The 56855-nt window shown below is 59.4% G+C and carries 53 protein-coding genes and 1 tRNA gene; 14 read left to right on the top strand and 40 right to left on the bottom strand.

Annotation, left to right across the window (positions count from 1 at the left end):
• Positions 1 to 176: transposase (locus AC1DRN_RS20490; RefSeq protein ID WP_457266255.1), on the bottom strand; the 176-nt coding region annotated here is incomplete at its 3' end.
• Positions 177 to 307: 131 nt separating this feature from the next.
• Between AC1DRN_RS20490 and ptsP the strand changes: the two genes are divergently transcribed.
• Positions 308 to 2824, top strand: a complete 2517-nt coding sequence (ptsP, locus tag AC1DRN_RS20495; RefSeq protein ID WP_223460298.1) for a phosphoenolpyruvate--protein phosphotransferase — start codon at positions 308 to 310, stop codon at positions 2822 to 2824.
• A gap of 29 nt (positions 2825 to 2853) precedes the next feature.
• On the top strand, positions 2854 to 4569 hold the full coding sequence (nagE, locus tag AC1DRN_RS20500; protein WP_223460296.1) for an N-acetylglucosamine-specific PTS transporter subunit IIBC: 1716 nt from the start codon (positions 2854 to 2856) through the stop codon (positions 4567 to 4569).
• 186 nt (positions 4570 to 4755) lie between these two features.
• Here the strand turns inward: nagE and AC1DRN_RS20505 are convergent, their stop codons facing one another.
• Both AC1DRN_RS20505 and purL read right to left on the bottom strand, forming a co-directional pair.
• The gene (locus tag AC1DRN_RS20505; protein ID WP_223460325.1) at positions 4756 to 5067 is read right to left on the bottom strand and encodes a YqfO family protein; all 312 of its coding nucleotides are present in this window, start codon (positions 5065 to 5067) and stop codon (positions 4756 to 4758) included.
• A 5-nt stretch (positions 5068 to 5072) separates the two neighbouring features.
• Positions 5073 to 8969 carry a phosphoribosylformylglycinamidine synthase gene (gene purL, locus AC1DRN_RS20510; protein WP_223460294.1) on the bottom strand — a complete coding sequence of 1299 codons (3897 nt, stop codon included), beginning with the start codon at positions 8967 to 8969 and terminating at the stop codon, positions 5073 to 5075.
• Between the two features lie 285 nt (positions 8970 to 9254).
• Between purL and mltF the strand changes: the two genes are divergently transcribed.
• The gene (gene mltF / locus AC1DRN_RS20515) at positions 9255 to 10715 is read left to right on the top strand and encodes a membrane-bound lytic murein transglycosylase MltF (protein ID WP_223460292.1); all 1461 of its coding nucleotides are present in this window, start codon (positions 9255 to 9257) and stop codon (positions 10713 to 10715) included.
• Positions 10716 to 10839: 124 nt separating this feature from the next.
• Here mltF and pdxJ read toward each other — a convergent pair whose 3' ends face one another.
• The 8 genes from pdxJ to lptF form a co-directional block, all read right to left on the bottom strand.
• Positions 10840 to 11586 carry a pyridoxine 5'-phosphate synthase gene (pdxJ, locus tag AC1DRN_RS20520; RefSeq protein WP_008053219.1) on the bottom strand — a complete coding sequence of 249 codons (747 nt, stop codon included), beginning with the start codon at positions 11584 to 11586 and terminating at the stop codon, positions 10840 to 10842.
• Positions 11587 to 11638: 52 nt separating this feature from the next.
• The gene (gene recO / locus AC1DRN_RS20525; RefSeq protein WP_223460290.1) at positions 11639 to 12322 is read right to left on the bottom strand and encodes a DNA repair protein RecO; all 684 of its coding nucleotides are present in this window, start codon (positions 12320 to 12322) and stop codon (positions 11639 to 11641) included.
• 166 nt (positions 12323 to 12488) lie between these two features.
• Positions 12489 to 13391 carry a GTPase Era gene (era, locus tag AC1DRN_RS20530; RefSeq protein ID WP_007973959.1) on the bottom strand — a complete coding sequence of 301 codons (903 nt, stop codon included), beginning with the start codon at positions 13389 to 13391 and terminating at the stop codon, positions 12489 to 12491.
• A complete protein-coding gene (gene rnc, locus AC1DRN_RS20535) occupies positions 13384 to 14073 on the bottom strand; it encodes a ribonuclease III (RefSeq protein ID WP_008053221.1) in 690 nt (229 codons plus the stop codon). The genes era and rnc overlap by 8 nt, the downstream gene beginning before the upstream one ends.
• Positions 14074 to 14257: 184 nt before the next feature.
• Positions 14258 to 15112, bottom strand: a complete 855-nt coding sequence (gene lepB, locus AC1DRN_RS20540; RefSeq protein ID WP_223460288.1) for a signal peptidase I — start codon at positions 15110 to 15112, stop codon at positions 14258 to 14260.
• Between the two features lie 5 nt (positions 15113 to 15117).
• Complete coding sequence (gene lepA / locus AC1DRN_RS20545) at positions 15118 to 16917, bottom strand: translation elongation factor 4 (RefSeq protein ID WP_218429464.1); 1800 nt, start codon at positions 16915 to 16917, stop codon at positions 15118 to 15120.
• Between the two features lie 171 nt (positions 16918 to 17088).
• Positions 17089 to 18150, bottom strand: coding sequence for an LPS export ABC transporter permease LptG (gene lptG / locus AC1DRN_RS20550; RefSeq protein WP_223460286.1), 1062 nt, complete (start codon positions 18148 to 18150; stop codon positions 17089 to 17091).
• Positions 18143 to 19261: an LPS export ABC transporter permease LptF gene (gene lptF, locus AC1DRN_RS20555; protein WP_223460283.1), complete on the bottom strand. Its 1119-nt coding sequence runs from the start codon at positions 19259 to 19261 to the stop codon at positions 18143 to 18145. Before lptF ends, lptG begins: the two co-directional genes overlap by 8 nt.
• 323 nt (positions 19262 to 19584) lie before the next feature.
• Here lptF and AC1DRN_RS20560 point away from each other — a divergent pair, with 323 nt between their 5' ends.
• Genes AC1DRN_RS20560 through AC1DRN_RS20570 form a run of 3 tightly spaced genes read left to right on the top strand, consistent with a single transcriptional unit; the run spans position 19585 to position 21980 of the window.
• Positions 19585 to 21075 carry a leucyl aminopeptidase gene (locus AC1DRN_RS20560; RefSeq protein WP_223460281.1) on the top strand — a complete coding sequence of 497 codons (1491 nt, stop codon included), beginning with the start codon at positions 19585 to 19587 and terminating at the stop codon, positions 21073 to 21075.
• Positions 21076 to 21135: 60 nt separating this feature from the next.
• Complete coding sequence (locus AC1DRN_RS20565) at positions 21136 to 21564, top strand: DNA polymerase III subunit chi (RefSeq protein ID WP_223460279.1); 429 nt, start codon at positions 21136 to 21138, stop codon at positions 21562 to 21564.
• Between the two features lie 8 nt (positions 21565 to 21572).
• On the top strand, positions 21573 to 21980 hold the full coding sequence (locus tag AC1DRN_RS20570) for a DNA polymerase III subunit chi (RefSeq protein ID WP_223460276.1): 408 nt from the start codon (positions 21573 to 21575) through the stop codon (positions 21978 to 21980).
• 150 nt (positions 21981 to 22130) lie between these two features.
• Here the strand turns inward: AC1DRN_RS20570 and AC1DRN_RS20575 are convergent, their stop codons facing one another.
• On the bottom strand, positions 22131 to 22898 hold the full coding sequence (locus tag AC1DRN_RS20575) for a sulfite exporter TauE/SafE family protein (protein ID WP_223460274.1): 768 nt from the start codon (positions 22896 to 22898) through the stop codon (positions 22131 to 22133).
• Positions 22899 to 23111: 213 nt separating this feature from the next.
• Here AC1DRN_RS20575 and xseA point away from each other — a divergent pair, with 213 nt between their 5' ends.
• The 3 genes from xseA (at position 23112) to leuA (ending at position 27448) form a co-directional block, all read left to right on the top strand.
• Positions 23112 to 24491, top strand: coding sequence for an exodeoxyribonuclease VII large subunit (gene xseA / locus AC1DRN_RS20580; RefSeq protein ID WP_223460271.1), 1380 nt, complete (start codon positions 23112 to 23114; stop codon positions 24489 to 24491).
• 3 nt (positions 24492 to 24494) lie between these two features.
• Positions 24495 to 25316 (top strand): peptidoglycan DD-metalloendopeptidase family protein, encoded by an 822-nt coding sequence (locus tag AC1DRN_RS20585; protein ID WP_223460268.1) that lies wholly within the window; start codon positions 24495 to 24497, stop codon positions 25314 to 25316.
• A gap of 452 nt (positions 25317 to 25768) precedes the next feature.
• Positions 25769 to 27448: a 2-isopropylmalate synthase gene (leuA, locus tag AC1DRN_RS20590; RefSeq protein ID WP_223460266.1), complete on the top strand. Its 1680-nt coding sequence runs from the start codon at positions 25769 to 25771 to the stop codon at positions 27446 to 27448.
• Between the two features lie 186 nt (positions 27449 to 27634).
• Here leuA and AC1DRN_RS20595 read toward each other — a convergent pair whose 3' ends face one another.
• From AC1DRN_RS20595 to trmJ, 21 genes are all read right to left on the bottom strand, one after another.
• Complete coding sequence (locus AC1DRN_RS20595; protein ID WP_223460264.1) at positions 27635 to 28426, bottom strand: amidohydrolase; 792 nt, start codon at positions 28424 to 28426, stop codon at positions 27635 to 27637.
• A complete protein-coding gene (locus AC1DRN_RS20600; protein WP_223460262.1) occupies positions 28414 to 29562 on the bottom strand; it encodes a pyridoxal phosphate-dependent aminotransferase in 1149 nt (382 codons plus the stop codon). Before AC1DRN_RS20600 ends, AC1DRN_RS20595 begins: the two co-directional genes overlap by 13 nt.
• Positions 29563 to 29696: 134 nt before the next feature.
• Positions 29697 to 31166, bottom strand: coding sequence for a ribosome biogenesis GTPase Der (gene der, locus AC1DRN_RS20605; RefSeq protein WP_108216525.1), 1470 nt, complete (start codon positions 31164 to 31166; stop codon positions 29697 to 29699).
• A gap of 136 nt (positions 31167 to 31302) precedes the next feature.
• On the bottom strand, positions 31303 to 32454 hold the full coding sequence (gene bamB, locus AC1DRN_RS20610) for an outer membrane protein assembly factor BamB (protein WP_223460260.1): 1152 nt from the start codon (positions 32452 to 32454) through the stop codon (positions 31303 to 31305).
• A complete protein-coding gene (locus AC1DRN_RS20615) occupies positions 32447 to 33088 on the bottom strand; it encodes a YfgM family protein (protein WP_223460258.1) in 642 nt (213 codons plus the stop codon). Before AC1DRN_RS20615 ends, bamB begins: the two co-directional genes overlap by 8 nt.
• 41 nt (positions 33089 to 33129) lie before the next feature.
• Entirely contained in the window at positions 33130 to 34419 is a 1290-nt protein-coding gene (hisS, locus tag AC1DRN_RS20620) for a histidine--tRNA ligase (RefSeq protein ID WP_223460256.1), read from the bottom strand.
• 38 nt (positions 34420 to 34457) lie between these two features.
• Positions 34458 to 35567, bottom strand: a complete 1110-nt coding sequence (ispG, locus tag AC1DRN_RS20625; protein WP_003185136.1) for a flavodoxin-dependent (E)-4-hydroxy-3-methylbut-2-enyl-diphosphate synthase — start codon at positions 35565 to 35567, stop codon at positions 34458 to 34460.
• Between the two features lie 3 nt (positions 35568 to 35570).
• Entirely contained in the window at positions 35571 to 36590 is a 1020-nt protein-coding gene (locus AC1DRN_RS20630; RefSeq protein ID WP_223460254.1) for a RodZ domain-containing protein, read from the bottom strand.
• Entirely contained in the window at positions 36590 to 37348 is a 759-nt protein-coding gene (gene pilW / locus AC1DRN_RS20635) for a type IV pilus biogenesis/stability protein PilW (protein WP_223460252.1), read from the bottom strand. The genes AC1DRN_RS20630 and pilW overlap by 1 nt, the downstream gene beginning before the upstream one ends.
• Positions 37349 to 37360: 12 nt before the next feature.
• A complete protein-coding gene (rlmN, locus tag AC1DRN_RS20640) occupies positions 37361 to 38509 on the bottom strand; it encodes a dual-specificity RNA methyltransferase RlmN (RefSeq protein ID WP_223460250.1) in 1149 nt (382 codons plus the stop codon).
• Positions 38510 to 38537: 28 nt separating this feature from the next.
• Entirely contained in the window at positions 38538 to 38963 is a 426-nt protein-coding gene (ndk, locus tag AC1DRN_RS20645) for a nucleoside-diphosphate kinase (RefSeq protein ID WP_007982755.1), read from the bottom strand.
• Between the two features lie 88 nt (positions 38964 to 39051).
• The gene (gene iscX / locus AC1DRN_RS20650; RefSeq protein ID WP_007973999.1) at positions 39052 to 39252 is read right to left on the bottom strand and encodes a Fe-S cluster assembly protein IscX; all 201 of its coding nucleotides are present in this window, start codon (positions 39250 to 39252) and stop codon (positions 39052 to 39054) included.
• A gap of 14 nt (positions 39253 to 39266) precedes the next feature.
• Positions 39267 to 39608 carry an ISC system 2Fe-2S type ferredoxin gene (gene fdx / locus AC1DRN_RS20655; protein ID WP_223460248.1) on the bottom strand — a complete coding sequence of 114 codons (342 nt, stop codon included), beginning with the start codon at positions 39606 to 39608 and terminating at the stop codon, positions 39267 to 39269.
• Between the two features lie 2 nt (positions 39609 to 39610).
• Positions 39611 to 41473: a Fe-S protein assembly chaperone HscA gene (gene hscA, locus AC1DRN_RS20660; RefSeq protein ID WP_223460246.1), complete on the bottom strand. Its 1863-nt coding sequence runs from the start codon at positions 41471 to 41473 to the stop codon at positions 39611 to 39613.
• Between the two features lie 51 nt (positions 41474 to 41524).
• Complete coding sequence (gene hscB, locus AC1DRN_RS20665) at positions 41525 to 42046, bottom strand: co-chaperone HscB (RefSeq protein WP_223460244.1); 522 nt, start codon at positions 42044 to 42046, stop codon at positions 41525 to 41527.
• A gap of 8 nt (positions 42047 to 42054) precedes the next feature.
• Positions 42055 to 42378 (bottom strand): iron-sulfur cluster assembly protein IscA, encoded by a 324-nt coding sequence (gene iscA / locus AC1DRN_RS20670; RefSeq protein ID WP_003227904.1) that lies wholly within the window; start codon positions 42376 to 42378, stop codon positions 42055 to 42057.
• Positions 42379 to 42412: 34 nt separating this feature from the next.
• Positions 42413 to 42799 carry a Fe-S cluster assembly scaffold IscU gene (iscU, locus tag AC1DRN_RS20675; protein ID WP_007974006.1) on the bottom strand — a complete coding sequence of 129 codons (387 nt, stop codon included), beginning with the start codon at positions 42797 to 42799 and terminating at the stop codon, positions 42413 to 42415.
• 83 nt (positions 42800 to 42882) lie between these two features.
• On the bottom strand, positions 42883 to 44097 hold the full coding sequence (locus AC1DRN_RS20680; RefSeq protein ID WP_223460241.1) for an IscS subfamily cysteine desulfurase: 1215 nt from the start codon (positions 44095 to 44097) through the stop codon (positions 42883 to 42885).
• 50 nt (positions 44098 to 44147) lie between these two features.
• On the bottom strand, positions 44148 to 44639 hold the full coding sequence (gene iscR / locus AC1DRN_RS20685) for a Fe-S cluster assembly transcriptional regulator IscR (protein ID WP_007982741.1): 492 nt from the start codon (positions 44637 to 44639) through the stop codon (positions 44148 to 44150).
• A 238-nt stretch (positions 44640 to 44877) separates the two neighbouring features.
• Positions 44878 to 45654 carry a serine O-acetyltransferase gene (gene cysE, locus AC1DRN_RS20690; protein WP_223460239.1) on the bottom strand — a complete coding sequence of 259 codons (777 nt, stop codon included), beginning with the start codon at positions 45652 to 45654 and terminating at the stop codon, positions 44878 to 44880.
• Between the two features lie 2 nt (positions 45655 to 45656).
• Positions 45657 to 46427 (bottom strand): tRNA (cytosine(32)/uridine(32)-2'-O)-methyltransferase TrmJ, encoded by a 771-nt coding sequence (trmJ, locus tag AC1DRN_RS20695; protein WP_223460237.1) that lies wholly within the window; start codon positions 46425 to 46427, stop codon positions 45657 to 45659.
• A 146-nt stretch (positions 46428 to 46573) separates the two neighbouring features.
• Here trmJ and suhB point away from each other — a divergent pair, with 146 nt between their 5' ends.
• Positions 46574 to 47392, top strand: coding sequence for a type III secretion system regulator SuhB (gene suhB / locus AC1DRN_RS20700; RefSeq protein ID WP_007982736.1), 819 nt, complete (start codon positions 46574 to 46576; stop codon positions 47390 to 47392).
• A gap of 250 nt (positions 47393 to 47642) precedes the next feature.
• On the opposite strand, the gene AC1DRN_RS20705 is transcribed toward suhB, so the two are convergent.
• The 6 genes from AC1DRN_RS20705 to queA all read right to left on the bottom strand — a co-directional run bounded on the left by AC1DRN_RS20705 (position 47643) and on the right by queA (position 53727).
• On the bottom strand, positions 47643 to 48191 hold the full coding sequence (locus AC1DRN_RS20705; RefSeq protein ID WP_223460234.1) for a glycine zipper 2TM domain-containing protein: 549 nt from the start codon (positions 48189 to 48191) through the stop codon (positions 47643 to 47645).
• Positions 48192 to 48311: 120 nt separating this feature from the next.
• Entirely contained in the window at positions 48312 to 49226 is a 915-nt protein-coding gene (secF, locus tag AC1DRN_RS20710) for a protein translocase subunit SecF (protein ID WP_108216509.1), read from the bottom strand.
• A gap of 9 nt (positions 49227 to 49235) precedes the next feature.
• The gene (gene secD / locus AC1DRN_RS20715; protein WP_108216508.1) at positions 49236 to 51104 is read right to left on the bottom strand and encodes a protein translocase subunit SecD; all 1869 of its coding nucleotides are present in this window, start codon (positions 51102 to 51104) and stop codon (positions 49236 to 49238) included.
• A gap of 64 nt (positions 51105 to 51168) precedes the next feature.
• A complete protein-coding gene (gene yajC / locus AC1DRN_RS20720; RefSeq protein WP_007982729.1) occupies positions 51169 to 51504 on the bottom strand; it encodes a preprotein translocase subunit YajC in 336 nt (111 codons plus the stop codon).
• Between the two features lie 43 nt (positions 51505 to 51547).
• The gene (gene tgt, locus AC1DRN_RS20725) at positions 51548 to 52663 is read right to left on the bottom strand and encodes a tRNA guanosine(34) transglycosylase Tgt (RefSeq protein WP_177413271.1); all 1116 of its coding nucleotides are present in this window, start codon (positions 52661 to 52663) and stop codon (positions 51548 to 51550) included.
• Positions 52664 to 52677: 14 nt separating this feature from the next.
• Positions 52678 to 53727 carry a tRNA preQ1(34) S-adenosylmethionine ribosyltransferase-isomerase QueA gene (gene queA, locus AC1DRN_RS20730; RefSeq protein WP_108216506.1) on the bottom strand — a complete coding sequence of 350 codons (1050 nt, stop codon included), beginning with the start codon at positions 53725 to 53727 and terminating at the stop codon, positions 52678 to 52680.
• 108 nt (positions 53728 to 53835) lie between these two features.
• Here queA and AC1DRN_RS20735 point away from each other — a divergent pair.
• The 4 genes from AC1DRN_RS20735 (at position 53836) to AC1DRN_RS20750 (ending at position 55975) form a co-directional block, all read left to right on the top strand.
• A tRNA-Leu gene (locus AC1DRN_RS20735) sits at positions 53836 to 53920 on the top strand.
• Positions 53921 to 54104: 184 nt separating this feature from the next.
• Complete coding sequence (locus AC1DRN_RS20740; RefSeq protein WP_223460232.1) at positions 54105 to 54434, top strand: hypothetical protein; 330 nt, start codon at positions 54105 to 54107, stop codon at positions 54432 to 54434.
• 139 nt (positions 54435 to 54573) lie between these two features.
• On the top strand, positions 54574 to 55521 hold the full coding sequence (locus AC1DRN_RS20745; RefSeq protein ID WP_223460229.1) for a DUF4747 family protein: 948 nt from the start codon (positions 54574 to 54576) through the stop codon (positions 55519 to 55521).
• Entirely contained in the window at positions 55505 to 55975 is a 471-nt protein-coding gene (locus tag AC1DRN_RS20750; RefSeq protein WP_223460226.1) for a hypothetical protein, read from the top strand. Before AC1DRN_RS20745 ends, AC1DRN_RS20750 begins: the two co-directional genes overlap by 17 nt.
• A gap of 428 nt (positions 55976 to 56403) precedes the next feature.
• On the opposite strand, the gene AC1DRN_RS20755 is transcribed toward AC1DRN_RS20750, so the two are convergent.
• On the bottom strand, positions 56404 to 56855 hold a 452-nt coding region (locus tag AC1DRN_RS20755), incomplete at its 5' end, for a hypothetical protein (RefSeq protein ID WP_477786789.1).

A 56855-nucleotide genomic window follows, 5' to 3' on the forward strand; every position in this document is an offset into this window, starting at 1 on the left:
GCCTTAGCGCCCACCGGAGTCGAGCCCAAACGTTCCTTCCGAACCTGGTCGACCCAGCGGCGCAGGGCCGTAGGACCGATATCCAGGCTGGCGCAGACCTCGGGAACCGACTGTCCCTCGTCCAGCACCATGCTCGCCGCCTTGAGTTTGAACTCACTGGAATAAGATTTACGCATAGCCAAAACACCTCAGATTTGGGCGCCATCATAGCGCCCGATTGAAGTGTCCAAAATCATTAGGCCAGTTCAGGCTCGCTCCTACAGGGAAGCGCATTGATCCGAACCGTATTTTTTGATGAGACCGAGCCATGCATAACAACAATAAAGAGCTGACTTTAAGCGCCCCGCTCAGCGGCCCGGTGCTCACGCTCGCCAAAGTCCCGGACCCGGTGTTTGCCAGTGGCGCCATGGGCGACGGCATCGCCATCGATCCACTCAACGACACGCTCCATGCCCCCTGCGCGGGCGTGGTGGTGCATGTCGCCCGCACCGGTCACGCAGTGACCCTGCGTGCCGACAACGGCGCCGAATTGCTCCTGCACCTGGGCCTCGATACGGTCGAGTTGCAGGGCCAGGGTTTCTCGATGCTGGTCAAGGAAGGCGCACGGGTCACCAACGGCCAGCCGCTGCTGCGCTACGACCTGGACAAGGTCGCGCAACAATGCAAGAGCCTGGTCAGCCTGCTGATCCTCACCAACAGCCAGGACTTTCAGGCACGCCCCATCACTCTGAAATCGGTGAAAGTCGGCGAGCCGTTACTGCACATCATCCGCCGCCAAAGCGCCGGAGCGCAGGTTGAAGTAGAGCTTGCCGGCGAAGAACAGGTCGGTCATATCCGCATCGCCCACCGCGGTGGTTTGCACGCGCGGCCGGCAGCACTGATTCGCCAGACAGCCCAAGGGTTCAAGAGCAAATCGCAGCTGCATTTCGCTGGCAAATCGGCAACCTGCGACAGCCTGATCGGCCTGATGGGATTGGCCATCGGCGAGCAAGCGCAGGTCCAGGTCAGTTGCCAGGGGCCGGATGCCGAAGCCGCGTTGCAAGCCTTGCTGACCGCGTTATCCACAGCCCTGGCCGAGGACAGTCACGCCACCGCGCCACCCACAATTGCTCAACGCAGTCGCCCCGCCGAAGCCGGTGTATTGCATGGTGTCTGCGCGGCGCCCGGCCTGGTCGGCGGGCCGCTGTTTCGCCTGAATGCGATCAGCCTGCCGGTGGATGCCGGCCACCATGATCCGCAACAACAACTGCAAGTACTGGACGCGGCACGGAGCCAGGTGCGCAGCGAAATCGAGCACACGCTGGCCCTGGCGAAAAAACACAAGGACACCGCCGAAGAGGCGATTTTCGCCGCGCACCTGGCGCTGCTCGAAGACCCGGCCCTGCTGGACGCCGCCAGTCAAACCATCGCCCAGGGCACGGCCGCGACCCACGCCTGGAGCCAGGCCATCGACGTGCAATGCGAAGTCCTCCAGCAAACCGGCAGTACGCTGCTGGCCGAACGCGCCAACGACCTGCGCGACCTCAAGCAACGGGTGCTGCGCGCATTGCTTGGCGATACCTGGCATTACGATGTGCCGGCCGGTGCCATCGTCGCGGCCCATGAACTGACGCCATCCGATTTACTGCAACTGAGCCAGCAAGGCGCCGCCGGTCTGTGCATGGCAGAAGGCGGCGCGACCTCTCACGTGGCGATTCTGGCCCGGGGCAAAGGCCTGCCGTGCATGGTCGCACTGGGCTCGACGCTGCTCGATCAGCAACAGGGGCAACCGGTGGTGCTGGACGCCGACGGCGGCCGTCTCGAACTGACACCCGGCACACAGCGCCTGGCCGACGTGCGCCAGCTGCAACAGCAACAGCAACAACGCCGGGCCGAACAACAGGCCCAGGCGCACACACCCGCGCTGACCATCGATGGCTTGCGCATCGAAGTCGCCGCCAATGTGGCGTCCAGCGCGGAAGCGGCAGACGCATTGGCCAATGGTGCCGACGGCGTCGGCTTGCTGCGCACCGAGTTTCTCTTCGTCGACCGCCACACCGCCCCGGATGAACAGGAACAGCACCACGCCTATCAAGCGGTGCTCGATGCCATGGGCGACAAGTCGGTGATCATCCGCACCATCGACGTCGGTGGCGACAAGCAACTCGACTACCTGCCGCTGCCCGCCGAGGCCAACCCGGTGCTCGGTCTGCGCGGCATTCGCCTGGCCCAGGTTCGCCCTGAACTGCTCGACCAGCAGCTGCGCGCGCTGCTGCACCTGCTCCCGTTGTCACGCTGCCGGATCCTGCTGCCGATGGTCACGGAAGTCGATGAACTGCTGCACATCCGCCAGCGCCTCGACGCCTTGTGCGCGGAACTCGGCCTGGCGCAACGCCCGGAGCTGGGGGTGATGATCGAGGTACCGGCCGCCGCGCTGCTGGCCGAGCAACTGGCCGAACACGCGGACTTCCTGTCCATCGGCACCAACGACCTGTCGCAATACACCCTGGCCATGGACCGCGACCACGCCGGGCTCGCCGCGCGCGTCGATGCGCTGCACCCGGCGCTGCTGCGGTTGATCGCCCAGACCTGCGCCGGTGCGGCACAGCACAACCGTTGGGTGGGTGTGTGCGGTGCACTGGCGTCCGATCCATTGGCCACGCCGGTGTTGGTCGGCCTGGGGGTCAGTGAGTTGTCGGTGAGCCCGGTGCAGGTCGGTGAAATCAAGGACCGCGTGCGTCATCTCGACGCCAGCGAATGCCGGCGCATCAGCCAGGGCCTGCTCAAGCTGAGCAGCGCCAGCGCCGTGCGTCACGCCTGTCACCAGCATTGGCCTCTGAGCTAAAGAACAACAAGAATCCAGGGAGATCCGCCATGTACCAACTTTTCATCGAAGGCCTGCAGCGCCTCGGCCGCGCGCTGATGCTGCCGATCGCGATCCTGCCGATTGCCGGTTTGTTGCTGCGCCTGGGCGACACCGACCTGCTGAACATCGCGATCATCCACGACGCCGGCCAGGTGATTTTTGCCAACCTGGCGATGATCTTCGCCATCGGCATCGCGGTCGGGTTCGCCAAAGACAACAACGGTACGGCGGGTCTTGCCGGGGTGATCGGTTACCTGGTGATGATCGCCACGCTCAAGGTACTCGACCCGAGCATCAACATGGGCATGCTCGCCGGGATCGTCAGTGGCCTGATGGCCGGCGCGCTGTACAACCGCTTCAAGGACATCAAGCTGCCGGAATACCTGGCGTTCTTCGGAGGCCGGCGCTTCGTGCCGATTGTCACCGGGTTTGCCGCTGTGGGTCTGGGTGTAGTGTTCGGTCTGATCTGGCCACCGATTCAGAATGGCATCAACAGTTTCGGCGTGTTGATGCTTGACAGCGGCAGCATCGGCGCTTTCATCTTCGGCGTGTTCAACCGTCTGTTGATCGTCACTGGCCTGCACCACATCATCAACAACATGGCATGGTTCGTCTTCGGCAACTTCACCGACCCGGCTACCGGCGCCCTCGTGACCGGCGACATCTCACGCTACTTCGCCGGCGACCCCAAGGGCGGCCAATTCACCACAGGCATGTTCCCGATGATGCTCTTCGGCCTGCCCGCCGCGTGCCTGGCAATGTACCGCAACGCCTTGCCGGAACGACGCAAAGTCATGGGCGGTATCTTCCTGTCGATGGCCCTGACCTCGTTCCTCACCGGCGTCACCGAACCCATCGAGTTCGCCTTCATGTTCCTTGCGCCACTGCTCTTCTTATTGCACGCGTTGCTGACCGGCCTGTCGTTGGCCATCACCAATCTGCTGAACATCCACCTGGGGTTCACCTTCTCCGGCGGCTTCATCGACATGATTCTTGGCTGGGGCAAGTCCACCAACGGCTGGCTGGTGTTCCCGGTGGGCCTGGCGTATGCCGTGATCTACTACGTGGTGTTCGATTTCTGCATCCGGCGTTTCGACCTGAAGACGCCGGGCCGCGAAACCAGCGCTGCCGCCCCGCAGGTTGCGGTGGCCGACAACGAACGCGCCGGGGCTTACATCAAGGCCTTGGGCGGTGCCGAAAACCTGATCACCGTCGGCGCCTGCACCACGCGGCTGCGCCTGGACATGGTGGATCGCAACAAGGCCTCGGATACCGGTCTGAAAGCACTCGGCGCCATGGCCGTGGTGCGTCCCGGCAAGGGCGGGAGCTTGCAGGTGGTGGTCGGGCCGATGGCCGATGCCATTGCCGATGAAATTCGCCTGGCGATGCCGGCACTGGCTCGCGCCATGGTGTCGTCACCGGCGGCAGAAATCGACGCACCGCCACCTGCCGCCGTGGCGACACCCGAGGCCCGGCAATGGCTCAATGCCCTGGGTGGTGGCGACAATGTGCTGCAACTCCACTGCATCGCCATGACCCGCATCCGCCTGCAACTGGCCGATGGCAAGGCGTTGTCGGAGTGTGATTTGAAAGCGTTGGGTTGTCAGGGGGTGAGTAAGCTGGACGGTGGCATTTGGCATCTGTTGATTGGCGACAAGGCACCGAGTTTGAGTGATGCGCTGGAAGCGTTGGTCAATCGTAGTGAGGTGAGTGCCAAGGTTTAGATTCTCGGTGCCTGATAGGCCGCCATCGCGAGCAAGCTCGCTCCCACATTAGATCTGCATACACCGAACCACTGTGGGAGCGAGCTTGCTCGCGATGAGGCCATTAGCAACACCACAAAAACCCGATCAACAAAAAACCCGCTGAAATCTCTTTCAGCGGGTTTTTCATTTCAGCAGCCAGGAAGATCAGAAATCCTCCAACCGCCACACTTCATAAGCCGGCGTCTCATAGGGATGGCTCTGTTTCAGAGCCGCCACCACCGCGCGAATCGACTCATCGGCCACCACCAGCTCAACCTTCCATTCCTCGACCTGCTCGACCTGCCCTGCCTCGCCAATGAACGGCTGGCTGCCGTCCAGTGGACGAAACTGACCCAGGCCCAACACCTGCCATGCACAGTGGTCGTAAGCACCGATTCGACCGCCACCGGCGGCGAATACGGCGCTTTTGACCACTTCGACATGACTGTCGGGAACGAAGAAGCTGAGCTTGTACACGGCTATCAGTTCACCCACACGCGAGCATTACGGAACATGCGCATCAACGGTGCATCTTCGTTCCAGTCATCGGAGCGCCACGAGTTCTGCACGGCACGGAACACACGTTCCGGGTGCGGCATCATGATGGTCACGCGACCGTCGCGGCTGGTCAAACCGGTGATCCCGCGCGGCGAGCCGTTCGGGTTGGCCGGGTAGCTTTCGGTGACCTTGCCGTGGTTGTCGACGAAACGCATCGCCACGCAACCCGACAGATCTGCTTCCAGCAGTGCTTCTTCGCTGGCGAATTCGGCATGACCTTCGCCGTGGGCGATGGCGATCGGCATGCGCGAACCGGCCATGCCTTGCAGGAAGATCGAGTTCGACTCCTGGATCTGCACCATCGCAACGCGGGCTTCGAACTGCTCGGAACGGTTACGCACAAAGTGCGGCCAGAACTCGCTGCCCGGGATCAGCTCGTGCAGGTTGGACATCATCTGGCAACCGTTGCACACGCCGAGGGTGAAGCTGTCGTTGCGTTCGAAGAAACCCTGGAACGCATCGCGGGCACGGCTGTTGAACAGCGCCGATTTTGCCCAGCCTTCACCGGCACCCAGTACGTCGCCGTAAGAGAAACCGCCGCAAGCGACCATGCCCTTGAACTCGTTCAGGTCGACACGGCCGGCCAGAATGTCGCTCATGTGCACGTCGATCGCGTTGAAGCCGGCGCGGTCGAACGCAGCCGCCATTTCCACCTGACCGTTGACGCCCTGCTCGCGCAGTACGGCAACCTGTGGGCGAATGCCTTTCTTGATGTAAGGCGCGGCGACGTCCTGGTTGATGTCGTAGCTGAGCTTGACGCTCAGGCCCGGGTTGTCTTCTTCCAACAGCACGTCGAACTCTTGCTCGGCGCAGTCGGCGTTGTCACGCAGACGCTGGATCTGGTAGCTGGTCTCGGCCCACTGACGTTGCAGCAGACGACGCTGACCTTCGAATACGGTTTCGCCGTTGAAGGTGATGCTGATCTCGCCGTTGTTCATCGGCTGACCGACCACCGATACGCAGTCGCCCAAACCGGCAGCGCTGAACTGCGCGAGGATGTCCGGGGTAGCGTCCTGGCGAACCTGGATCACGGCACCCAGTTCTTCGTTGAACAGGATGGCGGCGATGTCGGCGGAGGTTTCTGCCAGACCGTCGAGGTTCAGGCTCAGGCCACAGTGACCGGCGAACGCCATCTCGACAACGCTGGTCAGCAGACCACCGTCGGAACGGTCGTGGTAAGCCAGCAGGTGACCGTCGGCGTTGAGGCCCTGGATCACCGCGAAGAAGGCTTTGAGGTCTTCGGCGTCATCGACGTCCGGCGCCTGTTTGCCAAGCTTGCCGTGAACCTGCGCGAGGATCGAGGCGCCCATGCGGTTCTGGCCATGGCCCAGGTCGATCAGGATCAGGTCGGTGGTGCCCTTGTCCATACGCAGTTGCGGGGTCAGGGTCTGACGGATGTCAGTCACTGGCGCGAAACCGGTCACGATCAGGGACATCGGCGAAGTGACGGACTTGTCCACGCCTTCGTCGTTCCAACGGGTGGCCATGGACATCGAGTCCTTGCCCACCGGAATGGTGATACCCAGCTCAGGGCACAGTTCCATGCCGACCGCTTTCACGGTGTCGTACAGGCGCGCGTCTTCACCCGGGTGACCGGCAGCGGACATCCAGTTCGCCGACAGTTTGATGTCGGAGATCTTGCCGATGCGCGAAGCCGCGATGTTGGTCAGGGTTTCGCCGATGGCCATGCGGCCCGACGCCGGAGCGTCCAGCAGTGCCAGCGGAGTACGCTCGCCCATCGCCATGGCTTCACCGGTGTAGACGTCGAAGCTGGTGGCGGTGACGGCAACGTCGGCCACCGGAACCTGCCACGGGCCGACCATCTGGTCACGGGCCACGAGGCCGGTGATGGTGCGGTCGCCGATGGTGATCAGGAAGCTTTTGCTGGCCACGGCCGGGTGATGCAGAACGCGCTCGACGCAGTTGGCGATGTCGAGGGTCGACGGATCGAAATCGTCGCCCAGTTCGTTTTCACGAACCACCGAACGGTGCATGCGTGGGGCTTTGCCCAGCAACACTTCGAGCGGCATGTCCACCGGGCTGTTGCCGAAGTGGCTGTCGGTGACGGTCAGCTGTGGTTCGGCAGTGGCTTCGCCGACCACGGCAAACGGGCAACGCTCGCGTTCGCAGATCGCCTTGAAGCGCTCGAAGTCAGCCGGGCCGACCGCCAGAACGTAACGTTCCTGGGATTCGTTGGACCAGATTTCGTGCGGGGCCATGCCCGGCTCGTCGTTTGGAATGTTGCGCAGTTCGAAACGGCCACCGCGGTCGCCGTCGTTGACCAGTTCCGGGAAGGCGTTGGACAGACCGCCCGCACCCACGTCGTGGATGAAGCTGATCGGGTTCTTGTCGCCCAGTTGCCAGCAACGGTCGATGACTTCCTGGCAGCGACGTTCCATTTCCGGGTTTTCGCGCTGTACCGAAGCGAAGTCCAGGTCTGCCGAGCTGGTGCCGGTGGCCATGGAGGAAGCCGCGCCGCCACCCAGGCCGATCAGCATCGCCGGGCCGCCGAGCACGATCAGCTTGGAGCCGACGAGGATCTCGCCTTTCTTGACGTGTTCTTCACGGATGTTGCCCATGCCGCCAGCCAGCATGATCGGCTTGTGGTAGCCACGAACTTCGTCACCGTGCGGGGTGGTGATCGACTGTTCGAAGGTACGGAAGTAACCGGTCAGCGCCGGACGGCCGAATTCGTTGTTGAATGCCGCGCCGCCCAATGGGCCTTCGATCATGATGTCCAGCGCGGTGACAATGCGCTCAGGCTTGCCGTACGGCACTTCCCACGGCTGTTCGAAGCCCGGGATCTGCAGGTTGGACACGGTGAAACCGGTCAGGCCGGCTTTCGGCTTGGCACCGCGACCGGTCGCGCCTTCGTCGCGGATTTCGCCACCGGAACCGGTGGACGCGCCCGGGAACGGGGCAATCGCGGTCGGGTGGTTGTGGGTTTCAACCTTCATCAGGATGTGCACCGGCTCCTGCACCGCGCCGTACTGGCGGGTTTCAGGGTCCGGGAAGAAACGACCGGCCACGGAGCCGACGATCACCGAAGCGTTGTCCTTATAAGCCGACAGAACGCCTTCGCTGTGCATCTGATAGGTGTTCTTGATCATGCCGAACAGGCTTTTTTCCTGGCTCTGGCCGTCGATGTCCCAACTGGCGTTGAAGATCTTGTGACGGCAGTGCTCGGAGTTCGCCTGGGCGAACATCATCAGCTCGATGTCGTGCGGGTTGCGCGAAAGGCCCACGAAGGCGTTGACCAGGTAATCGATCTCGTCTTCGGCCAGGGCCAGGCCCAGCTCGGTGTTGGCTTTTTCCAGCGCGGCGCGGCCGCCACCCAGCACGTCGATGGCGGTCAGGGGTTTCGGTTCGGCGTGGCTGAACAGGCCGGCGGCCTGTTCGAGGTTGCCCAGGACGATCTGGGTCATGCGGTCGTGCAGACCGTCGGCGATCAACCGGGCTTCAGCGTCGCTGAACTGGCCGGCCACGTAGAACGCGATGCCGCGCTCCAGGCGCTGGATTTTCGCCAGGCCGCAGTTACGGGCAATGTCGCTGGCCTTGCTCGACCACGGCGAGATGGTGCCGAAACGCGGCAGCACCAGAAACAGACGACCGGTCGGTTCCTGTACCGGAACGCTTGGACCGTACTTCAGAAGGCGCGCAAGCACCTGCTGTTCGTCGCCGGTCAGGACGCCGGTAACTTCGGCGAAGTGAGCGAATTCAGCATACAGGCCACTGACAGCCGGAACCTTCTGGCTCAGTTGCTCAAGGAGTTTGCTGTGGCGAAAGGCAGAAAGGGCAGGAGCGCCGCGCAGGATCAACATCTTCGGGACAGCCTCGGGAAGGGGTGTGCTTTGAGGCCGTGCATTCTAGCCTAAACAGCCCGCGACAGCACCCGAAACGCTACGCACGGTTGCACCCGGACGTCGATCTGTGTTTCTGCCTTGAAAGTCAGGTTAACTGAATGTGTAACAACAGCTTATTTTAACGGTGAAAAAATGCAGACAAGGCCCATTTCTGCGGGGTTTCGGCCGTTTTTGTGATGTCTAGCAGACAAGCCCCTCGCTGTCGAGATATGGCGCCCGTGGTCCTTTGCGTATACTGCGCAGATGTTTTTCCCAACGGCTTTGCGTCCGCGGTACGCCAAATGGCTGATCGCAACCGGACTCTTCCTGATGCTCGGTGGCTGTGTTGATAAACCCAACACGCTCGAGCGCGTAAAGGAGGATGGTGTGCTGCGGGTGGTTACCCGAAACAGCCCCGCCACCTACTTTCAGGATCGCAACGGTGAAACCGGCTTCGAATACGAGCTGGTGAAGCGCTTCGCCGACGATCTGGGGGTCGAGCTCAAGATCGAGACCGCCGACAACCTGGACGACCTGTTCGACCAGGTCGGCAAGCCCAATGGCCCGGTACTGGCGGCTGCCGGGCTGGTCAGCAGCGAAGAACGCAAGAAGCAGGTGCGCTTCTCGCACTCCTATCTGGAAGTCACCCCGCAGATCATCTACCGCAACGGCCAGTCTCGGCCAACCGATGCGAAGGATCTGGTGGGCAAGAAGATCATGGTGCTCAAGGGCAGCACCCACACCGAACAACTGGCGCAGCTGAAACAGAAATTTCCCGGCATCGAATACGAAGAGTCTGACGCGGTCGAGGTCGTCGATCTCCTGCGCATGGTGGACGAAGGTCAGATCGACCTGACACTGGTCGACTCCAACGAAGTGGCGATGAACCAGGTGTATTTCACCAACATCCGGGTCGCCTTCGACCTCGGTGACGCCAGCAACCAGAGCTGGGCCGTCGCGCCGGGCGACGACAACAGCCTGCTCAACGAAATCAACGAGTACCTCGACAAGGTCAAGAAAAACGGCACCCTGCAACGCCTCAAGGATCGTTACTACGGGCATGTCGACGTTCTCGGCTACATGGGCGCCACCACCTTTGCCCAACACTTGCAGCAACGCCTGCCCAAGTACGAACAGCACTTCAAGTCGTACGCCAAGAAAGAGAAAGTCGACTGGCGCCTGCTGGCGGCCATCGGGTACCAGGAATCGTTGTGGCAACCGGCCGTCACGTCCAAGACCGGCGTGCGCGGCCTGATGATGCTGACCCAGAACACCGCGCAGGCCATGGGCGTGTCCAACCGCCTGGACCCCAGGCAGAGCATCATGGGCGGCGCCAAGTACCTGGCCTACATGAAAGACCAGCTCGACGACTCGATTCAGGAACCGGACCGTACCTGGTTTGCCCTGGCGGCCTATAACATCGGCAGCGGCCACCTCGATGACGCCCGCAAACTGGCGGCCAAGGAAGGGTTGAACCCGGACAAATGGCTGGATGTGAAGAAGATCCTGCCGCGCCTGTCGGAAAAGAAGTGGTACAGCAAAACCCGTTACGGCTACGCCCGTGGCGGCGAACCGGTGCATTTCGTGGCGAACATCCGTCGGTACTACGACATCCTGACCTGGGTCACGCAGCCGCAGCTTGAAGGCGATCAGGTCGCCGAGGGCAAACTGCTTGTGCCGGGGATCGACAAGACCAAGCCGGCGCAGGAGCCTGCGCCGCTTTAAAAACCACCACCAAACCACTGTAGGAGCGAGCCTGCTCGCGATGAGGCCCTTTCAGTCACATCAACTGTGTCTGTCAGACCGCTATCGCGAGCAAGCTCGCTCCCACAGGGTTTCGTGTCGTTCTTTAAGCTTTGGCAGCAGCCGCCAGAATCAGCGCCTTCATTTCCGAAACAGCCGACTTGAAGCCAACGAATAGCGCATGGGCCACCAGCGCATGGCCGATGTTCAGTTCGTTGATGCCCTTGATCGCCGCCACGGCTTCGACGTTGTGGTAGTGCAGGCCATGGCCGGCATTGACGATCAGGCCCTGGGCCAGACCGAAGGCCACGCCATCAGCCACACGCTTGAGTTCTTCGGCGACTTCGGTCGGGGTTTCTGCGTCGGCGTAACGCCCGGTGTGCAGTTCGATGGCCGGCGCGCCGACACGGCGGGAGGCTTCGATCTGCCGCTCATCTGCATCGATGAACAGCGACACTTCGGAGCCGATCTTCGACAGGCGCTCAACCGCGGCCTTGATCCGCGCTTCCTGCCCTGCCACGTCCAGACCACCTTCGGTGGTCAGTTCCTGGCGGGTTTCAGGTACCAGGCAAATGTGCGCCGGGCGGATGCGTTCGGCGAACTGCATCATTTCTTCGGTGACACCCATTTCGAAGTTCATGCGGGTTTGCAGCACATCCTTGAGCAGCAGAACGTCGCGCTCCTGAATGTGCCGACGGTCTTCGCGCAGGTGCACGGTGATGCCGTCCGCGCCCGCCTCTTCCGCGTCCAGTGCCGCCTTGACCGGGTCCGGGTAACGGGTGCCCCGGGCCTGACGCAGGGTGGCAACGTGGTCGATGTTCACGCCAAGAAGAATGCGGGTGCTGGTGGTCACGGAAAGCGCTCCAGAAGAAGAGAAAGTTCGGTGCACAGCATACACAAGGAATTTACGGCTTTCGAAACAACTCTCGGGAAACCAGCGGTCGACCGCCCAAGTGAACGGCCAACGCCTGACGCATCAAGCGTTTGGCTGCCGACAACGCGCCCGGCGCACTCCAGTCTGCATCGGCCATGGCCAGCAGTTCGGCGCCATTGAACAGGCCCGGTTGCAGCAGGTAGACACGCTCAAGCCCCGCATCCACTTGCAAACGGTAGAGGCCGTCCGGCGCGATGGGCTGATCATGAATATCAGTCGTCAGGGAAAAACCGTAGCCGAGGTCATCGAGCAAGCGCCACTCGAAGGAGCGCAGCAAGGGCTCCAGTGGTCGACCCTCGGCCAGGGCCAGCAAGGTGGCGGCGTAATGATCGAACACCGAAGGGAGCGGATCTTCAGCGGGCAACAAGCGAATCAGCAGCTCATTGAGATAAAGACCGCTGAACAGTGCCTCGCCATTGAGCCAGGTGGAAACCCCGGCACTTTCCATGCGCCCGACATTCTTCAGCTCACCCCTGCCCCGGAATTCCACTTCCAGCGGTACGAACGGCCGCGCCAACGTCCCGGCCTTGCCCCGGGCACTGCGCAACACCGCCCGCAGTCTGCCTTGTGGCGTCAGGAAATCCACCAACGCGCTGGTTTCGCGGTAGGCGCGGGAGTGCAGGACGTAGGCGGGTTGGGCGATGGGTTGGGACATGGAAATCGCAGATCTCGATGAAGAAGCAGATATTACTGACAACCCCAAAACCACTGTAGGAGCGAGCCTGCTCGCGATGAGGGACTAACATTCAACACACTCGTTGACTGACAGACCGCTATCGCGAGCAGGCTCGCTCCTACAGTTACATCACTTGGGTCCGGCTTTACAGGTCGCCGTAACCCAACGAACGCAACGCACGCTCGTCATCGGACCAGCCACCCTTAACCTTGACCCACAGGTTGAGCATGATCTTGGAATCGAACAGCAACTCCATGTCCTTGCGCGCTTCGGTGCCGATGCGCTTGATACGCTCGCCCTTGTCGCCAATGATGATTTTCTTCTGGCCATCGCGCTCGACGAGGATCAAGGCATGGATGTGCAGGGTCTTGCCCTGCTGCTTGAACTCTTCGATTTCAACGGTGATCTGGTACGGCAGCTCGGCGCCCATCTGGCGCATGATTTTCTCACGCACCAGTTCAGCGGCGAGGAAACGGCTACTGCGGTCGGTGATCTGGTCTTCCGGGAAGAAGTGATCGTTTTCCGGCAGGTGCTCGGCAATCACTCGTTCCAGCGCATCGAGGTTATGCCCGTGCTGCGCGGAAATCGGGATGATCTGCGCATTCGGCAGCTGCTCCTGCAACCAGCTCAGGTGCGGCATCAGCTCGGCCTTGTCTTCGATACGGTCGGTCTTGTTCAGCGCCACGATCAGCGGGCCGGTCACGTACTGGACGCGCTCGAGAACCATCTGGTCCTCTTCGGTCCACTTGGTGCGGTCCACCACGAAGATCACCACGTCGACGTCTTTCAACGCCGCCGAAGCGGTCTTGTTCATGTAGCGGTTCAGAGCCTTTTCGCCGCCCTTGTGCATGCCAGGGGTGTCGACGTAGATCGCCTGCACGTCGCCCTCGGTCTTGATGCCGAGCATGTTGTGACGGGTGGTTTGCGGTTTGCGCGAGGTGATCGCCAGCTTCTGACCCAGGATGTGATTCAGCAGTGTGGACTTGCCCACGTTCGGACGGCCGACGATGGCAACATAGCCACAGCGAGTTGCGTTTGTATCAGTCATTGCCATTCTCCACACCCAGGGCAATCAGAGCTGCGGCGGCCGCTACCTGTTCGGCAATACGACGGCTCACACCCTGACCTCGGCTTTTTTCATTCAGTAAGATGATTTCGCATTCGACGAAGAACGTCCGGCAATGCGGCTCACCCTGGATATCCACCACTTCGTAACGCGGCAGCTCACAACCACGGGACTGCAGGAATTCTTGCAGGCGGGTCTTTGGATCTTTGTTGGTGTCGACCAGCGTCAAGCCTTCGAACTCTCCGGCCAGCCAGGCAAGCACACGTTCGCGGGCCATTTCCATGCCGGCATCGAGGTAGATCGCACCGATCAGCGCTTCCAGTGCATCGGCCAGAATCGACTCGCGACGGAAACCTCCACTTTTCAGCTCGCCCGAACCCAGGCGCAGGTATTCGCCCAGATCGAAACCACGGGCCAGTACGGCCAGAGTCTCACCTTTCACCAGACGCGCGCGCAAACGCGACAACTGGCCTTCGCGGGCCAGCGGGAAGCGCTCGAACAACGCCTCGCCGGCGACGAAATTGAGAATGGCGTCACCGAGGAATTCCAGGCGTTCGTTGTTACGCCCGGCAAAGCTGCGGTGAGTCAGGGCCAGGACCATCAGTTCCTGATCCTTGAAGGTGTAGCCGAGCTGACGCTCTAGACGGCTTAAGGAGACGCTCACGGTTTACCCACGCTGAGTTCGTGGCTGGATTCCACCGCCATCGCCGTGAGGCGGCGCAGGCTTGGGACAATTAACGCTGTGTTCAAAAATAACGTCCTGAATATCATTGTTTTCATGCATCTGGCGCCCATTGTGCCGGTTCCAGAAATGCATTCGGCGCTGTGTTCAACAGCGCCGTGTTTGATTACTTGATCAGGCCAACCCGCGAGAAATTCGGCAGGTGACTGAGTTTGGGTTCCGGCCAGCTCATCCAGACCGCGAAGGCCTTGCCGACGATATTCTTGTCGGGAACCATGCCCAGCAGATCCTTGGGAATGCTTGGATCATCCCAGTAGCGACTGTCGTTCGAGTTGTCGCGGTTATCGCCCATCATGAAGTAGTGCCCGGCGGGCACGGTCCACGAATGGTCCGGCATGGCGCGGTAGCGGCTCATTTCCTTGCGGATCATGTGCTCGGCCGCACCGAGTTTTTCCTTGTAGAGCTCAGCGCTGCCCAGCGTGCCCGGCTCGGAGCCGACCAGTTGTTCGGCAATCGATTGACCGTTGACGAACAGGCGCTTGTCGGCGGTATAACGAACCGTGTCACCCGGCAGGCCTACTACACGCTTGATGTAGTTGACGTTCGGGTCGCTCGGGTAGCGGAACACCATCACATCACCGCGCTGCGGATCACCGACTTCGATGATTTTCTTGTCGATCACCGGCAAGCGGATCCCGTAGGAAAACTTGCTCACCAGAATGAAGTCGCCGACATCCAGGGTTGGCTTCATCGAACCGGAAGGAATCTGGAACGGTTCCACCAGGAACGAACGCAGCACCAGCACGATGAACAACACCGGGAAGAACGACTTGCCGTATTCAACCAGCAGCGGTTCCTTGCTCAGTTTCTCGACCACTGCCCCATCAAGCTGGCTCACACTGCCCTGATAGGCATTGATGGCAGACCGGCGCCGTGGCGCCAGGAACAACAGATCGAGCAACGCCAAAAGACCGCAGACGAATACGGCGATGACCAGCAACAGCGGGAAATTTAGTGACATAGGACCTAACTATCCAACCTGAGCACTGCAAGGAAGGCTTCCTGTGGAATTTCCACGTTGCCGACTTGCTTCATGCGTTTCTTACCGGCCTTTTGCTTTTCCAGCAGCTTTTTCTTACGGCTGACGTCACCACCGTAGCATTTGGCCAATACGTTCTTTCTGAGCGCCTTGACGGTTGTCCGCGCCACAATCTGCCCGCCAATGGCGGCCTGGATTGCCACGTCGAACATCTGCCGCGGAATCAGTTCCTTCATCTTCTCGGTCAACTGGCGACCTTTGTAGTGCGAGTTGTCACGGTGCACGATCAGCGCCAGGGCATCGACCTTGTCGCCGTTGATCAGCACGTCCAGCTTCACCAGGCTAGCCGATTGGTAACGATCGAAATGGTAGTCCAGAGAAGCATAGCCGCGACTGGTGGATTTCAGACGATCAAAGAAGTCCAGTACCACTTCGTTCATCGGCAGGTCGTAGGTCACTTGTACCTGAGAGCCTAGGAACAGCATGTCGACCTGTACACCGCGTTTTTCGATGCACAGGGTAATGACGTTGCCCAGGTGCTCTTGCGGCACAAGAATATTGGCGCGCACGATCGGCTCGCGCATGTCTTCGATGGACGACAGGTCCGGCAGCTTCGACGGGTTATCGACGTAGATCGTCTCACCGGTCTTGAGCAACAGCTCGAAGATTACCGTCGGCGCCGTGGTGATCAGGTCCAGGTTGTACTCGCGCTCCAGGCGCTCCTGGATGATTTCCATGTGCAGCATGCCGAGGAAGCCGCAACGGAAGCCGAAGCCCAGGGCGTCCGAGCTTTCCGGCGTGTACTGCAGCGACGAGTCGTTCAGGGTGAGCTTTTGCAGCGCCTCGCGGAAGTCTTCGAAGTCGTCGGAGCTGACCGGGAACAGACCGGCGTACACCTGCGGCTGGATGCGTTTGAACCCCGGCAGCACGTCGACGTCCGGCGTCGTGCTCAAGGTCAGGGTATCGCCCACTGGCGCACCGTGAATGTCCTTGATGCTGGCGATGATGAAGCCCACTTCACCGGCCTTCAGGTCAACGGTCGGGGTGTGTTTCGGGTTGAATACACCGACGCTGTCCACCAGGTGGATCTTGCCGGTGGATTTGACCAGGATCTTGTCGCCCTTCTTCACGCGGCCGTGGCGCACGCGTACCAGGGAGACAACGCCCAGGTAGTTGTCGAACCAGGAGTCGATGATCAACGCTTGCAGCGGATCTTCGATGTTGCCGGTCGGCGCTGGAATGGTGGTCACCAGGCGCTCGAGCACTTCATCGACGCCCAGACCGGTCTTGGCAGAGCAAGTGACCGCGTCGGTGGCATCGATGCCGATGATTTTTTCGATTTCTTCTCTGACGCGGTCCGGATCAGCCTGTGGCAGGTCGATCTTGTTCAGCACCGGCATCACTTCCAGGCCCTGTTCGATCGCCGTGTAGCAGTTGGCAACCGACTGTGCTTCAACGCCTTGACCGGCATCGACCACCAGCAGCGCGCCTTCACAGGCAGCCAGCGAACGGCTCACCTCATAGGTGAAGTCAACGTGGCCGGGGGTATCAATGAAGTTCAGCTGGTAGTTGATACCGTCGCGAGCCTTGTAATACAGGGTGACGCTGTGCGCCTTGATGGTGATCCCGCGTTCACGCTCGAGGTCCATGGAGTCCAGGACCTGGGCTTCCATTTCGCGCTCGGCCAGGCCGCCACACATCTGGATGAAGCGATCGGCCAGCGTCGACTTGCCATGGTCAATGTGGGCGATGATGGAGAAATTGCGGATATGACTCAAATCACTCACGGATCAACACTCAAAAAGGCTGCAGGCATGGCCCGCCGAAAAATAGCCGGGAATTGTACCTGATCCACGGCGCAAGCGTCACGTTTGCAGGTCAGACGGTGCCTACAAAAACGCCCCGGTCTTGCGACCGGGGCGTTTTTTATTACCTGTCAGGCCGGAAAATACCCGCCATCAACCGGCTCGACGCAATAACCAGAGCCCCGCCACGGCACAAATACCCGCCGGCAGCAGCACCGAAAGCAACGGTGGGAAGCCGAATACCAGGCTGGAAGGCCCCAACAGATCCTGAACGATGCGGAAGGTGAAGCCCACCAGCACACCGGTAAACACACGCTGGCCGAGAGTTACCGAACGCAATGGACCGAAAATGAAGGAAATGGCCATCAGCACCAACGCGGCAGTGACCAACGGCTGCAATACCTTGACCCAAAATGCCAGCCAATAGCGGCCATTGCTCAACCCCTGGTCCGCCAGATAGTGGATGTAACCCCAAAGGCCGCTGATCGACAGCGACTCCGGCACCATGACCACGGTGTTCAGCAACTGCGGGCTCAACGCGACTTCCCAACGCTCATCCGGGGTCGAAACCACTTCGGTGCTGCGCTCGTGGAACAGCGTGGTCGTGACATCCGTCAACTGCCAGTGATCCGTGTCGAACTCGGCACGCTTGGCGAAGCTGGCCGACAGCATGTGCCGTTCGTTGTCGAAACGATAACGGGTCACGCCATACAGGATGCCGTTGGGTTGTACCGAGTTGACGTGAATGAACTCATCGCCCTGGCGGTGCCACAAGCCGTGCTTGGCGCTTTGTGCATCACCGCTCCCCTGAGCCAGCGAGCGATTGGCCTGCGCGGTGGTTTCGGCAGGCGGCGCGATGTACTCGCCGACCAGCACACCGGCGAGCATCAATACCAGCATCGGTTTCATGACCGCCCAGACGATCCGGCCGATCGACACACCGGCAGCACGCATGATGGTCAGTTCACTGTTGCTGGCCAGGCTGCCCAGACCGATCAGGCAACCGATCAGCGCCGCCATCGGCAGCATTTCGTACATCCGGCGCGGCGCGGTCAGCGTCACATAACTCAGCACATCGAGCAGGGTGTAGGTATCGGTGACTTCACTCATCTCGTCAATGAAGGCAAACAGTGTCGCCAGGCCGAGAATGATCCCGAGCACTGCCAGAATCGCAATGAGTACGCTGCTACCAATGTAGCGATCCAGCTTAACCACGGGCCACCTCCAGCGCGCTGCGGCGACTCGCCCTCTTCAAACGCAGGGGCTCCCAATAAAGCAAGCCCAGGCCAATGACCAGGAAAATCCCGTGCACCCACCACAAGCCCAGCACTGCGGGGATCTTGCCCTTGTCGAGGGCACCGCGGGCGGCAATCAGAATGGTCAGGTAAGCCATATAAAGAAGAATCGCCGGCAGTAATTTGAGGAATCGGCCCTGACGCGGGTTGACCCGCGACAACGGCACCGCCATCAAGGTCACGATGAACACCAGCAACGGCAGTGACATACGCCATTGCAATTCGGCGCGCAAACGAATGTCTTCACTGCCGATCAACGTACGGGTCGGCATCGCATCACGGTCGGTGACTTCGTCGCTGACGTCCGGCTTTGGCAGCAACACACCATACTCGTCGTACTTGATCGCCCGGTAGTCGGCCTGCCCTGGATTACCGTCATAGCGATAGCCGTTATCAAGGATCAGGTAGCGGTTGCCGTCCGGGCGAATTTCCTGACGCCCCTTTTCCGCCACCAGGACAGAAATTCCGCGATCCTTGTTGTTGGAACTGATGTTCTTTTGCGAGATGAACACACCGCCCAGATTGACGCGGTCATCCGTCATGCGCTCGGTGTAGGTGACCCGGGTACCGTCTCGCAGGGCCTGGAAACGCCCTGGCTCCAGGGTATCGAATTCAGTCAGGGCGTCCTGCTTGTTCAGCAGCAACTGAAACTGGTTGGCCCCTTGTGGCGCCAGACTCAGGCTCAGCCACGCCACGATGAGTGCAACCAGGGTGGCCGGAAACATTGTCATCCAAACCAGCCGCTGCTGGCTCATGCCGGTAGCCGAGAGCACGGTCATTTCACTATCGAGGTACAGGCGTCCGTAGGACAACAGGATCCCGAGAAACAGGCCCAGCGGCAGAATCAGCTGGAGAAACCCCGGCAGACGAAAGCCCATGATCAGGAACAGCGAACCCGGATCCAGCAGGCCCGAGGCCGCCTGGGCGAGGTATTTGATGAAGCGCCCGCTCATGATGATGACCAGCAGCACGGCGCTGACGGCGCTCAAGGTCAACAGGACTTCGCGGGATAGATAACGGAAGACGATCAAACCAGACACTCCAGGGTTGTCAGGCTAAGGCGGCCAAACAAGCAAACGTATCGGACAGCCCGCAAGGCAGAGCCGCCGAAAAAAAGATGGCGCATTATCCTGTGATTGGGTGCACCTGTCACTGCGCAAGCTCAAGCAGCCGGTCAAAGCACCGAAGATCGTACAACCGAGGGTTGTCAGCCGCCGGTAGCGAGGTTCAAACTGCGGCCTTTGTGGCCGGTCGATCCCGGCGCCTTTCTTTTGCTTTCTATTTAAATGCAGGCAAGTGACGCACATAGGGTGTCGGGCGCTTGCGTGCTAACCATCAATTCAGGGACCCGGACATGGAACTGGTTGTAAAAAGCGTCAACCCGGAAACGTTGAAGACCGCCACGCTGGTGGTTTCCGTTGGCGAAGGCCGCAAGCTCGGCGCTGTTGCCAAACAACTCGACGAACTGAGCGGCGGCGCGATCAGCGCAGTGCTCAAGCGCGGCGATCTGGCCGGCAAGGTTGGCCAGAGCCTGTTGCTGCACAGCCTGCCGAACCTCAAGGCCGAGCGTGTGCTGCTGGTAGGCGTTGGCAAGGACGACGAACTGGGTGACCGCCCGTTCCGCAAAATCATCGCCGGCATCCTCAATACCCTCAAAGGCCTGGGCGGCAGTGATGCGGTGCTGGCCCTGGACGAAATCGTGGTCAAGGGTCGCGACAGCTACGGCAAGACCCGTCTGCTGGCGGAAACCCTGATCGATGGCGAGTACCAGTTCGACCAGTTCAAGAGCCAGAAAGCCGAACCCCGCGCCCTGAAGAAAATCACCCTGCTGACCATCAAGGCGGCTCAAGCTGAAGTGCAGCGCGCCGTGGCCCACGCCACTGCCATCGCCAACGGCATGGCCTTCACCCGCAACCTGGGCAACCTGCCGCCAAACATCTGCCACCCGACCTTCCTCGGTGAACAGGCCAAAGACCTGGGCAAAGAGTTCAAGGAACTGAAAGTCGAAGTCCTCGACGAGAAGAAGATCAAGGCCCTGGGCATGGGCTCGTTCTACGCCGTCGGCCAGGGCAGCGCCCAGCCACCGCGCCTGATCGTCATGCAATACAACGGCGGCAAGAAATCCGAGAAGCCGTACGCGCTGGTCGGCAAAGGCATCACCTTCGACACCGGCGGCATCAGCCTGAAGCCGGGCGCCGGTATGGATGAAATGAAGTACGACATGGGCGGCGCCGCCAGCGTGTTCGGTACCCTGCGTGCCGTGCTGGAGCTGAAGCTGCCGATCAACCTGGTGTGCATCCTGGCCTGTGCCGAGAACATGCCGAGCGGCAACGCTTCGCGCCCGGGCGACATCGTCACCACCATGAGCGGCCAGACCGTGGAAATCCTCAACACCGACGCCGAAGGCCGTCTGGTGCTGTGCGACGCCCTGACCTACTCCGAGCGCTTCAAGCCGCAAGCGGTGATCGACATCGCCACCCTGACCGGTGCCTGCGTGGTCGCCCTGGGTTCCCATACGTCGGGCCTGCTGGGCAACAACGACGAACTGATCGGCCAACTGCTGAGCGCCGGCAAGGCTGCCGACGACCGCGCCTGGCAACTGCCGCTGTTCGATGAATACCAGGAACAGCTTGACAGTCCATTTGCCGACATCGCCAACATTGGCGGCCCGAAAGCCGGCACCATCACCGCGGCCTGCTTCCTGTCGCGCTTCACCAAGAACCTGAACTGGGCTCACCTGGACATCGCCGGCACGGCCTGGACCAGCGGCGGCAAGGACAAGGGCGCCACTGGCCGTCCGGTTCCCCTGCTGACCCAGTACCTGCTGGACCGCGCCAAAGCCTGAAACCGATGATGGGCTGCGGCGTCACTTTCCAGTGACGCCGTTTGCCGCTCTGGAACCGCAATGACCAAAGTCGACTTCTATATCCTGCCCAGCGCCGATCCTTCGGCACGCCTGGACTTTGCCTGCAAGCTCACCGAGAAAGCCTGGCGCATGGGCCACCGCATCTACCTGCATTGCAGCGATGCGGCCCAGCGTGACGATCTCGATGCGCGGTTGTGGGCGTTCAAGGGCGAAAGCTTCGTGCCCCACGGCCCTGCCGACAGCGAACCTGACGGTTTGATTGTTTTGGGGTTGGGCAATGACTGCGGACAACATCAGGACCTGCTGGTCAATCTCGACCTGAAAGTCCCGGCCTTCGCCAACAAGTTCGCCAGAGTGGCGGAAGTGGTGGTGGAGGATCCGACGATCAGAGCGGCCGCGCGGGAGAGTTTCCGTTTCTACCGCGAACAGGGCTATCCTCTGCAAGATCACCGTTTACAGCGACTCTGAGCCTTTCAATGGACACTCCAAAACCGCTGCAACAGTCCGCGCACCTGCTGGACGACCTCGAGTCGATCCGCCAACTGCTCGGCGATGACAACCTGCAACCGCCCCTGCTGACCGACACGGTCGAGGACGGTGACCAGGAACAGATTCCTATGCTGTTCGACGCCGTCAGCGAGCCTTCGCCACCCGTTGTTTCGACAGCCCCGCCCCCCATCGTTGAACCTGTCACCGCGACGACATCGACGCCTGCCGCCAGCAAGAACCCGGATGACTTGCTGCACCTGGACAGCGAATTGCGCGCCGCCGCGCAGTTGATCATGCAAGACGTGATCGACGATTTCGCCCCGCACATCGAGACCGAAATCAAACGCCGCCTCAGTGCACGACTGGAGCGGTTGTTGAGCCAGTACAACGACTGAACAACTTACGGCGGGGGCTCTTCTGTGGGAGCGAGCTTGCTCCGGGCGGCGATCCGACGATAGCGGTCGAACAGACACATCGATGTTGAATGTGACGCCCTCATCGCGAGCAAGCTCGCTCCCACATAAAAGCCTCGCTACGGGCAACCTTCAGGTGCTCAAGTAACGCCCAATCAATGCAATCCCGCTGACCAGCACCAGCCACGTCACCAGGCGCACGAACGCCTCGCGAGACAACCTCATGGTCAGCCGTCGACCAAACCACAGCCCCAGCGCCATCGCCGGCAACAGACAAACCGCCAGCACCAGCAACGGTAAATCGGCATACACACCGGCGATTGCAAACAGGCTCAAACGCACCACCGTACTGCAGCTGATCAACGCGCTTTGGGTGGCCCGAGCCGCCTCCTTGGGCAAACGGCTGTTCAGATAGATCGCATACAAAAAACCGCCGCTGCCAAACAACGCGCCAAACATTCCGCCCACCGTCCCCATCGGCACCGCCCAAGCGGCGGACAACTGCGCCGGACGTGCCTTTATCCACAGGCTGTAAATCGCATAGGCGCTGATAAACACCCCCATCAACAACAGCAACAGGTCGGACTTGAGGTTCAGCAGAAAAATCACCCCCAGCGTGCACCCCACGGCCATGCAGGGCAGTAACCGCAACAGCTCCGGCCTCGCCACATCGCGCCGCGAAGGCAACAGATTGCCAAATGCCGCGACAAAATCGAGCAACACCAGCAACGGCACGATCTTCGACAGCGGCATGAACAGAATCAGGATCGGCCCCGCCACCAGCGCCGTACCGAAGCCGGCGATGCCGAACACGATGTAGGCCAGGGCGATGCCCGTACCGATGGTCAGCCAGTTCGCAGCACCGAAATTCCATTGACCTAACAACTCAAGCACGCTCATTCCCCTGTCTTCCTTGATTACCGACAACGACTTTAACCTTCTGGGAGCGAGCTTGCTCGCGATGGCGTCTTAAAATTCACCGACGATGTCGCCTGCTGGACCGCTATCGTCGGATCGCCGCCCGGAGCAAGCTCGCTCCCACAAAAAGCCTCCCAGAAGGGAATTGTGCAGGATCATGGAGATTGACCACAGAATGCCTTTAAACTGCGCCCCATGATTAAAGATCCCTTTGCAAGACTCGGCCTGGACCGCGAAGTCCTGACCGTCAGCCAACTCAACGGCCGCGCGCGGGTGTTGCTCGAAGACGTGTTCAGTAACATCTGGGTCGAAGGCGAAATCTCCAACCTCGCCCGTCCGGCGTCGGGCCATGTGTACTTCACCCTCAAGGACAGCGGCGCCCAGGTGCGTTGCGCGCTGTTTCGGCAAAACGCGGCACGGGTTCGCCAGGCCTTGAAGGACGGCCTGGCGGTCAAGGTGCGCGGCAAAGTCTCGCTGTTCGAAGGGCGCGGTGATTATCAGCTGATCCTCGATACCGTGGAGCCGGCCGGTGATGGCGCCTTGCGCCTGGCCTTCGACGCACTCAAGGAAAAACTCAGCGCCGAAGGCCTGTTCAGTGCCGAGCGCAAGGTCCCGCTACCGGCGCACCCGCAACGCATCGGCATCATCAGTTCGCCCACCGGCGCGGTGATCCGCGACATCATCAGCGTGTTCCGCCGTCGCGCACCGCAGGTGCAGTTGACCCTGATCCCCACCGCCGTACAGGGCCGCGAAGCCACCGCGCAGATTGTCCGTGCCCTGAAACTGGCAGATGCCCGGGGTTTCGACGCACTGATCCTGGCCCGAGGCGGCGGTTCGCTGGAAGATCTCTGGTGCTTCAACGAAGAAGCCGTGGCCCGCGCCGTAGACGCTTGCGTGACGCCAATTGTCAGCGCCGTCGGCCATGAAACCGACGTATCGATCAGCGACTTCGTGGCCGACGTTCGCGCGCCCACCCCTTCCGCTGCCGCCGAATTGCTGGCACCGGACTCCGGCGATCTGGTGCGTCGGGTCGAAAGCCTGCACCGACGGTTGGTGATGCGCATGCGTGACCGCTTGATGCGCGATCGACTACGCCTGGAAGGCATTTCCCGGCGCCTGCGTCATCCCGGCGAGCGCCTGCGCCAGCAAGCACAACGCCTGGATGACCTGGACATGCGCATGCGCCGCGCGTTCGAGCGCAGCCTCAACACCCGTCGCGAACGCTTGATCCGCCTGGAAACCCGTTTGGCCGCACAACATCCGGGCCGGCAACTGGCAATGCTTCGCCAGCGCCTCGACAGCCTGGCCGAACGCCTGCCGCGCGCGATCCGCGAAGGGCTGAAGAACCGTCGCTTGCAGTTGCAAAGCCAGATGCAGACGCTGCATGTGGTCAGCCCGCTGGCGACCCTCGGCCGTGGCTACAGCATCTTGCTGGACGAGCGCGGCAACGCGATCCGCAGCGCCGCGCAAACCCATAACGGCCAGCGTCTCAAGGCCAAGTTGGGCGAAGGCGAACTGCAAGTGCGGGTCGAAGACAATCACCTGACGCCTGTCACCCTTTCTTTACTGGACTGATCCATGCCGCGTTTCCTCGCTCCGCTGCTGTTGCTGTGCCTGACCGTCAACGCCAACGCCGACAGCTACATCACCCGCCTGTTGAACAAACCGGTGCCGGGCGGCGTTGCGGTGGTGGATCTGGGCACGTCCGCCCAGGCGCCAAAAGCCACTTATCAAGGCAAACCGGTGCTGGTGGTCAAGGAACAGAGCAACTGGCTGGCCATCGTCGGCGTGCCACTGACGGTCGAGCCAGGGGCTCAATCGGTCAGCAGCGGCGGTCATAATTTGAATTTTACGGTTGGCAACAAGAAGTACCCGGAACAGCGCATCACCCTGAAGAACACCCAACAGGTCAATCCGGACCCGGAGAATCTCAAGCGCATCGAGCGTGAACTGGCCGAACAGATTGCGGCCTACCGCACATTCAGCCCCAACACCCCGAGCAACCTGCTGCTGGACAAACCGGTGAACGGGCCGCTGTCGAGCAAGTTCGGCGTGCGCCGCTTTTTCAACGGTGAAGAGCGCAACCCCCACTCTGGCCTGGACTTCGCCGTGGGCGCCGGCACACCGATCAAAACCCCGGCCGCAGGCAAGGTGATCCTGATCGGCAACTACTTCTTCAACGGCAATACGGTGTTTGTCGACCACGGCCAGGGCTTTATCAGCATGTTCTGCCACATGTCGAAAATCGACGTGAAGGTGGGGCAACAACTGGCCCGGGGTGGCGTGGTCGGCAAAGTCGGTGCGACCGGCCGGGCGACCGGGCCGCATATGCACTGGAATGTCAGTCTGAACGATGCGCGGGTCGACCCGGCTATTTTCATTGGTGCGTTTCAGCCCTGATCCGTGAATAAGGCCTCTGGCCTCATCGCGAGCAAGCTCGCTCCCACAAGGATTGTGCTGTACCTGTGGGAGCGAGCTTGCTCGCGATGGCAATATCACAGACACCGAAAGCAGTCCGGCAGTGTCACCTCATCAATTGCGCACCACTCAAACCTCGCGCAAACAACAAAACAAACACTGCCATTCACAGCAATAAAATCTCGATAAATACCCGCTCACGAGTATTCCTCTCAATTTTTTTCGACTGCTTGCCAACCTTCACCCCCGCGGTTAGGGTTGAAGGCATGAAAACCTCTCACACCCTCATTCAGCTCCGCCAGCACCGCAGCCTGTGCCTTGTCAGCGCACGACTGCCGGGCTGAATCGTGGTGCCTCGTCCCAAGCGTAACTCCAAGAACTTTTGATCCACCGGCAGGCCGCCTTTTTTCGGCCCAGACAATAAGGATTTCCCGATGAGCATGCTCAAAGACCCGTCTTCGAAATACCGCGCGTTCCCGACCATCGACATCCCGGACCGCACCTGGCCATCGAAGACCATCACCGCCGCGCCGATCTGGTGCAGCTCGGACCTTCGTGACGGCAACCAGTCGCTGATCGAGCCGATGGACGCGGTCAAGAAGCTGCGCTTCTGGAAAACCCTGGTGCAGGTCGGCGTGAAGGAAATCGAAGCGTCGTTCCCGGCTGCCTCGCAAACCGACTTCGACTTCGTCCGCACCCTGATCGAAGGCAACCACATCCCTGACGACACCACCATCCAGGTGCTGACCCAGGGCCGTGAAGACCTGATCGAACGCACCTTCGAATCCCTGCGCGGCGCGAAGAAAGCCATCGTTCACCTGTACAACGCGACCTCCCCTTCCTTCCGCCGCATTGTCTTCAACCAGGACAAGGACGGGGTCAAGGCCATCGCCGTGAACGCCGCCAAGCTGTTCGTCAAATACGCCGCCCAGCAGCCGGACACCGAGTGGACCTTCGAATACTCGCCAGAAACCTTCAGCGCCACTGAGTTGGAGTTCGCCAAGGAAGTCTGCGATGCGGTGATCGAAGTCTGGAACCCGACGCCCGAGCACAAGATGATCCTCAACCTGCCGGCCACGGTGGAATGCGCGACCCCGAACATCTATGCCGACCAGATCGAATGGTTCGGCCGTCACATCAACCGTCGTGACAGTGTGATCATCAGCCTGCACACCCACAACGACCGTGGCACTGGCGTTGCTGCCACCGAACTGGGCCTGATGGCTGGCGCCGACCGTGTCGAAGGCTGCCTGTTCGGCAACGGCGAGCGTACCGGTAACGTCGACCTCGTGACCGTGGCCCTGAACCTCTACACCCAGGGCGTGAACCCTGAGCTGGACTTCTCCGACATCGACGGCGTGCGCAAAGTCGTCGAAGAGTGCAACCAGATCCAGGTGCACCCGCGCCACCCGTACGTCGGCGACCTGGTGCATACCGCGTTCTCCGGCTCGCACCAGGATGCGATCCGCAAGGGCTTCGCCCAGCAGAAACCGGACGAGTTGTGGGAAGTACCGTACCTGCCGATCGACCCGGCCGACATCGGCCGCAGCTACGAGGCGGTCATCCGCGTCAACAGCCAGTCGGGCAAGGGTGGCATCGCCTACCTCCTGGAACAGGAATACGGCATCAGCCTGCCGCGTCGCATGCAGATCGAGTTCAGCCAAGTTGTGCAGCGTGAAACCGACCGCCTCGGCCTGGAAATGACCGCCCAGCAAATCCACGCGCTGCTGCACAGCGAGTACCTGCAGGCCAACACCCCGTACGCGCTGGTCAGCCATCGCCTGCAGGAGGAAAACGGTCATAGCGCCGTTGAAGTGGAAGTGGCCAGCCAGGGCCAGGGCGAGACTAACCTGCACTGGCGCGGCAAGGGCAACGGCGCCCTGGAAGCGCTGGTGGCCGGCCTGCCGGTACCGGTGGAAATCATGGACTACAACGAGCACGCCATCGGCGCGGGCACCAATGCCAAGGCCGCGGCCTACATTGAACTGCGTGTGAACGGCGAGCGCGCGGTGCATGGCGTCGGCATCGACGAAAACATCACCACCGCGAGCTTCAAGGCCCTGTTCAGTGCGCTGAACCGTTCGCTGAGCCAGCCGGAAGCGAAAGCGGCGTAAGCCATCAGCCGAAAAGCAAAAGGCCCTGGGGTGTGAACCTCGGGGCCTTTTTGTTTGCCTGTCCGTTTTGTGTTGCCTGTCCCAGCCCCATCGCGAGCAAGCTCGCTCCCACAGTGTCCGCGTTCACACCGATCCACTGTGGGAGCGAGCTTGCTCGCGATGGCGGTCTATCAGGCAACAAAAATCTCAGGTGAACTGAAAGGTATCGGCATCCAGATTCGCCGGAAACCGCTGCCGATACGCCGCCAGTTCCACCGCATCCAAAGTCACCTTGAACACCCCGTCCGCCTCTCCGGCACTGAGCAGCGTCTCACCCTGGAAATCCAGCACCTGACTGTCACCCGTGTACGCAAAGCCTTTGCCATCCGTGCCAATGCGGTTCACCGCTGCTACATAGCACAGGTTCTCGATCGCCCGCGCCGGCAACAAGCGGTTCCAGTGCTGGCGCCGTGCACCTGGCCAGTTGGCGGTGTACAGCAGCAGGTCGGTGTCCTGGGCGTCGCGGCTCCACACCGGGAAGCGCAGGTCGTAGCAAATCAGCGGTCGCACGCGCCAGCCCTTGAGCTCGAACTGCACCTGGCGTTCGCCGGGGGTGTAGTGGTTGTGCTCACCGGCCATGCGGAACAGGTGACGCTTGTCGTAATGCAGCACCTCACCGTCCGGTCGCGCCCACAGCAGGCGATTGCGATGGCTGCCATCGGCCGCCTGAACGATCACGCTACCGGTAATCACTGCATCAAGTTGCGCCGCCTGAGCACGCAGCCATTTGCTGGTCGGACCATTTTCCGCTTCAGCGAGGGTCTCGGACTCCATGGAAAAACCGGTAGTGAACATTTCCGGCAGGATGATCAGGTCAGCGCCACGAGCCTGCTCCAGCAGTGGCTCGAAATGCTCCAGATTGGCCTGACGGTCGTGCCAGGCCAGGGACGTCTGGATCAGCGCCACGTTCAGATTGGACAATGCACTCAGATCACGCATAGTTTTTCCGCTGCTTCCCGCAGGGTCTCCTCACGCTTGGCAAAACACAGCCGCACCAGGCGCTGGCCTTCTGGCGGCGTCTGGTAGAACACGGAAATCGGGATACTCGCCACGCCATGCTCGCGCGTCATCCACAGGGCCATCTCGACGTCATTGAGGTCCGGGCGGATCTGCGAGTAATCGACCAGCTGGAAGTAAGTACCGGCCACGCGAGTAAAACTGAAGCGTGACGGCGTCAGCAGATCGCAGAACAGATCGCGCTTGGCCTGATAGAAGTCCGGCAGCTCTTCGACGTGTTCAGGATGCTCGGCCATGAAATCGGCCAAGGCATACTGCAGCGGTGTCACGCCGCAGAAACTGACGTACTGGTGCACCTTGCGCAATTCCGCCGTCAGGGCCGGGGGCGCGATCACGTAGCCGGTTTTCCAGCCGGTGACGTGGTAGGTCTTGCCGAACGAACTGACCACGAATGCACGCTGATACAGCTCTTCATGGGCCAGCACGCTGACGTGGGGTACGCCGTCATACACCAGGTGCTCGTAGACTTCGTCGCTGATCACATAGATATCGCGATCACGGATCAACGCTGCCAACTGGTCGAGTTCGGCACGGCTGATCAACGCACCACTAGGGTTGTGCGGAGTGTTGAGAATGATCATCCGCGTGCGCGGACTCATTGCCTCGGCGAGCTTCTGGAAGTCGATGCTGAAATCGTTCAGGCCCAGCTGCACATGTACACAACGACCGCCGGCCAGTTCTACCGAGGGCTCGTAGCTGTCGTAGGCCGGGTCAAACACAATGACTTCGTCACCGCTGTGGATAACTGCCTGGATGGCGCAAAAGATCGCCTGGGTCGCACCGGGGGTGACCGTCACTTCGTTATCGGCATCGACCTTGACACCATAGCTGCGGGCGATCTTCGCCGCGATCTGCTGACGCAACACCGGCAGCCCGGTCATTGGCGAATATTGGTTATGGCCGCTGGCGATATGCCGGCCGACCGCATCGCACAGGGCCTGCGGGGCAGCGAAATCGGGGAAGCCCTGGGACAGATTGAGCGCGCCGGTCTGTGCCGCGAGCTGAGACATCTGAGTGAAGATAGTGATGCCGACATTCGGCAGCTTGCTGGTGATCATCGGTGGTTCCCTGCTCTACACCCGGCTCTACGGCGGCGCGGGGGAGTCCGAGGATAGCCCAAACGGCGCCCATAAAAAAAGGGCGCTCTGGTGAGCACCCTTCTTATCGCCGAGCTCCTACATGAAGTGATGAATCACTTCTTGTCGCGGCGCTTCTTGTCGGCTTTCTTGTGGTGCGACATCAAGCGACGCTTCTTGTTGACCTGACGGTCGGTGAGCGTGTTCTTGTTGCCTTCGTACGGGTTCTCGCCACCCTTGAACTCGATGCGGATCGGCGTACCGACCAGCTTCAGGACACGACGGTAAGTGTTTTCCAGGTAACGAACGTAAGACTTCGGCACCTTCTCGATCTGGTTACCGTGAATCACGATGATCGGCGGGTTCGCACCACCCAAGTGGGCGTAACGCAGCTTGATCCGGCGGTTGTTGACCATCGGAGGGGCGTGCTCACCGACTGCATCTTCCAGGATCTGGGTCAGGCGGTTGGTCGGCCAGCGGGTTACTGCGGATTTGAACGAGTTCTGTACCGAGGCGTAGAGGTTGCCCACGCCGGTGCCGTGCAGTGCCGAGATAAAGTGAATATCGGCAAACTCGACGAAGAACAGGCGACGCTGCAACTCGATCTTGACGAAGTCGCGCTCGCTTGGCGTCATGCCGTCCCACTTGTTGATCGCGATGACCAATGCACGACCGGCCTCGAGGGCAAAGCCCAGCAGGTTGAGGTCGTGGTCCACCACGCCTTCGCGGGCGTCCATCACGAAGATCACCACGTTGGCGTCTTTGATCGCTTGCAGGGTTTTGACCACGGAGAACTTTTCGACTTCTTCGTGGATCTTGCCGCGCTTGCGCACACCGGCGGTGTCGATCAGCGTGTACTTCTCGTCATTACGCTCGAACGGGATGTAGATACTGTCGCGGGTGGTACCGGGTTGGTCATAGACGATGACCCGGTCTTCGCCGAGCATGCGGTTGACCAGGGTCGACTTGCCGACGTTCGGACGGCCGATGATCGCGATCTTGATCCCGTCTTTTTCGCTTGGGCCAGGAATGCGCTTGGCTTCCTCGCCTTCGGCGACGTCTTCTTCCTCGCCTTCTTCCGGCTCTTCTTCGTCTTTCGGGAATTCGCTCAGGGCGATTTCCAGCATCTGAGTAATGCCACGACCATGAGCGCCAGCGATCGGGATCGCGTGTCCCATGCCCAACGGAGCGAATTCGGCGCGGGCCATTTCAGGGTCGATGTTGTCGACCTTGTTGGCAACCACATAGGAACGCTTGTTACGTTTGCGCAAATGCTCGGCGATCATCTGGTCGGCGGCGGTAAAACCGGCCTTGGCATCTACCAGGAACAGCACGACATCCGCTTCTTCAATGGCCAGCAGCGATTGCTCGGCCATTTTTTCGTCCATACCGTGCTCGTCACCGGAGATACCACCGGTGTCGACCAGAATGTAGGAACGCCCTTGCCACTTGGCCTCACCGTACTGGCGATCACGGGTCAGACCGGACAAGTCGCCGACGATGGCATCACGAGTCCTGGTCAGGCGGTTGAACAAGGTGGACTTGCCGACGTTTGGTCGGCCCACCAGGGCGATTACGGGAACCATGCGGCTCTCCACTTCGTTATTTCAGAAAATACAAAAGCCGCTGCGTGGCAGCGGCTGGTGCTCGGGGCAGCGCCTGAAAGCGCTGCAAACCCCGGTAAACCGGAGCCGCCTGGGGGGTTAACCCCAAGCATAGTCGTTACTTGATGGTCAGGGCTTCCAGTTTGCCGCTGTTGCCATATACATAAATCGTGTCACCCATCACCAGCGGACGGGCACGCAGGCCGTCGCTGTCGATGCGCTCGCGGCCGACGAAACGACCGTCCACCTGACTCAGCAGGTGCAGGTAACCTTCCAGGTCACCGACTGCAACGTAGCTGGAGAACACTTCCGGGGCCGACAGTTGACGACGGGCCAGCGAATCGTTGCTCCACAAGGCTGTGGTGGAACGCTCGTCGACGCCTTCAACGGTGCCCGAAGACAGGCTCACATAAACGGTGCCCAGACCCTGGGCGACACCGGAGTAGCTGGAAGCATCACGCTGCCAGAGCTGACGGCCGCTTTGCAGGTCCAGAGCGGCAACGCGCCCCTGATAGCTGGCGACATACAGCGTCTCGCCCGACAGCAGCAAGCCACCGTCGATATCGACCACACGCTCCAGCTCCGAACGACCTTGCGGGATCGCTACGCGCTGCTCCCACACCGGTACGCCGTTGGAGATATCCACGGCAACCACTTTACCGGTCGACAGGCCAGCCACCGCGAGGCGGTTGGTCACGATCGGCGCACTGGTACCACGCAGGGTCAGTACCGCAGGCGTGCTGTCATAGATCCAGCGACGGTTACCGGTGGAGGCATCCAGGCCGATCAGGCGATCATCCTGAGTCTGAACCACCACAACGTCACCGTTGTTGGCTGGCGGAGCCAGCACTTCGCTGGACACGCGAGCGCGCCACTTCTCTTCACCGTTGATAGCGTCCAGGGCAACGATTTCACCCTTGAGCGTACCGATGGTGACCAGACCGTAACCTACGCCAACGGCGCCGGAGACAGGCAGCTCGAGATCTTTCTTCCACTTGACGTCGCCCGTGTTGCGGTCCATCGCCATCAACACGCCAGTGACGTCGGCAGCATAGATGGTATCGCCATCGATGGCCGGAACCAGCATGTTGTAGGTTTCGCCCTGACCGTCACCGATCGAACGGCTCCACTGCTTGTGCAGAACCACTTCTTCCTTGAAGTCGACCAGTTCGGCCGGAGGCAATTCTTTTTTGCTGTTGCTGCTGCAACCCGCGGCCAACAAGGCCAGGGCCAGCAATGCTGCATGTTTCCAACGAATCACGTCACGCATCCCCTTTGGCCAGGTCGTCCAGCTTGATTTGCAGGCCACCGACCGCCGCTTCATCCGACAGTGCCGCCTTGGCTTTTTGATACGCCGCGCTCGCCTCATCGGTACGACCCAACTGCACCAGCAGGTCGCCCTTGAGCTCTTCGCGAGTGGCCAGGAATGCCTTGTCGGCATCGCCTTCGAGCAGCTTCAGTGCTTCGTCGGCCTTGTTCTGCGCGCCGAGTACCTGGGCCAGACGCTGACGGGCGATTTCGCCCAGCGCCGGGTTGGCCGGTTTGTCGACAATGGCTTTGAGCTCGCTGGCAGCGTCGTCCAGCTTGCCGCTGTCGACCGCAACCTTGGCCACGAACAGGCTGCCGTACTGCGCGTAGGCGCTGCCGCCGAACTCGCTGTTGAGCTTGCGGGCCAGGTCCGAAACACGGGCCGCATCAGGCTTGCCGTCAGGCGTCAGCGTGGTTTCGAGCAATTGCTGATAGAGCATCGAGGCGCCTTGCGACTGATTGCTCTGATACTTGTGGAACGCCTGCCAGCCGAACACGATGACCAGCGCCAACAGGCCGCCAGTGACCAGGGGCTTACCGTTGCGTGACCACCATTCCTTCAATTCCGCCACATGTTCGTCTTCGGTACTCGACACCCCAATACTCCTTAATCGCTAATTCGGCTGTTTAGACAGCTTCAACCCTGCACGACGCAGGTGGCCAGGTGAGCGGCAAGCGCATCCCAGGCAATGCTTTGTTGTTCGCCCTGGCCACGCAGGGGTTTGAAACCTACCACTTGCCGGGCCATTTCGTCGTCACCGAGGATCAGCGCATACAGCGCGCCGCTCTTGTCGGCTTTCTTGAACTGGCTTTTGAAACTGCCGGCGCCGGCATTCACTTGCAGGCGCAGGTTGGGCAACTGATCACGAACGCGCTCTGCCAGGGTCAGGCCGGCGAGCTCGGCGGCTTCACCGAAGGCGCAGAGGTAGACGTCGACCTGACGGGAGATCTCTTGCGGGATCTGCTCCAGGGTTTCCAGCAACAGCACCAGGCGTTCGATGCCCATGGCAAAACCAACGCCGGCGGTCGGCTTGCCGCCCATCTGCTCCACCAGACCGTCGTAACGGCCACCGGCACATACGGTGCCCTGGGCGCCGAGCTTGTCGGTGACCCACTCGAAAACGGTCTTGCTGTAGTAATCCAGCCCGCGAACCAGCTTCGGGTTGATCACGTAAGGAATGCCGGCAGCGTCCAGGCGAGCCTTGAGGCCCTCGAAATGCACGCGGGATTCTTCGTCGAGGTAGTCGGCCATTTTCGGCGCATCGACCAATACCGCCTGGGTATCGGCGTTCTTGGTATCAAGAACCCGCAGCGGGTTGGTTTTCAGGCGACGCTGGCTGTCTTCGTCGAGCTTGTCCATGTGCGCCGAGAGGAACTCGACCAGTGCTTCGCGATAACGACCACGGGATTCGCTGGTACCCAGGCTGTTGAGCTCGAGTTTTACCGCATCGCGGATGCCCAGTTCGCCCCACAGGCGCCAGGTCAGCACGATCAGCTCGGCGTCGATGTCCGGACCGTCGAGGTTGAACACCTCCACGCCGATCTGGTGGAACTGGCGATAACGGCCTTTCTGCGGACGCTCGTGGCGGAACATCGGGCCGATGTACCAGAGCTTCTGAACCTGGCCACCGCCGGTGATGCCGTGTTCCAGCACTGCGCGCACACAGGCCGCCGTGCCTTCAGGGCGCAGGGTCAGGGAGTCGCCGTTGCGGTCGTCGAAGGTGTACATCTCTTTTTCGACGATGTCGGTCACTTCACCGATGGAACGCTTGAACAGTTCGGTGAACTCGACGATCGGCATGCGGATCTGCTTGTAACCGTAGTTATCCAGCAGCCGCGAAACGGTGCCTTCGAAATGACGCCACAGGGGGGTCTGTTCGGGCAGGATGTCGTTCATGCCACGAATGGCTTGCAGAGACTTGCTCACAAAAATTCCTTAATTCGTTCGGCTCTTTTTAGCCAGGCTTAGCCGCGCGCAATAACGGCAGCGTCAGCTTCGACCTTTTCGGCCGCTTTCTGGCGGATCAAGCGTTCAAGCTCATCCACCAGATTGTCATTCGTCAGTTTCTGCGACGGCTTGCCGTCGATGTAAATCAGGTTCGGCGTGCCACCGGTCAAGCCAATATGGGCTTCCTTGGCTTCGCCCGGACCGTTGACCACGCAACCGATGACCGCGACATCCAGCGGTACCAGCAAGTCTTCGAGGCGCCCTTCCAGCTCGTTCATGGTCTTGACCACATCGAAATTCTGCCGCGAGCAGCTCGGGCAGGCGATGAAGTTGATGCCACGGGAACGCAGGTGCAGGGATTTGAGAATGTCGTAGCCGACTTTCACTTCCTCGACCGGGTCGGCCGCCAGCGAGATGCGGATAGTATCGCCAATCCCTTCGGCGAGCAGCATACCGAGGCCCACGGCAGATTTCACCGTGCCGGAACGCAAACCACCGGCTTCAGTGATGCCCAGGTGCAGCGGCTGGACGATTTCCTTGGCCAGCAGGCGGTACGCTTCGACGGCCATGAACACGTCGGAGGCTTTCACACTGACCTTGAAATCCTGGAAGTTCAGGCGCTCAAGGTGCTCGACGTGACGCAAGGCAGACTCGACCAGTGCAGCCGGGGTCGGCTCGCCGTATTTCTTTTGCAGGTCCTTTTCCAGGGAACCGGCGTTCACGCCGATACGGATCGGGATCCCGCGGTCACGGGCGGCATCCACCACCGCACGCACGCGGTCTTCGCGGCCGATGTTGCCCGGGTTGATCCGCAGGCAATCGACACCCAGTTCAGCTACGCGTAGAGCGATCCGGTAGTCGAAGTGAATGTCGGCAACCAAGGGTACTTTGACAAGCTGCTTGATCTTGCCGAAGGCTTCGGCGGCGTCCATGTCCGGTACGGAGACCCGCACGATATCGACGCCGGCCGCTTCCAGACGATTGATTTGCGCGACAGTGGCCGCGACATCGTTGGTGTCGCTGTTGGTCATGCTCTGCACAGCGATAGGTGCATCGCCGCCAACAGGCACGTTACCGACCCAGATCTTGCGGGATTCGCGACGTTTGATTGGAGATTCGCCGTGCATGACTTATTGACCCAACTTCAGGCGAGCAGTCTCGCCACTGGTGAACGGAGCGACATCAACCGGCTGGCCGTTGTAGCTGACCTGAGCGCCGCGGGCAAAGCCCAGACGCACGGTAAACGGTGGTTTACCATTGACTGCCAGGCTGTCGCCTTTGCGTTTGAGACCGCTGAACAGCACCTTGCCGCTACCGTCGGTCACTTGTGTCCAGCAATCGGCGGTGAACTGCACCTTGACCTGGCCTTGACCGGCCACTGGCGCGGTTACCGCTGGAGCAGGAGCGCTCGGGGCTGCCGGAGCAGTCACGACCGGGGCCGGGACGGCAGGCACCGCCGGCGTCACTGGCGCCGCGACAACTGGCGCCGGATTGTGAGCGGGTGCGGCTGGTGTTGCCGGCGCAGCAGGGACGGCCGGCGCAGTCGCCTGAGCATCCGCCGGCACTTCAGCCGGAGTGTCGGCCTGTGGCAGCACGAGGACGGTTCCGCCTTCGGTCTGACCTTCCACGACGGCCTGGTCTTCCGGCTCGTCCAGCGGATGAATCTGCGTAGTACCGTCGGCGCCTTCGACTTCAACGTGTTCCGGAACCAGCCCGATCAGGTCCTTGGTACGCATCGAGGTCTGATCCTGCCACCAGACGAAACCGCCACCGATCACCGCGATCAGCAACAGCAGGCTGACGATTCGCAGGATGGTGTGGGAAACCCGGACCGGCTCTTCGATACGACCCAGACTGTGAACACTGCTGCCCTGGGAGTCGGTACCGGTGGATTGATCGAATTGCTTGACCAGTACGGCCTGGTCCATGCCGAGCAATTTGGCATAGGTACGGATATAACCACGGGCAAAAGTATGCCCGGGCAACTTGTCGAAAGCGCCGGCTTCCAGATTGCTCAGGGAAGTGGTGGTGAGGTTGAGCTTGAGGGCCACTTCGGCCAGCGACCAGCCATTGCTTTCGCGGGCCTGGCGCAAAATCTCACCGGGGTTAACGCGATTCGCTGCTACAACTTCAGGATGCGCCGCTTTCATCATTGCTCCGACAGGTATTGCTGATATTCCGGCGTACCGGGATAGAGTCTTTTTAGTTGCAGGCCTTTGCTTGCGGCCTTGTCGCGGTCTTCGAACACTTTTGCCAGCCGAACGCCGAGCAACAGACTACGTGCATTTTGTTCGGAGAGCTGGCTAAAACGGTCGTAATAATCACGCGCGGGCACATAATGCCTGTCTTCGTAAGACAACTCAGCCATTTCCAGCAATGCACGAGGTTGTTGGCGGTTCAGGCGCAGGGCTTTTTCCAGTTGCTGCAGGGCCAGATCACGCTGACCGAGCATTGCAGCGGTCATGCCCAGGTTCTCGAACACCCGCGAACGCTCAGGATACAGTGTATCGGCGGCGGCTTGTTCAAAGCGCTCGTAGGCTTCCTTGTAACGTTTCTGCTCGAACAGAAAACTGCCGTAGTTATTGAGGATTCGTGCATCGGCGGGACGGGAAGACAGTGCCTTGCGAAAATGCTCGTCGGCAAGTGCAGGTTCCATCTCGGCCTGGAACACCAGCCCCAGTGCCGCATTGGCATCCGGGTCGGAGCCATCCAGCTCCAACGCTTTCTTCAGCGGAACCTTGGCGCGCTCGGTCATGCCTTGTTGCAAATACCCGATACCCAACTGAACGTACGCCTCACGCGCTTCATCGCGGCCCTTGCTGGTCTTCATCGGGTTGTAGTCACCCGAAAGCACGCAGCCAGCACACAGGCTGGCCAACAACAAAAGCAGCGCAAAGCGCAGGGACATAGAGATCCTCTCTTAGTTATTGTTCGCAGCGTTCGTCGCCAGATCGCTGTCGGCGTTCAACTCACGCACGGCGATGTAACGTTCGCTGCGACGGGTGCGATCCAGCACCTGCCCTACCAATTGACCACATGCGGCGTCGATGTCTTCACCACGGGTGGTGCGGACGGTGACATTGAAACCTGCATGGTGAAGCTGATCCTGAAAACGACGAATGGCGTTGTTGCTCGGACGCTCGTACCCGGAGTGCGGGAACGGGTTGAACGGGATCAGGTTGATCTTGCACGGGATGTTCTTGAGCAGCTCGATCATTTCCACCGCGTGCTCGACCTTGTCATTGATGTCTTTGAGCAAGGTGTATTCGATGGTCAGCACGCGCTTTTCGCCGAGATTCGACATATAGCGCTGGCACGACTCGAGCAGCATCTTAAGCGGATACTTCTTGTTGATCGGCACCAATTGGTTACGCAATGCGTCATTGGGTGCGTGCAGGGACAACGCCAGGGAGACGTCGATGTGCTTGGAGAGCTCATCGATCATCGGCACCACGCCAGAGGTCGACAGGGTCACACGGCGCTTGGAAATGCCGTAGCCCAGGTCGTCCATCATCAAATGCATGGCCGCGACGACGTTGTCGAAGTTCAGCAGCGGCTCACCCATGCCCATCATCACCACGTTGGTGATGGCACGGTCGACGGTTGCCGGGACGCTGCCAAAGGATTTGTTGGCAATCCACACCTGGCCGATGACTTCGGCGGCGGTGAGGTTGCTATTGAAACCTTGCTTGCCGGTGGAGCAGAAACTGCAATCCAGGGCACAGCCTGCCTGGGACGAAACGCACAAGGTGCCGCGTTTGCCCTGGGGAATGTATACGGTCTCGACGCAGCTGCCGGACGCCACGCGCACCACCCACTTGCGGGTGCCGTCGCTGGAGATGTCCTCGCTGACCACTTCCGGACCACGGACCTCGGCAACAGTCTTGAGCTTTTCGCGCAAGGCCTTGCTGACGTTCGTCATGGCATCGAAATCATCGACACCAAAGTGGTGAATCCATTTCATTACCTGACCGGCACGGAAACGCTTCTCCCCGATTGAGTCGAAGAATTTTTCCATTTCCAGCTGAGTCAGACCCAGCAGGTTAGTTTTTACAGTCGATGTAGTCATGGATTCACCTTCACTCTTAAGCCAATGCTTAGCGAGTGGTTACTTCAGTAGCTGCGAAGAAGTATGCGATTTCGCGAGCGGCAGCGGCTTCGGAGTCCGAACCGTGAACAGCGTTGGCGTCGATGGAGTCAGCGAAGTCAGCACGGATGGTGCCGGCAGCAGCTTCTTTAGGGTTGGTAGCACCCATCAGCTCACGGTTCAGAGCGATAGCGTTTTCGCCTTCCAGAACCTGAACGACAACCGGACCGGAGATCATGAAAGCAACCAGGTCGTTGAAGAAACCACGAGCGCTGTGCTCAGCGTAGAAGCCTTCAGCTTCGGCTTTGGACAGTTGCTTCAGTTTCGAAGCTACAACGCGCAGGCCAGCTTTTTCGAAACGAGTGGTGATCTCGCCGATAACGTTTTTTGCAACTGCGTCAGGCTTGATGATGGAGAAAGTACGTTGAACAGCCATGGTGTAACTCCAGAAACGGTAATTTACGAAAAATTAAACCCGCGAATTATACGCGGGTTCTCGGGTATTGCCTAACCTGCAGCGTGGCTCAGTCGCGTTCTTCGATCCAGTGGGCCTGAATGGCCTCCAGGATCTTCTCGCCACAATGCTCAGGCATATCGTCGAAATCGGGCAATTCCATCACCCATTTACGCAGATCGACGAAGTTGACCGACATAGGGTCCACGTCGGGCTTGCTTTCAGCCAGCTGGATCGCGATCTCCAGCACATCAGTCCACTTGAGTTTCATGACAATTCCTTGAATCAGTGCGCTGCTTCGGCTGCGTGATTGAGCGAGTACTTCGGAATCTCGACGGTCAGGTCTTCGGTGCCGACCTTGGCCTGGCAACCCAGGCGCGATTGAGCTTCGAGCCCCCATGCCTTGTCAAGATAGTCCTCTTCCAGCTCGTCAGCCTCTTCCAGCGAGTCGAAACCCTCGCGGATGATGCAGTGACAGGTGGTGCAGGCGCAGACGCCGCCACAGGCACTTTCCATCTCGATATGGTGCTCATGGGCCAGCTCGAGGATGGAAATACCCGTCTCAGCCTCCACGACCATGCCTTCCGGGCAAAACTTTTCGTGTGGCAGAAAAATGACCTGCGGCATCGTTATTCCTCAATCTCATTCAGGTTGCGCCCCGCCAGCGCGGCTTTCACCGTCGAATCCAGGCGGCGGGCGGCAAAGGCGTCGGTCACTTGCGACAGACGCTTGGTCTGCTGCTCGATGGCGTAACCATCGGTACCTTTCATCAGCTCGCTCAGTTCCTGCACCTGCAGGTCGATGACCATGCGCTCGTCGGCGTCGAGCAAGCGCTCGCCATCAGCCTCCAGAGCAGCCTGTACCGCTTCGATCAGGCGCTGGGCGTCGACCTGTTGCTCGCGCAATACGCGGGCAACCTTGTCGTCATTGGCGTGCTGGAACGAATCCTTGAGCATCTTGGCGATTTCGCCGTCGGTCAGGCCGTAGGACGGCTTGACCTGGATGCTGGCCTCGACGCCCGAACCCAGTTCGCGGGCGGAAACGCTGAGCAGACCGTCGGCATCGACCTGGAAGGTCACGCGAATCTTCGCTGCGCCAGCCACCATCGCCGGAATCCCGCGCAGCTCGAAGCGAGCCAGGGAGCGACAGTCGCTGATCAGCTCGCGCTCACCCTGCAACACGTGAATCGCCATGGCCGACTGGCCGTCTTTATAAGTGGTGAAGTCCTGGGCGCGGGCAACGGGGATGGTGGTGTTGCGCGGAATCACCTTCTCCATCAGGCCGCCCATGGTTTCCAGCCCCAGGGACAACGGAATCACATCCAGTAGCAGCAATTCGCTGCCATCGCGCTTGTTACCGGCCAGGGTATCGGCCTGGATCGCAGCGCCAATCGCTACCACTTGATCCGGGTCGATTTCAGTCAACGGCTCACGGCCGAAGGCTTCGGCGACGGCTTCGCGAACGCGAGGTACGCGCGTCGAACCACCGACCATGACCACGGCAAGCACGTCTTCCAGTTCGATCCCGGAATCACGCACCGCACGGCGGCAGGCTTTCAGGCTGCGGGCAACCATCGGCTCGATCAGCGCATTGAAGGCTTCACGAGTGAGTTCAGCCTTCCAGTCGCCATAAGCGACTTCGACGGTCGCAGAGTTGGTCAGCGCTTCTTTTGCCGCACAAGCAGTCTGCAGCAGGTTGCGTTGCACGCCCGGGTCGAGATCGGCGGACAGGCCAGCGCTCTCGATGATCCAGCCAGCGATCGCGTGGTCGAAGTCATCGCCACCCAAGGCGCTGTCGCCGCCAGTGGCCAAAACTTCGAAGACACCGCCGGTCAGGCGCAGAATCGAAATATCGAAGGTGCCGCCGCCCAGGTCGTAAATCGCGACCAGGCCTTCGGCGTGCTGATCCAGACCGTAAGCCACAGCGGCGGCGGTCGGCTCGTTGAGCAAACGCAGCACGTTCAGACCGGCCAGCTTGGCCGCATCCTTGGTAGCTTGACGTTGAGCGTCGTCGAAATAGGCCGGAACGGTGATGACCGCCCCCACCAATTCACCACCCAAGGTCGCTTCGGCGCGCTGACGCAGAACCTTGAGGATATCGGCGGACACCTCGACCGGGCTTTTCGGGCCCTGGATCGTGTCGATGAACGGCATGTGCGACTCGCCATCGACAAAGCGGTACGGCAACTGATCACCCAGCTGCTTGACGTCGGACAGACCACGACCCATCAAGCGCTTGACCGACAGCACGGTGTTCAACGGATCGGTGGCGGCGGCCAGCTTGGCGGATTCGCCAACCTCGACGCGATCGGCGTGGTAGCGCACGGCAGACGGCAGGATAACCCGCCCTTCTGCGTCGGCAAGTGGCTCGGAAAGACCACTGCGCAATGCAGCGACCAGCGAATTGGTAGTGCCCAAGTCGATCCCCACAGCCAGACGACGCTGGTGCGGTTGAGGACTTTGGCCGGGTTCGGCGATCTGCAGTAGGGCCATCGTTATCAGGACTTATCTGTATATCAGGCGTGCGACCGGAGCGGCACTGGGTTAATCGTCGAGGCGCTCTTCTAACTGGCGCACTTCGTAGGTGAGCTTGTCGAGGAACTGCATGCGCCGCATCAGGCGTTCGGCCCGTTCACGTTGCGCGGTATCGTTCCAGCAAGCTGCGAAGCTTTGGTTCAGTTCATCCTGGGCAACCTTCAGGCGACGCTTGAAGACGGCAACGCCATTGAGGTCGGCGCTGTCCTGCAGGTCTTCGAGCTCTTCGCGCAACTCCATCTGTTGCAACAGGAACTCCGGATCATGCACCGTGACCTCCAGCGGCAACTCGCCCCCATTCAGGGCGAGCAGGTAGCGCGCGCGCTTGGGCGGACTCTTGAGCGTCTGGTAGGCCTCGTTGAGGCTCGCCGATTGCTCCAGGGCCAGCCGCTGCTCACGCTCGGAAGCGTCGGCAAAGCGGTCCGGATGAACGCTGCGCGCCAACTCACGGTAGCGCGTAGCCAGCTGATCGAGGTCCAGATCGAAACTCGGTTGCAGCTCAAATAAAGCGAAATGACAAGGAGTACCCACGACAAGCCTCAGATGTTGAAGCTTTCGCCGCAGCCACATTCACCGCGCACGTTGGGGTTGTTGAACTTGAAGCCTTCGTTCAACCCTTCCTTGACGAAATCGAGCTCGGTGCCGTCCAGGTAAGCCAGGCTCTTCGGGTCGATGATCACTTTTTCGCCGTGACTTTCGAACACCTGGTCCTCTGCAACCACCTCGTCGACAAACTCCAGCACGTAGGCAAGGCCGGAACAGCCTGTGGTGCGAACACCCAGACGAATCCCTTCACCTTTGCCGCGCCCGTCGAGGGAGCGCCGCACGTGTCGAGCAGCCGCTTCTGTCATGCTGATAGCCATCGGTGACTCCTTACTCGTCGCCAAAACTCGAAAATCAGATCAAGCCTTTCTTCTGCTTGTAATCGCGAACAGCCGCCTTGATGGCGTCTTCAGCGAGTACCGAGCAGTGAATTTTCACTGGCGGCAGGGCCAGCTCTTCAGCCAGCTGAGTGTTCTTGATGGTTTCTGCTTCGTCCAGGGTCTTGCCCTTCATCCACTCGGTGGCGAGGGAGCTGGAAGCGATAGCCGAACCGCAGCCGTAAGTCTTGAACTTGGCATCTTCGATGATGCCGGCGTCGTTGACCTTGATCTGCAGGCGCATCACGTCGCCGCACGCCGGAGCGCCGACCATGCCGGTGCCGACATCAGGATCTTCCGCGTCCATCTTGCCGACGTTGCGCGGGTTTTCGTAGTGGTCGATGACCTTTTCGCTGTAAGCCATGATTCTCAATCCTCACTCATCAGAGAGTCGCTCTTTGAGCCCCGTCACCATCGTGAGCAGGGCTGGTTCGCGGCGACTTGAAATCAGTGTGCCGCCCACTCGATTTTCGAAATGTCGACACCGTCTTTGTACATATCCCACAGCGGCGACAGAGCGCGCAGCTTGGTAACGGCCTCGCAGACTTTCTGCGCGGCGTAGTCGATTTCTTCTTCGGTAGTGAAACGGCCGAAGGTGAAACGGATCGAGCTGTGTGCCAGTTCGTCGTTGCGGCCCAGGGCGCGCAGTACGTACGAAGGCTCAAGCGATGCCGAGGTGCAGGCCGAACCGGACGATACCGCCAGATCCTTGAGCGCCATGATCAGCGACTCGCCTTCAACGTAGTTGAAGCTCAGGTTCAGGTTGTGCGGAACGCGGGCGGTCATGCTGCCGTTGACGTACAGCTCTTCCAGGTGCTCGACCTGCTTGTAGAAACGGTCGCTCAACGCCTTGATGCGCGCGTTCTCGGCAGCCATGTCTTCCTTGGCTACGCGGAAAGCCTCGCCCATGCCAACGATCTGGTGGGTCGCCAGGGTGCCGGAACGCATGCCGCGCTCGTGGCCGCCACCGTGCATGGTCGCTTCGATACGTACGCGCGGCTTGCGGCTTACGTACAGGGCGCCGATGCCTTTAGGACCGTAGGTCTTGTGGGCGGAGAACGACATCATGTCGACTTTCAGCTTCGAAAGGTCAATCTCGACCTTGCCAGTGGACTGAGCGGCGTCGACGTGGAACAGAATGCCCCTGGAACGGGTCAGTTCGCCGATCGCTGCGATGTCGTTGACGGTGCCGATTTCGTTGTTCACGTGCATGACCGAAACCAGGATGGTGTCGTCGCGCAGTTCGGCTTCGATCATCTCCGGGGTCACCAGGCCGTCAGTGCGAGGCTCGATGTAGGTCACTTCAAAACCTTCACGCTCCAGTTGGCGCATGGTGTCCAGGACAGCCTTGTGCTCAATCTTGGTGGTGATCAGGTGTTTGCCCTTGGTGGCATAGAAATGCGCCGCACCCTTGATTGCCAGGTTGTCGGATTCGGTGGCACCGGAGGTCCAGACGATTTCACGCGGATCGGCGTTGACCAGGTCGGCGACCTGACGACGGGCGTTTTCGACGGACTCTTCGGCTTTCCAGCCGAACACGTGGGAACGGGACGCCGGGTTACCGAAGTTTCCGTCGACCAGCAGGCATTCACTCATTTTTTGCGCGACACGCGGATCAACCGGGGTGGTCGCAGAGTAATCAAGGTAAATCGGCAATTTCATGGACTATCTCCTAAATCAGGCTGGCTGGCGTGCCGCTAGCTCTTCGGCTGTCATTCGACGGCGGACGCTTCAATCTTGTCCAGGCGTGGCACCTTGCTGTTGCAACGGCGCTGGTCCTGACGCTGGGCTACTTCTTGCACCTCACGGCGAGTCACAAGGTCAGCCAAGCTGATACCGCTCAGAAATTCGTGAATCTGCAGGCTCAGATCGCACCACAAGTGGTGAGTCAGGCAAGTGTCGCCGGAATGGCAATCACCCTGCCCCTGGCATTTGGTTGCATCGACCGATTCGTTCACTGCATCGATCACCTGGGCGACCTGGATGCCCTGCATATCGCGGGACAATTGGTAGCCACCGCCCGGACCACGCACGCTGGACACCAGATTGCTGCGGCGCAGCTTGGCGAAAAGCTGTTCGAGGTAGGACAGGGAGATGCCTTGGCGCTCGGAGATATCGGCCAGGGACACGGGCCCGTGCTGCGCGTGCAACGCCAGGTCAAGCATGGCGGTCACGGCGTATCGGCCTTTTGTAGTCAGTCGCATGGACAATTACCACGGAGTTCGGAATGAGGCGAGTATGCAATTCCCGAGTATTTAAGTCAACTATAAGACCTAGTACTTTAGTCAGGTTTACCCGCAAAAGAGCGGCAGCATCATAGCAAAGGCTGGCTGAGAACAGCCAGCAGTACCGAGTCATCGTTCATCGCGAGCAGGCTCACTCCTACAGGGAAACGCATTTCAAATGTAGGAGTGAGCCTGCTCGCGATAAGGTCAACTCGGTTTAACTGGCCTGACTCTGATCCTTGTCCTTCACACAGGCGAAATCTTCTTCGCGCAGCTCAGGCAGATCTTTCGCACAGTAATTGCTGCCCAGATCTTTCAACGCCCCGCACATGCCCTCCAGACGACCATCGACCGCCTGCAGGTGATCGAGCAACTGGTTAATGGCGCGAGCCACCGGGTCAGGCATATCTTCAGTCACGCCGTAGGCATCAAAACCGATCTTCTCGGCCATGGCCTTGCGCTTGGCGTCCTGCTCTTCGTCGGGTTTGACGATGATCCGCCCCGGAATCCCCACCACAGTGGCGCCCGGTGGCACCTCTTTGGTCACCACGGCGTTGGAGCCGACCTTCGCACCCGCACCAACAGTGAACGGGCCAAGCACCTTGGCGCCGGCACCGACAACGACACCATCACCCAGCGTCGGGTGGCGCTTGCCCTTGTTCCAGCTGGTACCACCGAGGGTCACACCCTGATAAATAGTCACGTCATCGCCAATTTCGGCGGTTTCACCGATGACGATGCCCATGCCATGGTCAATGAAGAAGCGACGCCCCACCTTGGCGCCCGGATGAATCTCGATCCCGGTCAACCAGCGACCGAAGTTCGACACCAGCCGCGCCAGCCATTTCAGGTCCATGTGCCACAGCATCGCCGACAAACGGTGAATCCAGATGGCATGCATGCCGGGGTAGCAGGTCAGGACTTCAAAAGCGTTACGCGCCGCCGGGTCTCGGTGGAATACGCTCTGGATATCTTCACGCAAACGCTCGAACATCATTAATCCTTCCGGTTTAGTAGCTCACCACGGGCCGCTTTCTGGGTTTCCGTGAGGATGCCACGCAAAATATTCATTTCCGCCCGGCTGACCGAGCTGCGTCCGTACAACCGGCGCAGGCGCGCCATCAAGTGCCGTGGCTTTTCCGGGTCGAGGAACTCGATGGCCACCAGGGTCTGCTCCAGGTGCTCATAGAATCGCTCCAGCTCATCCATGGTCGCAAGCTCAGCGCTTTTCACCGAGGCCACTTCTTCCTTCTCGACCTTGCTCGGCTGACCTTGGGCGGCCAGCCAGGACATGCGCACTTCATAGCTCAACACCTGCACCGCCGCCCCAAGGTTCAGCGAGCTGAACTCAGGGTCTGATGGAATGTGCACGTGATAATGACATCGCTGCAGCTCTTCATTGGTCAGGCCGGAGTCTTCACGACCGAACACCAGGGCGATTTGGGCGCCCTGCCCGGCCTCCTCAACCACTTTCGTTCCGCATTCGCGGGGATCGAGCAGCGGCCAGGGAATGCGCCGGTCGCGGGCACTGGTACCGAGCACCAGATTGCAGCCGACCAAGGCATCTTCCAAGGTGGCGACGACTTGCGCGTTTTCAAGGATGTCACCGGCACCGGAGGCACGGGCATCGGCCTCGTGATGCGGGAACAGACGAGGCTCGACCAGCACCAGCCGCGACAGCCCCATGTTCTTCATGGCACGCGCAGCCCCGCCGATATTGCCCGGATGGCTGGTATTGACCAGGACGACACGAATGTTTTGCAGCAAGGGAGGCGCTCTCGAACACGATAATCGGGAGCGGAATCTTACAGCGCTGGCTACCGTTAAGCCATGAAAGCGAACGTCGTCCTTCTCCTGTAGAAACTTTCTGATAGAATGCCCGGCTTTCTTTAACAACCTTAGGTGACACATCCATGCAGCCCATGCTGAATATCGCGCTGCGCGCCGCCCGCAGCGCCAGTGAATTGATCTTCCGCTCCATCGAGCGCCTGGATACCATCAAGGTCGACGAAAAAGACGCCAAGGATTACGTATCCGAGGTGGATCGCGCTGCCGAACAGAAAATCATCGATGCACTGCGCAAGGCCTACCCGAATCACTCGATCATGGGTGAAGAAACCGGCATGCACGCCGGCACCGGCATCGAAGGCGAAGAGTACCTGTGGATCATCGATCCGCTGGACGGCACCACCAACTTCCTGCGCGGCATTCCTCATTTCGCTGTCAGCATCGCCTGCAAATACCGTGGCCGCCTGGAACACGCCGTTGTTCTCGACCCGGTTCGCCAGGAAGAATTCACCGCCAGCCGTGGTCGCGGTGCTCAACTGAACGGTCGTCGCCTGCGCGTCAGCGGCCGCACCAGCCTGGACGGCGCCCTGCTGGGTACCGGCTTCCCGTTCCGTGACGACCAGATGGACAACCTCGACAACTACCTGGGCATGTTCCGCGCCCTGGTTGGCCAGACCGCCGGCATCCGCCGCGCAGGTTCCGCGAGCCTGGACCTGGCCTACGTGGCCGCCGGCCGTTTCGACGCCTTCTGGGAGTCGGGCCTGTCCGAGTGGGACATGGCTGCAGGCGCCCTGCTGATCCAGGAAGCCGGCGGTTTGGTGAGCGACTTCACCGGCGGTCACGACTTCCTTGAGAAAGGCCACGTCGTTGCCGGCAACACCAAATGCTTCAAGGCAGTGCTGACGGCGATCCAGCCGCACCTGCCGGCCTCGCTGAAGCGCTAAGCTTCCAGCGACAGAGAAAGCACCCTTCGGGGTGCTTTTTTTATGCCTGGAATTTGCCCTTCAAAACACCACAAACCCCTGTGGGAGCGAGCTTGCTCGCGATAGCGATGTATCAGTCACCTCATATGCTGAATGTGACACCGTCATCGCGAGCAAGCTCGCTCCCACAGAGGGTTAGCGGTGATGCATAAATCGCGCACACAAAAAAAGCACCCCGCAGGGTGCTTCTTTTTTATCCAACATCAGCAGATCACTGGGCCGCCTGATTCTCCGACAAGATCAGCTTGCCTTCCTTATCCACCGGAATCTGGTTGCCTGGATCACGATCCATGCGCACTTTGCCTTCCTTGCCGTCCAGCGAATACCGCACGTCGTAACCTACAACCTTGTCACTGATGTCGTTAACCGTGTTACAGCGGGTCTGGGTGGTGGTGTAGGTATCACGCTCTTGCATGCCTTCCTGCACCTTGTTGCCGGCGTAACCACCACCGACAGCGCCCGCGACCGTGGCGATCTTCTTGCCGGTACCGCCACCAATCTGGTTACCCAGCAGACCACCTGCCAATGCACCGACCACCGTACCGGCGATCTGATGTTGATCTTTCACCGGCGCCTGCCGGGTGACCGTTACATCCTTGCATACTTCACGTGGAGTCTTGATTTGTGTCTTGACCGGCTCAACGGCGAGTACTTGTGCGTACTCTGGGCCGCTTTTAACCAGGCTGTAGGTGGCCACAGCACCCCCGGCAGTTACACCGACAGCACCCAGTACAGCACCAACCAGCATCGACTTGTTCACATGAACCTCCTGGACCATCACATGCGGAACGTGTCCGCGCTTCTCCCTGCCTTGGAGCACAAAAAAAGGCGCGAGTTCAACTCGCGCCTTTTTGGATGACACCGCTTAAGGATTGCTCCCTCAAGGACGGTCGTCGACTTCCTTCTCGGTATTGGCCGGAGGAATCAGATCCTCGGTGCTCAGGTTCAGCCAGATCAGCACCACGTTCGCGATGTAGATCGACGAGTAAGTACCCGCCAGAACACCGATGAACAGGGCGATGGAGAAACCGAACAGGTTGTCGCCGCCGAAGAACAGCAGGGCCGCGATCGCCAACAAGGTGGAGATCGAAGTCGCCATGGTCCGCAGCAGGGTTTGCGTGGTCGAGATGTTGATGTTCTCGATCAGGCTGGCCTTGCGCAGTACACGGAAGTTCTCGCGAACCCGGTCGAATACCACGATGGTGTCGTTGAGCGAGTAACCGATGATCGCCAGTACCGCTGCCAGCACCGTCAGGTCGAAGGTGATCTGGAAGAACGACAGGATACCGACAGTCACGATAACGTCGTGGATCAGGGACACGATCGCGCCGACCGCAAACTTCCACTGAAAGCGGAAAGCCAGGTAGATCAGGATACCGCCCAGCGCCATCAGCATGCCGAGGCCGCCCTGGTCGCGCAGCTCTTCACCCACCTGCGGGCCGACGAACTCGACACGCTTGACCGTCGCCGGGTTCTCGCCGCCCACCTTCTGCAAGGCTTCGGCTACCTGGTGCCCCAGTTGCGGGTCTTCGCCAGGCATGCGCACCAGCAGGTCGGTAGTTGCACCGAAGTTCTGCACGATGGCTTCGTGATAACCCGCGGTCACCAGTTGCTCACGCACCTTGGTGACATCGGCCGGACGCTCGTAGGTCAGCTCGATGAGCGTACCGCCGGTGAAGTCCAGACCCCAGTTCATGCCCTTATGGAAGACACTGAATATTGCCAGTGCGGTAAGGAACAATGTGACGCCGAACGCAAAGTTGCGAACGCCCATGAAGTTGATTGTACGTAACATGGCAGCCCCTTAAATCCACAACTTCTTGAAGTCACGACCGCCGAAGATCAGGTTGACCATCGCGCGGGTCACCATGATGGCCGTGAACATCGAGGTAAAGATCCCGAGGGACATAGTCACTGCGAAGCCCTTGACCGGGCCGGTGCCCATCGCAAAGAGGATGCCGCCGACCAGCAAGGTGGTCAGGTTGGCGTCGAGAATCGCGGTGAATGCCCGGCCGAAGCCTTCATTGATTGCGCGCTGCACGGTCATGCCGGCGGCGATCTCTTCACGGATCCGCGAGAAGATCAGTACGTTGGCGTCGACCGCCATACCCATGGTCAACACGATACCGGCGATACCCGGCAGGGTCAGCGTTGCACCCAGCAGCGACATCAGGGCCAGCAGCATCACCATGTTCACCGCCAGAGCGACGGTGGCGATCAGGCCGAAGAAGCGGTAGATGGCCATGATGAACAGCGAGACGAACAGCATGCCCCACAGCGATGCATCGATACCCTTGGTGATGTTGTCGGCACCCAGGCTTGGGCCGATGGTGCGCTCTTCAGCGAAGTACATCGGTGCAGCCAGACCACCGGCACGCAGCAGCAGCGCCAGTTCGGACGATTCGCCCTGGCCGTTCAGGCCGGTAATGCGGAACTGCGCACCCAGCGGCGACTGGATGGTCGCCAGGCTGATGATCTTCTTCTCTTCCTTGAAGGTCTGAACCGGCACGTCTTTCTCGACGCCGTTGACCATCTGCTTGGTGTAAGTGGTGATCGGACGCTGCTCGATGAAGATCACCGCCATGCTGCGACCCACGTTCGAACGGGTCGCACGGTTCATCAACTCGCCGCCGTGACCGTCCAGACGAATGTTCACTTCCGGCGTGCCGTGCTCGCCGAAGCCAGCCTTGGCGTCAGTCACCTGGTCACCGGTGATGATCAGGCCACGTTCGATCAGCGCAGGAGGACGCTTGCCCTCACGGAACTCGAATTCCTCGGAAGTGGCTTTCGAAGCACCCGGCTCGGCAGCCAGACGGAACTCCAGGTTGGCCGTCTTGCCGAGGATACGCTTGGCTTCGGCGGTGTCCTGCACGCCTGGCAGCTCAACCACAATGCGGTTGGCGCCCTGGCGCTGAACGATCGGTTCGGCAACACCCAGCTCGTTGACGCGGTTACGTACCGTGGTCAAGTTCTGCTTGATGGAGTATTCACGGATTTCCGCCAGCTTGGCCGGGGTCATCGCCAGACGCAGCACCGGTTGACCATTGAGGTCGGCCGGAACAATGTCGAAATCGTTGAAGTTCTTGCGGATGATCGAACGAGCCTGTTCGCGGCTGTCTTCATCAGCGAAGCCCAGCTGGATGGCACCGCCCAGTTGCGGCAGGCTGCGATAGCGCAGCTTCTCTTTACGCAGCAGGCTCTTGACGTCGCCTTCGTAGACTTTCAGGCGTGCGTCGAGGGCTTTTTCCATGTCCACTTCCAGCAGGAAGTGCACACCACCGGACAAGTCCAGACCCAGCTTCATCGGGTGCGCAGCGAGGTTGCGCAGCCATTGCGGGGTGGTTTGTGCCAGGTTCAGCGCGACGACGTAGTCATCACCCAATGCCTTGCGTACGACGTCCTTGGCCGGCAGCTGGTCTTCAGCCTTGGTCAGGCGAATCAGCCCGCCCTTGCCGCCGGCAGCCAGGGTGGCAGCCTTGACGTTGATCCCGGATTCCTTGAGCGCAGCGCTCACACGGTCCAGATCAGCCTGATTGACCTGCAGCGCCGTGCTGGCACCGCTGACCTGAATGGCCGGGTCATCAGGATAAAGATTGGGAGCGGAATAAATCAGACCGACCGCCAGCACCGCCAGGATCAGAATGTATTTCCACAGAGGATATTTGTTCAGCATCACGCCGCCCGTTTATGACGCGGGGCGCCTTGCGCGCCCCGTCGATTGAAGATGAAGTTGAAACTTAGATCGCTTTGAGCGTGCCTTTTGGCAGCGTGGCGGCAATGGCGCCTTTCTGGAACTTCATTTCGACAGTGTCGGAAACTTCCAGAACGACGAAATCGTCGGCCACTTTAGTGATCTTGCCGGCGATGCCGCCGGTGGTCACAACTTCGTCGCCTTTCTGCAGGCTGCTCAGCAGGTTCTTCTGCTCTTTGGCGCGCTTGGCCTGTGGACGCCAGATCATCAGGTAGAAGATGACCAGGAAACCGACCAGGAAAATCCACTCGAAACCGCCACCCATTGGGCCCGCAGCAGGTGCAGCGGCGTCAGCCATGGCATTAGAGATAAAAAAGCTCATTTAGCACTCCAGTTGCAAATGTTGAATCTTGGGGTCAGAAAACTCAGTCCAAAGGCGGCACGGGAAGCCCGCGTTTGGCGTAGAAGGCATCGACAAAGGCGGCCAATGTACCCTGTTGAATAGCCTCGCGCAAACCAGCCATAAGCACTTGATAATGGCGCAAGTTATGGATGGTATTGAGCATGCTTCCCAGCATTTCGCCGCACTTGTCCAGGTGATGCAGATAAGCGCGGGAGAAGTTCTGGCAGGTATAGCAATCGCAGGTCGGATCGAGCGGCGAATCATCATGGCGATGGAACGCGTTACGGATCTTCAGCACGCCGGTATCAATGAACAGATGCCCGTTGCGGGCATTACGGGTTGGCATCACGCAATCGAACATGTCCACACCGCGGCGCACACCCTCAACCAAGTCTTCCGGTTTGCCAACGCCCATAAGGTAACGAGGTTTGTCAGCCGGCATCATGCCCGGCAGGTAATCCAGCACCTTGATCATTTCATGCTTCGGCTCGCCCACCGACAGGCCGCCGATGGCCAGGCCGTCGAAGCCGATCTTGTCGAGGCCTTCCAGGGAGCGCATGCGCAGGTCCTGGTGCATGCCGCCCTGAACGATACCGAACAGCGCCGCCGTGTTGTCGCCATGGGCTTCTTTCGAACGCTTGGCCCAACGCAGGGACAATTCCATGGATACGCGGGCGACGTCTTCGTCAGCCGGGTACGGCGTGCATTCGTCGAAAATCATCACGATGTCGGAACCCAGGTCACGCTGGACCTGCATCGACTCTTCCGGGCCCATGAACACCTTGGCGCCGTCGACCGGGGAAGCGAAGGTCACGCCCTCCTCCTTGATCTTGCGCATGGCGCCCAGGCTGAACACCTGAAAACCGCCGGAGTCGGTCAGGATCGGGCCTTTCCATTGCATGAAATCGTGCAGGTCGCCGTGCTTCTTGATCACTTCCGTGCCCGGGCGCAGCCACAGGTGGAAAGTGTTGCCCAGAATGATTTCAGCGCCAGTCGCCTCGATATCCCGTGGCAGCATGCCCTTGACCGTGCCGTAGGTGCCCACCGGCATGAAAGCCGGGGTCTCGACGGTACCGCGCGGGAAGGTCAAACGACCGCGACGAGCCTTGCCGTCGGTGGCAAGGAGCTCAAAGGACATGCGACTGGTACGACTCATTCTGTTTCCTCAGGGCCACGTGGTGCGGGGTTACGGGTGATAAACATCGCATCACCGTAGCTGAAAAAGCGGTATCCGTTGTCGACGGCGGCTTTATAGGCGGCCATGGTCTCGGGATAACCGGCGAACGCCGAAACCAGCATCAACAGCGTGGATTCGGGCAAATGGAAGTTAGTGACCAGGGCATCAACCACATGAAACGGTCGGCCCGGGTAGATGAAAATGTCGGTGTCTCCACTGAACGGCTTGAGCACGCCATCGCGGGCGGCGCTTTCCAGGGAACGCACGCTGGTGGTCCCCACGGCCACCACCCGACCACCGCGAGCGCGACAGGCGGCAACGGCATCGACCACATCCTGGCCGACTTCCAGCCACTCGCTGTGCATGTGGTGGTCTTCGATCTTCTCCACGCGCACCGGCTGGAAAGTGCCAGCGCCGACGTGCAAGGTCACGAACGCGGTCTCGACGCCCTTGGCGGCAATCGCCTCCATCAACACCTGATCGAAATGCAGCCCCGCCGTCGGCGCCGCCACCGCGCCCAAACGCTCGGCGTAGACGGTCTGGTAACGCTCGCGGTCGGCGCCCTCATCCGGACGGTCTATATAAGGAGGCAACGGCATGTGCCCGACGCGGTCGAGCAGCGGCAACACCTCCTCGGCGAACTTAAGCTCGAACAACGCATCGTGCCGCGCCAGCATCTCGGCCTCGCCACCGCCGTCGATGAGGATCTTCGACCCTGGCTTGGGCGACTTGCTGGAACGCACATGGGCCAGCACGCGATGACTGTCGAGCACCCGCTCCACCAGGATTTCCAGCTTGCCGCCGGAAGCCTTCTGGCCAAACAGCCGCGCCGGAATCACCCGGGTATTGTTGAACACCATCAAATCGCCGGGGCGCAAATGCTCCAGCAAATCAGTGAATTGACGGTGTGCCAGGGCGCCGCTGACCCCATCCAGGGTCAACAGGCGACTATTGCGCCGCTCGGCCAGCGGATGGCGGGCGATCAGCGAATCAGGGAGCTCGAAGGTAAAGTCAGCAACGCGCATGATGGGGTGTCGTCTAGCAGGGCCGGGAAGTCTAGCGGAAATATCAAAAATTCTCCATGTACCTGATTGACCAGCGGTTATCTCATCTCTATACTTCGCCGCCATTGAGCCCTGATGGCGGAATTGGTAGACGCGGCGGATTCAAAATCCGTTTTCGAAAGGAGTGGGAGTTCGAGTCTCCCTCGGGGCACCAAAATTAAGAAAGGTCTTGCTTTGCAAGGCCTTTTTTTTCGCCCGCAAAAAAGCCCCCACTGACACCCCGCTAACGCTTTGCTGACAACGCGCCGACCTGTAGGAGCTGCCGAAGGCTGCGATCTTTTGATCTTGCTTCTCTTCTACCCTTCACCCCCGCGGAACATTTCACAAGGATTCCCCCCATGGAATTGCACCTGGAAACCGTCGCCCTCTTCTCCCTCAAGCTGGCTTATGAATCGGAAGGTTCAAGCCCGATTTTGCGTGACGATCTGGTCATGGGTGACTACCAGCGGGATGTGTTTGAGTTGCTGGTGCGGCGGGGGGATGTTGAGGCGATTCAGGTGAAGGTGGATGAGTGTGTGGGGTTGGCGTTGGAGGCTATTGGGGGTGTGGATAAGCCGTTGGGCCGCGAACTACAAAGGTTGGCGGGTGGGCTCAGGGATGCGTTGACGACGGACCAGTTCGATGCACCGCTTATCGCACTTAAGGATTATTTGAAAGAAATTCAGTGAGTGGCAGGTCCCTACTTGAGCCTGATACATCTAAGTTTCTGCTGGGATGTGTCAGTCGCACGCTCGACACCCCATGATGACGCCGTGATATCATCATGATTGAGCAAAAATACCGTAGACCAACATAACAGGGAATGTAATGAGCCGGAAATTCACCTTTAGTTTATTCAGAATAAACATAGTAGATGCAGAGGACATGTTCTCTGTAGGAGTTGATCAAAGACTACGCGGGGATGCAGATCTAATTAAAGTACTAAAACTTAGTACCTCAAGTGAGATGGATCAAACCCAAGAAACAAGAAGTGCTGTTTTTAAGTGGAGCCTTCGGGAGTACTTGGACCTAACTGAGCTAGGCGACGGCAGGGAACTAATTCATCTTGTTCTTGCACGAAGCCTTCTCGAAAAAGATGGCCTAATCGTCACTGATGACGGGATTTCTTCTGGCACATCATCCTCCTACCCACCACTCGCAAGCGCTGCTGTGGTTTTAGTAGACTTGAGCCGACATTTAGTAGCGGTAGAACACACAGGAGATTTGAGCCAAACAGCGTGGAAGGATTTCATTGAAAAAATACTTAATACCTCCTCGCTAAATATTGGAAAAATGTCTTACATCTCTCTCGAGCCAATTCCTGAGAAAAATGGAATAGTCGGTCTATTTTTATCTTTCGACAAAGTAACAAGGATGAGATTAACCTTACGAATCCCCAACCCAGAACTGAACAGATATACTCGCGACCTCTATGACGATCTTGTAAAGAGCAACCTTAGAGAAATAACACAAGACATGAAGAACCCTAATGGAATGTCGCAAGCTACTGATGCTCGACCATATGCCTCAGCAGTTTTAGCGGAGCAAGGATATAAAGTAGGAGATGTATATATTGCCGGTTTCAAGGGAGAAGATTACGAAGAAGCAAACTCCGGAACCGACGCGGTTCGCGGAAATATCAAAGCACTCAGAGACTTTATCAGAGGACTAAGCTCAAATCTAAAAACAAAAGAAGCTAAACAAGCGATAAAATCTGTATTTGCAGAAATTGACCGCATTCACCCAGAGATAGATAGCCATGAAAACAAAAGCTAAAATTGCCTGGGCGTATTTAAGTGAAATAATTTTATCCGCCATACTTACGACTCTCACCTGTGCGACCTATGGTTTTGCTGAAACTGCAAAGTTCGTATCCGTTATTGCCAGTGATGCGGCCGCATATATCTTCTCAATTCTCCTTGCTGGTGCCTTAGCGTTAATCTGGACAATTTTCTCAAAAACAGATTCAGCTTTTTACAACTGGCTTTCTTCACGAGGAGCCTTAAACACATTTCTACAAGCATTTGGATACGTAGTACTAGTTGAGCTATTAGCAGTAATTTTTTCAATTTTATCAAAGTTTATCGCAGACCATAATTTTTTGATTGCTTCTGCCTTTATAATGTTCATGGGAGCAATTAATGGACTCACAATGATTGGAAATATTTTCGACTTAATAAAGCTAAACATTCTATTTGAGCAAAAAAACAACAAACCACCACACGGATAACCGCCTTCATAACAAAGCAACAATAATCCTCACGAAATTCTACCCCCCGTCACATTTCCTCATCCCATTCTGGACTCATATAGTCATCACTATATTCGTCGTCATCGTCCTTAGCGATATCATTTGGACTTAATGGGGACGGATTTATTTGCCAACTTAATCCAATAATAAATTTTCCCTCATTTTTCTCGAGATCTTGAGTCAAGCCATAAATTTCATTTAGTCAAAAAAATTAGAAAAAAAGGATAATTTGAAAAACTTGATCAATGACTTCTGACTGACCATCACTACCCCCCTCACTTAACACAAGTGAAGAGCTTTTTTTCAAAAATAACCACAGATCATCGACAACTTAGACGCTCAGCAAATACACAAAATAAAGACTTTAACAAATACTTTAACTTCCCCAGTTGTTTATAGACCTTGTATCAACCTTGGCTAGCGTCAATAGCACGACACAACTCCTGATCACTCTTCCCAACGAAATTATTAGCACGCCTCCACCCCCCTCCTACTCGCTTCTCCACAATTGAACCTCCAGGGCTAGTTATTAATCTAAAACTTCGCCCACCAACATTGCACGTTGGGATAGCATCAACAACCTTCCAATCAGACACATTTCGACGAGTGTCATGTAGTTTCAAGCGAAACTCTGATGCTGTAGAAAACCTATTTTCTGGATTGGTATGGCATGCCTTTCTAATAATCCTTCTAAGGTTTTCAGGCACCCATGCAGGCAGTGAGGCATAATCTAGAATGCGACCTTTTGAAATTTTCGTTCTCAGACATTGATCAGCAAACATCGTCTGATCTCCAGGACAATGTAACCCTTCATAATGCTTTAACTCGGAATTAGTTAGCCACGCAATCTCCTCATATG

The organism is Pseudomonas sp. P5_B3, from assembly GCF_056400405.1.

Bases quoted from the DNA above. Each gene is read 5' to 3' on its own strand.
- purL (WP_223460294.1), bottom strand. From the start codon at position 8,969: ATGTTGATCCTGCGCGGCGCTCCTGCCCTTTCTGCCTTTCGCCACAGC.
- der (WP_108216525.1), bottom strand. From the start codon at position 31,166: ATGGTTCCCGTAATCGCCCTGGTGGGCCGACCAAACGTCGGCAAGTCC.
- era (WP_007973959.1), bottom strand. From the start codon at position 13,391: ATGACTGATACAAACGCAACTCGCTGTGGCTATGTTGCCATCGTCGGC.
- AC1DRN_RS20570 (WP_223460276.1), top strand. From the start codon at position 21,573: ATGGACACTCCAAAACCGCTGCAACAGTCCGCGCACCTGCTGGACGAC.
- AC1DRN_RS20745 (WP_223460229.1), top strand. From the start codon at position 54,574: ATGAGCCGGAAATTCACCTTTAGTTTATTCAGAATAAACATAGTAGAT.
- iscU (WP_007974006.1), bottom strand. From the start codon at position 42,799: ATGGCTTACAGCGAAAAGGTCATCGACCACTACGAAAACCCGCGCAAC.
- leuA (WP_223460266.1), top strand. From the start codon at position 25,769: ATGAGCATGCTCAAAGACCCGTCTTCGAAATACCGCGCGTTCCCGACC.
- secF (WP_108216509.1), bottom strand. From the start codon at position 49,226: ATGTTACGTACAATCAACTTCATGGGCGTTCGCAACTTTGCGTTCGGC.
- iscR (WP_007982741.1), bottom strand. From the start codon at position 44,639: ATGCGACTGACTACAAAAGGCCGATACGCCGTGACCGCCATGCTTGAC.
- suhB (WP_007982736.1), top strand. From the start codon at position 46,574: ATGCAGCCCATGCTGAATATCGCGCTGCGCGCCGCCCGCAGCGCCAGT.
- AC1DRN_RS20585 (WP_223460268.1), top strand. From the start codon at position 24,495: ATGCCGCGTTTCCTCGCTCCGCTGCTGTTGCTGTGCCTGACCGTCAAC.
- ispG (WP_003185136.1), bottom strand. From the start codon at position 35,567: ATGCACGGCGAATCTCCAATCAAACGTCGCGAATCCCGCAAGATCTGG.
- AC1DRN_RS20750 (WP_223460226.1), top strand. From the start codon at position 55,505: ATGAAAACAAAAGCTAAAATTGCCTGGGCGTATTTAAGTGAAATAATT.
- queA (WP_108216506.1), bottom strand. From the start codon at position 53,727: ATGCGCGTTGCTGACTTTACCTTCGAGCTCCCTGATTCGCTGATCGCC.
- ndk (WP_007982755.1), bottom strand. From the start codon at position 38,963: ATGGCTGTTCAACGTACTTTCTCCATCATCAAGCCTGACGCAGTTGCA.
- AC1DRN_RS20595 (WP_223460264.1), bottom strand. From the start codon at position 28,426: ATGCGTGATCTGAGTGCATTGTCCAATCTGAACGTGGCGCTGATCCAG.
- ptsP (WP_223460298.1), top strand. From the start codon at position 308: ATGCATAACAACAATAAAGAGCTGACTTTAAGCGCCCCGCTCAGCGGC.
- pilW (WP_223460252.1), bottom strand. From the start codon at position 37,348: ATGTCCCTGCGCTTTGCGCTGCTTTTGTTGTTGGCCAGCCTGTGTGCT.
- AC1DRN_RS20630 (WP_223460254.1), bottom strand. From the start codon at position 36,590: ATGAAAGCGGCGCATCCTGAAGTTGTAGCAGCGAATCGCGTTAACCCC.
- iscA (WP_003227904.1), bottom strand. From the start codon at position 42,378: ATGGCTATCAGCATGACAGAAGCGGCTGCTCGACACGTGCGGCGCTCC.
- secD (WP_108216508.1), bottom strand. From the start codon at position 51,104: ATGCTGAACAAATATCCTCTGTGGAAATACATTCTGATCCTGGCGGTG.
- lepB (WP_223460288.1), bottom strand. From the start codon at position 15,112: ATGTCACTAAATTTCCCGCTGTTGCTGGTCATCGCCGTATTCGTCTGC.
- xseA (WP_223460271.1), top strand. From the start codon at position 23,112: ATGATTAAAGATCCCTTTGCAAGACTCGGCCTGGACCGCGAAGTCCTG.
- recO (WP_223460290.1), bottom strand. From the start codon at position 12,322: ATGTCCCAACCCATCGCCCAACCCGCCTACGTCCTGCACTCCCGCGCC.
- AC1DRN_RS20560 (WP_223460281.1), top strand. From the start codon at position 19,585: ATGGAACTGGTTGTAAAAAGCGTCAACCCGGAAACGTTGAAGACCGCC.
- AC1DRN_RS20565 (WP_223460279.1), top strand. From the start codon at position 21,136: ATGACCAAAGTCGACTTCTATATCCTGCCCAGCGCCGATCCTTCGGCA.
- yajC (WP_007982729.1), bottom strand. From the start codon at position 51,504: ATGAGCTTTTTTATCTCTAATGCCATGGCTGACGCCGCTGCACCTGCT.
- cysE (WP_223460239.1), bottom strand. From the start codon at position 45,654: ATGTTCGAGCGTTTGCGTGAAGATATCCAGAGCGTATTCCACCGAGAC.
- AC1DRN_RS20575 (WP_223460274.1), bottom strand. From the start codon at position 22,898: ATGAGCGTGCTTGAGTTGTTAGGTCAATGGAATTTCGGTGCTGCGAAC.
- AC1DRN_RS20680 (WP_223460241.1), bottom strand. From the start codon at position 44,097: ATGAAATTGCCGATTTACCTTGATTACTCTGCGACCACCCCGGTTGAT.
- rlmN (WP_223460250.1), bottom strand. From the start codon at position 38,509: ATGACTACATCGACTGTAAAAACTAACCTGCTGGGTCTGACTCAGCTG.
- AC1DRN_RS20600 (WP_223460262.1), bottom strand. From the start codon at position 29,562: ATGATCACCAGCAAGCTGCCGAATGTCGGCATCACTATCTTCACTCAG.
- AC1DRN_RS20740 (WP_223460232.1), top strand. From the start codon at position 54,105: ATGGAATTGCACCTGGAAACCGTCGCCCTCTTCTCCCTCAAGCTGGCT.
- fdx (WP_223460248.1), bottom strand. From the start codon at position 39,608: ATGCCGCAGGTCATTTTTCTGCCACACGAAAAGTTTTGCCCGGAAGGC.
- tgt (WP_177413271.1), bottom strand. From the start codon at position 52,663: ATGTCCTTTGAGCTCCTTGCCACCGACGGCAAGGCTCGTCGCGGTCGT.
- nagE (WP_223460296.1), top strand. From the start codon at position 2,854: ATGTACCAACTTTTCATCGAAGGCCTGCAGCGCCTCGGCCGCGCGCTG.
- hscA (WP_223460246.1), bottom strand. From the start codon at position 41,473: ATGGCCCTACTGCAGATCGCCGAACCCGGCCAAAGTCCTCAACCGCAC.
- iscX (WP_007973999.1), bottom strand. From the start codon at position 39,252: ATGAAACTCAAGTGGACTGATGTGCTGGAGATCGCGATCCAGCTGGCT.
- mltF (WP_223460292.1), top strand. From the start codon at position 9,255: ATGTTTTTCCCAACGGCTTTGCGTCCGCGGTACGCCAAATGGCTGATC.
- bamB (WP_223460260.1), bottom strand. From the start codon at position 32,454: ATGCGTGACGTGATTCGTTGGAAACATGCAGCATTGCTGGCCCTGGCC.